At 41.5% G+C, this 57671-nt stretch carries 56 protein-coding genes, 1 riboswitch and 1 other annotated feature (1 of these 58 only partly in view); of the genes, 36 read left to right on the top strand and 20 right to left on the bottom strand.

Annotation, left to right across the window (positions count from 1 at the left end; translation table 11 throughout):
- Both ACFPA1_RS25785 and brnQ read right to left on the bottom strand, forming a co-directional pair.
- Positions 1–500 carry the start of a glutamine--tRNA ligase/YqeY domain fusion protein gene (locus ACFPA1_RS25785; RefSeq protein ID WP_213146538.1) on the bottom strand. It extends 1153 nt beyond the left edge of the window, so 500 of the gene's 1653 nt are visible here — the first part of the coding sequence; it begins with the start codon at positions 498–500; the stop codon falls past the left edge of the window.
- 158 nt (positions 501–658) lie between these two features.
- On the bottom strand, positions 659–1999 hold the full coding sequence (gene brnQ / locus ACFPA1_RS25780; RefSeq protein WP_378587196.1) for a branched-chain amino acid transport system II carrier protein: 1341 nt from the start codon (positions 1997–1999) through the stop codon (positions 659–661).
- Between the two features lie 57 nt (positions 2000–2056).
- Positions 2057–2302, bottom strand: a binding site (T-box leader).
- A 206-nt stretch (positions 2303–2508) separates the two neighbouring features.
- Between brnQ and ACFPA1_RS25775 the strand changes: the two genes are divergently transcribed.
- The 4 genes from ACFPA1_RS25775 to ACFPA1_RS25760 all read left to right on the top strand — a co-directional run bounded on the left by ACFPA1_RS25775 (position 2509) and on the right by ACFPA1_RS25760 (position 6858).
- Positions 2509–3525, top strand: coding sequence for a 4Fe-4S binding protein (locus tag ACFPA1_RS25775; RefSeq protein WP_213146540.1), 1017 nt, complete (start codon positions 2509–2511; stop codon positions 3523–3525).
- A 107-nt stretch (positions 3526–3632) separates the two neighbouring features.
- Positions 3633–4235 (top strand): TetR/AcrR family transcriptional regulator, encoded by a 603-nt coding sequence (locus ACFPA1_RS25770; RefSeq protein WP_378587192.1) that lies wholly within the window; start codon positions 3633–3635, stop codon positions 4233–4235.
- Between the two features lie 310 nt (positions 4236–4545).
- A complete protein-coding gene (locus tag ACFPA1_RS25765; protein ID WP_378587189.1) occupies positions 4546–4911 on the top strand; it encodes an SCP2 sterol-binding domain-containing protein in 366 nt (121 codons plus the stop codon).
- Between the two features lie 63 nt (positions 4912–4974).
- Positions 4975–6858, top strand: a complete 1884-nt coding sequence (locus ACFPA1_RS25760) for an AMP-dependent synthetase/ligase (protein WP_378587186.1) — start codon at positions 4975–4977, stop codon at positions 6856–6858.
- 50 nt (positions 6859–6908) lie between these two features.
- Here the strand turns inward: ACFPA1_RS25760 and ACFPA1_RS25755 are convergent, their stop codons facing one another.
- Both ACFPA1_RS25755 and ACFPA1_RS25750 read right to left on the bottom strand, forming a co-directional pair.
- A complete protein-coding gene (locus ACFPA1_RS25755; protein ID WP_378587184.1) occupies positions 6909–7997 on the bottom strand; it encodes a copper resistance D family protein in 1089 nt (362 codons plus the stop codon).
- On the bottom strand, positions 7997–8596 hold the full coding sequence (locus tag ACFPA1_RS25750) for a copper resistance CopC family protein (RefSeq protein ID WP_378587181.1): 600 nt from the start codon (positions 8594–8596) through the stop codon (positions 7997–7999). Before ACFPA1_RS25750 ends, ACFPA1_RS25755 begins: the two co-directional genes overlap by 1 nt.
- A gap of 238 nt (positions 8597–8834) precedes the next feature.
- On the opposite strand from ACFPA1_RS25750, the gene ACFPA1_RS25745 reads away from it, so the two are divergent.
- Positions 8835–9083: an amino acid decarboxylase gene (locus ACFPA1_RS25745; protein WP_378587178.1), complete on the top strand. Its 249-nt coding sequence runs from the start codon at positions 8835–8837 to the stop codon at positions 9081–9083.
- Here ACFPA1_RS25745 and ACFPA1_RS25740 read toward each other — a convergent pair.
- Complete coding sequence (locus tag ACFPA1_RS25740; protein WP_378587175.1) at positions 9080–9772, bottom strand: Crp/Fnr family transcriptional regulator; 693 nt, start codon at positions 9770–9772, stop codon at positions 9080–9082. The two genes, ACFPA1_RS25745 and ACFPA1_RS25740, sit on opposite strands and share 4 nt — an antisense overlap.
- 219 nt (positions 9773–9991) lie before the next feature.
- Between ACFPA1_RS25740 and ACFPA1_RS25735 the strand changes: the two genes are divergently transcribed.
- The 4 genes from ACFPA1_RS25735 (at position 9992) to ACFPA1_RS25720 (ending at position 13276) form a co-directional block, all read left to right on the top strand.
- The gene (locus tag ACFPA1_RS25735) at positions 9992–10291 is read left to right on the top strand and encodes a DUF5658 family protein (RefSeq protein WP_213146546.1); all 300 of its coding nucleotides are present in this window, start codon (positions 9992–9994) and stop codon (positions 10289–10291) included.
- An 81-nt stretch (positions 10292–10372) separates the two neighbouring features.
- On the top strand, positions 10373–11512 hold the full coding sequence (locus ACFPA1_RS25730) for a DEAD/DEAH box helicase (RefSeq protein ID WP_378587171.1): 1140 nt from the start codon (positions 10373–10375) through the stop codon (positions 11510–11512).
- 97 nt (positions 11513–11609) lie between these two features.
- Positions 11610–13079 (top strand): amidase family protein, encoded by a 1470-nt coding sequence (locus ACFPA1_RS25725; RefSeq protein ID WP_378587168.1) that lies wholly within the window; start codon positions 11610–11612, stop codon positions 13077–13079.
- 56 nt (positions 13080–13135) lie between these two features.
- A complete protein-coding gene (locus tag ACFPA1_RS25720) occupies positions 13136–13276 on the top strand; it encodes a hypothetical protein (protein WP_213118169.1) in 141 nt (46 codons plus the stop codon).
- 255 nt (positions 13277–13531) lie between these two features.
- Here ACFPA1_RS25720 and ACFPA1_RS25715 read toward each other — a convergent pair whose 3' ends face one another.
- From ACFPA1_RS25715 to ACFPA1_RS25705, 3 genes are all read right to left on the bottom strand, one after another.
- Positions 13532–15061 (bottom strand): FAD-dependent oxidoreductase, encoded by a 1530-nt coding sequence (locus ACFPA1_RS25715; protein ID WP_378587165.1) that lies wholly within the window; start codon positions 15059–15061, stop codon positions 13532–13534.
- Between the two features lie 115 nt (positions 15062–15176).
- Positions 15177–15338, bottom strand: coding sequence for a hypothetical protein (locus ACFPA1_RS25710; RefSeq protein ID WP_213146549.1), 162 nt, complete (start codon positions 15336–15338; stop codon positions 15177–15179).
- Between the two features lie 55 nt (positions 15339–15393).
- On the bottom strand, positions 15394–15774 hold the full coding sequence (locus ACFPA1_RS25705; protein ID WP_284037307.1) for a DUF1360 domain-containing protein: 381 nt from the start codon (positions 15772–15774) through the stop codon (positions 15394–15396).
- Positions 15775–15883: 109 nt separating this feature from the next.
- On the opposite strand from ACFPA1_RS25705, the gene safA reads away from it, so the two are divergent.
- From safA to ACFPA1_RS25665, 8 genes are all read left to right on the top strand, one after another.
- A complete protein-coding gene (gene safA / locus ACFPA1_RS25700; protein WP_378587160.1) occupies positions 15884–16495 on the top strand; it encodes a SafA/ExsA family spore coat assembly protein in 612 nt (203 codons plus the stop codon).
- Positions 16496–16663: 168 nt separating this feature from the next.
- Positions 16664–17011 (top strand): flagellar basal body rod protein, encoded by a 348-nt coding sequence (locus ACFPA1_RS25695; RefSeq protein ID WP_378587157.1) that lies wholly within the window; start codon positions 16664–16666, stop codon positions 17009–17011.
- Positions 17012–17031: 20 nt separating this feature from the next.
- Positions 17032–17679, top strand: a complete 648-nt coding sequence (locus ACFPA1_RS25690) for a PspA/IM30 family protein (RefSeq protein WP_378587154.1) — start codon at positions 17032–17034, stop codon at positions 17677–17679.
- 82 nt (positions 17680–17761) lie between these two features.
- Positions 17762–18496, top strand: a complete 735-nt coding sequence (liaF, locus tag ACFPA1_RS25685) for a cell wall-active antibiotics response protein LiaF (RefSeq protein ID WP_378587151.1) — start codon at positions 17762–17764, stop codon at positions 18494–18496.
- Positions 18493–19542 carry a sensor histidine kinase gene (locus tag ACFPA1_RS25680; protein ID WP_378587148.1) on the top strand — a complete coding sequence of 350 codons (1050 nt, stop codon included), beginning with the start codon at positions 18493–18495 and terminating at the stop codon, positions 19540–19542. The genes liaF and ACFPA1_RS25680 overlap by 4 nt, the downstream gene beginning before the upstream one ends.
- Positions 19535–20167, top strand: a complete 633-nt coding sequence (locus ACFPA1_RS25675) for a response regulator (protein WP_213146556.1) — start codon at positions 19535–19537, stop codon at positions 20165–20167. The genes ACFPA1_RS25680 and ACFPA1_RS25675 overlap by 8 nt, the downstream gene beginning before the upstream one ends.
- Positions 20168–20288: 121 nt before the next feature.
- A complete protein-coding gene (locus tag ACFPA1_RS25670; protein WP_378587143.1) occupies positions 20289–21623 on the top strand; it encodes a polysaccharide biosynthesis protein in 1335 nt (444 codons plus the stop codon).
- A gap of 75 nt (positions 21624–21698) precedes the next feature.
- A complete protein-coding gene (locus ACFPA1_RS25665; protein ID WP_378587139.1) occupies positions 21699–23408 on the top strand; it encodes an aromatic amino acid hydroxylase in 1710 nt (569 codons plus the stop codon).
- Positions 23409–23454: 46 nt separating this feature from the next.
- Here the strand turns inward: ACFPA1_RS25665 and ACFPA1_RS25660 are convergent, their stop codons facing one another.
- The 3 genes from ACFPA1_RS25660 to ACFPA1_RS25650 form a co-directional block, all read right to left on the bottom strand.
- Positions 23455–24066 (bottom strand): Bax inhibitor-1 family protein, encoded by a 612-nt coding sequence (locus tag ACFPA1_RS25660; protein WP_213146760.1) that lies wholly within the window; start codon positions 24064–24066, stop codon positions 23455–23457.
- 81 nt (positions 24067–24147) lie between these two features.
- Positions 24148–24552, bottom strand: coding sequence for a large-conductance mechanosensitive channel protein MscL (gene mscL / locus ACFPA1_RS25655; RefSeq protein WP_378587136.1), 405 nt, complete (start codon positions 24550–24552; stop codon positions 24148–24150).
- A 78-nt stretch (positions 24553–24630) separates the two neighbouring features.
- Positions 24631–26133: a response regulator transcription factor gene (locus ACFPA1_RS25650; RefSeq protein WP_378587133.1), complete on the bottom strand. Its 1503-nt coding sequence runs from the start codon at positions 26131–26133 to the stop codon at positions 24631–24633.
- 205 nt (positions 26134–26338) lie between these two features.
- On the opposite strand from ACFPA1_RS25650, the gene ACFPA1_RS25645 reads away from it, so the two are divergent.
- Genes ACFPA1_RS25645 through ACFPA1_RS25635 form a run of 3 tightly spaced genes read left to right on the top strand, consistent with a single transcriptional unit; the run spans position 26339 to position 28554 of the window.
- Positions 26339–26908 (top strand): DUF6230 family protein, encoded by a 570-nt coding sequence (locus ACFPA1_RS25645; RefSeq protein ID WP_213118157.1) that lies wholly within the window; start codon positions 26339–26341, stop codon positions 26906–26908.
- A gap of 13 nt (positions 26909–26921) precedes the next feature.
- Complete coding sequence (locus ACFPA1_RS25640; RefSeq protein ID WP_213118156.1) at positions 26922–27311, top strand: DUF6114 domain-containing protein; 390 nt, start codon at positions 26922–26924, stop codon at positions 27309–27311.
- 13 nt (positions 27312–27324) lie between these two features.
- The gene (locus ACFPA1_RS25635) at positions 27325–28554 is read left to right on the top strand and encodes a hypothetical protein (protein ID WP_378587128.1); all 1230 of its coding nucleotides are present in this window, start codon (positions 27325–27327) and stop codon (positions 28552–28554) included.
- Positions 28555–28608: 54 nt separating this feature from the next.
- Here ACFPA1_RS25635 and ACFPA1_RS25630 read toward each other — a convergent pair whose 3' ends face one another.
- Entirely contained in the window at positions 28609–29841 is a 1233-nt protein-coding gene (locus ACFPA1_RS25630) for an aminopeptidase (protein ID WP_378587125.1), read from the bottom strand.
- A 358-nt stretch (positions 29842–30199) separates the two neighbouring features.
- Entirely contained in the window at positions 30200–31471 is a 1272-nt protein-coding gene (locus ACFPA1_RS25625) for an MDR family MFS transporter (protein WP_378587122.1), read from the bottom strand.
- A gap of 189 nt (positions 31472–31660) precedes the next feature.
- Between ACFPA1_RS25625 and ACFPA1_RS25620 the strand changes: the two genes are divergently transcribed.
- Together ACFPA1_RS25620 and hutH are read left to right on the top strand one after the other, a co-directional pair.
- Positions 31661–33850: a DNA topoisomerase III gene (locus tag ACFPA1_RS25620; RefSeq protein WP_378587119.1), complete on the top strand. Its 2190-nt coding sequence runs from the start codon at positions 31661–31663 to the stop codon at positions 33848–33850.
- A gap of 305 nt (positions 33851–34155) precedes the next feature.
- The gene (gene hutH / locus ACFPA1_RS25615; RefSeq protein ID WP_378587116.1) at positions 34156–35673 is read left to right on the top strand and encodes a histidine ammonia-lyase; all 1518 of its coding nucleotides are present in this window, start codon (positions 34156–34158) and stop codon (positions 35671–35673) included.
- Between the two features lie 35 nt (positions 35674–35708).
- Here hutH and ACFPA1_RS25610 read toward each other — a convergent pair whose 3' ends face one another.
- Positions 35709–35918, bottom strand: coding sequence for a hypothetical protein (locus tag ACFPA1_RS25610; RefSeq protein ID WP_378587856.1), 210 nt, complete (start codon positions 35916–35918; stop codon positions 35709–35711).
- A gap of 124 nt (positions 35919–36042) precedes the next feature.
- On the opposite strand from ACFPA1_RS25610, the gene ACFPA1_RS25605 reads away from it, so the two are divergent.
- Entirely contained in the window at positions 36043–36417 is a 375-nt protein-coding gene (locus tag ACFPA1_RS25605; RefSeq protein WP_378587113.1) for a DUF1992 domain-containing protein, read from the top strand.
- Positions 36418–36456: 39 nt separating this feature from the next.
- Here ACFPA1_RS25605 and ACFPA1_RS25600 read toward each other — a convergent pair whose 3' ends face one another.
- Entirely contained in the window at positions 36457–36582 is a 126-nt protein-coding gene (locus ACFPA1_RS25600; protein WP_378587110.1) for a hypothetical protein, read from the bottom strand.
- A gap of 398 nt (positions 36583–36980) precedes the next feature.
- A riboswitch (cyclic di-GMP riboswitch) is annotated at positions 36981–37073 on the top strand.
- 32 nt (positions 37074–37105) lie between these two features.
- On the opposite strand from ACFPA1_RS25600, the gene ACFPA1_RS25595 reads away from it, so the two are divergent.
- Positions 37106–37279 (top strand): anti-repressor SinI family protein, encoded by a 174-nt coding sequence (locus ACFPA1_RS25595; protein WP_378587107.1) that lies wholly within the window; start codon positions 37106–37108, stop codon positions 37277–37279.
- A gap of 31 nt (positions 37280–37310) precedes the next feature.
- On the opposite strand, the gene ACFPA1_RS25590 is transcribed toward ACFPA1_RS25595, so the two are convergent.
- On the bottom strand, positions 37311–37637 hold the full coding sequence (locus tag ACFPA1_RS25590; RefSeq protein ID WP_213146568.1) for a helix-turn-helix domain-containing protein: 327 nt from the start codon (positions 37635–37637) through the stop codon (positions 37311–37313).
- Positions 37638–37907: 270 nt separating this feature from the next.
- Here ACFPA1_RS25590 and map point away from each other — a divergent pair, with 270 nt between their 5' ends.
- Positions 37908–38657 (top strand): type I methionyl aminopeptidase, encoded by a 750-nt coding sequence (gene map / locus ACFPA1_RS25585; protein ID WP_378587104.1) that lies wholly within the window; start codon positions 37908–37910, stop codon positions 38655–38657.
- A 34-nt stretch (positions 38658–38691) separates the two neighbouring features.
- On the opposite strand, the gene ACFPA1_RS25580 is transcribed toward map, so the two are convergent.
- Positions 38692–38916: a DUF1128 domain-containing protein gene (locus ACFPA1_RS25580; RefSeq protein ID WP_213146570.1), complete on the bottom strand. Its 225-nt coding sequence runs from the start codon at positions 38914–38916 to the stop codon at positions 38692–38694.
- 178 nt (positions 38917–39094) lie between these two features.
- Between ACFPA1_RS25580 and ACFPA1_RS25575 the strand changes: the two genes are divergently transcribed.
- Together ACFPA1_RS25575 and ACFPA1_RS25570 are read left to right on the top strand one after the other, a co-directional pair.
- Complete coding sequence (locus ACFPA1_RS25575; RefSeq protein WP_213146571.1) at positions 39095–39460, top strand: YtxH domain-containing protein; 366 nt, start codon at positions 39095–39097, stop codon at positions 39458–39460.
- Between the two features lie 17 nt (positions 39461–39477).
- Positions 39478–40314: a YihY/virulence factor BrkB family protein gene (locus tag ACFPA1_RS25570; protein ID WP_213146572.1), complete on the top strand. Its 837-nt coding sequence runs from the start codon at positions 39478–39480 to the stop codon at positions 40312–40314.
- A gap of 386 nt (positions 40315–40700) precedes the next feature.
- Here the strand turns inward: ACFPA1_RS25570 and ACFPA1_RS25565 are convergent, their stop codons facing one another.
- Together ACFPA1_RS25565 and ACFPA1_RS25560 are read right to left on the bottom strand one after the other, a co-directional pair.
- The gene (locus ACFPA1_RS25565; RefSeq protein ID WP_378587099.1) at positions 40701–42614 is read right to left on the bottom strand and encodes a heavy metal translocating P-type ATPase; all 1914 of its coding nucleotides are present in this window, start codon (positions 42612–42614) and stop codon (positions 40701–40703) included.
- Between the two features lie 169 nt (positions 42615–42783).
- The gene (locus ACFPA1_RS25560; protein ID WP_378587095.1) at positions 42784–43959 is read right to left on the bottom strand and encodes an MFS transporter; all 1176 of its coding nucleotides are present in this window, start codon (positions 43957–43959) and stop codon (positions 42784–42786) included.
- Positions 43960–44142: 183 nt separating this feature from the next.
- Between ACFPA1_RS25560 and cax the strand changes: the two genes are divergently transcribed.
- From cax to ACFPA1_RS25515, 9 genes are all read left to right on the top strand, one after another.
- The gene (gene cax, locus ACFPA1_RS25555; protein ID WP_378587092.1) at positions 44143–45198 is read left to right on the top strand and encodes a calcium/proton exchanger; all 1056 of its coding nucleotides are present in this window, start codon (positions 44143–44145) and stop codon (positions 45196–45198) included.
- A gap of 469 nt (positions 45199–45667) precedes the next feature.
- Entirely contained in the window at positions 45668–46477 is an 810-nt protein-coding gene (locus ACFPA1_RS25550; RefSeq protein ID WP_241113933.1) for a YfkD famly protein, read from the top strand.
- 194 nt (positions 46478–46671) lie between these two features.
- Positions 46672–46872, top strand: a complete 201-nt coding sequence (locus ACFPA1_RS25545) for an SE1561 family protein (protein WP_213146575.1) — start codon at positions 46672–46674, stop codon at positions 46870–46872.
- Positions 46873–47023: 151 nt separating this feature from the next.
- Entirely contained in the window at positions 47024–48568 is a 1545-nt protein-coding gene (locus ACFPA1_RS25540) for a fumarate hydratase (protein WP_378587087.1), read from the top strand.
- 429 nt (positions 48569–48997) lie between these two features.
- Positions 48998–49954, top strand: coding sequence for a nuclease-related domain-containing protein (locus ACFPA1_RS25535; RefSeq protein ID WP_378587084.1), 957 nt, complete (start codon positions 48998–49000; stop codon positions 49952–49954).
- Between the two features lie 79 nt (positions 49955–50033).
- Positions 50034–50831: a delta-lactam-biosynthetic de-N-acetylase gene (gene pdaA, locus ACFPA1_RS25530; protein WP_378587081.1), complete on the top strand. Its 798-nt coding sequence runs from the start codon at positions 50034–50036 to the stop codon at positions 50829–50831.
- A gap of 75 nt (positions 50832–50906) precedes the next feature.
- Positions 50907–51773 (top strand): DNA-3-methyladenine glycosylase family protein, encoded by an 867-nt coding sequence (locus ACFPA1_RS25525; RefSeq protein WP_378587078.1) that lies wholly within the window; start codon positions 50907–50909, stop codon positions 51771–51773.
- A gap of 15 nt (positions 51774–51788) precedes the next feature.
- Positions 51789–53177, top strand: a complete 1389-nt coding sequence (rlmD, locus tag ACFPA1_RS25520; protein WP_378587075.1) for a 23S rRNA (uracil(1939)-C(5))-methyltransferase RlmD — start codon at positions 51789–51791, stop codon at positions 53175–53177.
- A gap of 628 nt (positions 53178–53805) precedes the next feature.
- Positions 53806–55740 (top strand): fructose-1,6-bisphosphatase, encoded by a 1935-nt coding sequence (locus tag ACFPA1_RS25515; RefSeq protein ID WP_378587072.1) that lies wholly within the window; start codon positions 53806–53808, stop codon positions 55738–55740.
- 341 nt (positions 55741–56081) lie between these two features.
- Here the strand turns inward: ACFPA1_RS25515 and ACFPA1_RS25510 are convergent, their stop codons facing one another.
- The gene (locus ACFPA1_RS25510; protein ID WP_378587069.1) at positions 56082–57635 is read right to left on the bottom strand and encodes an ABC-F family ATP-binding cassette domain-containing protein; all 1554 of its coding nucleotides are present in this window, start codon (positions 57633–57635) and stop codon (positions 56082–56084) included.
- Between the last annotated feature and the right edge of the window lie 36 nt (positions 57636–57671).

The following is a 57671-nucleotide window of genomic DNA, read 5'->3' as shown; positions in this document are numbered from 1 at the left end:
TTTTCACCGTTACTAAACTCACCAGCACGCATCCGTTCAAATAAGTCAAGATTCTCTTCGATGGAACGGTCCCGATACGGGCTTTCCTTACCAGGCTCAGTCAGTGTTCCTCGGTATTCACGAATTTCATCTGCACTTAAGTCATCAACGTAAGCAAGCCCTTTTTTGATTAGCAGGACAGCGCGGTTGTACATTTCCTCAAAATAGTTGGAGGCAAATAATAAGTCGTCCCATTCAAAGCCGAGCCATTTGACGTCCTCTTTGATAGAGTTTACATATTCAATATCTTCTTTTAATGGATTCGTGTCATCAAAGCGCAAGTTAGTCAGTCCGTTAAAATCATCCGCCAAGCCAAAATTTAAGATGATGGATTTGGCATGGCCAATATGTAAATAGCCGTTTGGCTCAGGCGGGAAGCGGGTCACGATTTTGTCGTGCTTGCCTGATTCCAAATCTTTTATCATTATATCCTTAATAAAGTTAGATGTTTGATTATCCATCCTTTTCAACCTCTTTCATCGTATCTACTTATTATTCATAACATAAATACTGATATTTTTCCATTGTTCCCATCATTTCATCCGAAAAACAGGTATAAAGAAGGTTAACGAAAAAAAGATGCCGGCGGATCTAAGGCCCGCTGGCATCTACTTTTTAATTAAGAAGCTTTTTCTAATTGTAATTCCTCATTCGAAGAGGATGAACGACTTAATTTTTCCAAAACAACCCCGGCCAAACCCCCGGCCAAAGCTGGAACAACCCAGCCTAAACCAACAGAGGCAAATGGAAGATTGCTCATTAAATGGTTTAGAACGCTCGACTCAAGACCAAACATTTTTAAGCCGTCATACAGGCTGACAAGTCCAGTCAGCAGCATGGCTCCTGCGTATACCTTATGGGAACCGCCGAAGAAGCGATGGCAGAATGCCAGTACGACAAGAACGATTGTTAATGGGTATGCCATTACAAGGAATGGAACAGAAACGGCGATAATTTGGTTCAAGCCTAGGTTAGCAATCAAGAAACTAAGAATCGTTACAGCAGTTACGACAAAACGGTAGCTTAGCTTTGGCAGTATTTTTGAAAAATATTGACCGCAAGCGATTGTCAAGCCGACACAGGTTGTAAAGCAAGCGAGTGTAAAAATTAGACCAAGCAGAACCTTGCCGCTGCTGCCTAAGACAATAGTAGAAGCAGTTGATAACAATGCTGTACCGTTATCAAATGTTCCGTAAGCCGCCATTTTTGCACCAAGGAACCCGATAGCAACATATACAAGTGCCAGTGCCACACCAGCAACGATCCCCGTTTTAAGAGTGTAAGCTGTTAATTGTTTCTTCTCAGTTACACCTTTTTGTTTCAACGCAGTTAAAATAACAATTCCAAACGCTAGTGCTGCTAAGGCATCCATGGTGGAATAACCATCGATAAAGCCTTTGAAAAGGGACGCTGTTTGATACGTTTCAGACGGAGCCTGAAGCGGTTTATCAAGTTTTGCAAATCCTAATACACACAAAACAACAATTGACAATAATAATGCAGGTGTGATGATGCGGCCCATATAGTCGACCACTTTTGATGGATTTAAGCTTAATAAATAAACAAGTAAAAAGAATACTGCCGTAAAACCGAATAAGAGAACGGTCTGGCCGACAGATACATTTCCCAAAAACGGCTTGAAGCCCATTTCAAACGCGACATTGGCGTTGCGTGGAACCCCGAAGAATGGTCCGATTGATAAATAGACAACGATTGTAAAAATGGTCCCGAACCATGGATGAACACGGTTGCCTAAAGTATTAGCGCCGTCCTTTACAAGGGAAATTGCAACCAAAACAAGTAAAGGCAATCCAACCGCTGTTACAACAAACCCGGTAATCGCCGGCCAGAAGGAAGTTCCTGCGCCCATTCCCAAAAAGGGTGGGAAAATGAGGTTGCCTGCACCAAAAAACATTGAAAATAGCATGAGTCCAACAAATAGTGTGTCTTTCTTTTTCATAACTCTCTCTCCCTTTTGACGATTTTCTAAAAACAATACAAAAAGCCCGTCCCTATGGATAGGGACGAGCATGCTCGCGTTACCACCCTACTTCCGCAACACAAAAAAACAGTTGCGGCTCTCGATCAACGTACCATCATACGTGTCCTATTGTAACGGCAGGCGGTCCGGCAGAGCTTACTTGGTTTTTCAGCCCTGCATCTCGGAGATGATTTTCACTTGCGTCCTGACACCGGCTTTCACCACCCGCCGGCTCTCTAAAGTCTAAGAATTACAAGCTACTCTTCTCGTCATCGATTTTGAAGTTTCTAAAAAGTCGAAATAAATTTTATAGATTGATTATATTATACTTCAATAATATTTCAAGTACTTTTTTAAAAAAAAATTATTTGACGGAATTTAGTCGCTAATTTGACAGCTTTATGAATTACCTAAATGCGATGATTAAAATCACATATCCATATTTTCCTGTTCCTTATAGTTAAGATATGAGGAACGGAGGGAACTTTATGAAGTCAAAAGCCTGGTATAGGAAACAGTTGAAACGAAAGCCTGTTCAAATAACTCGATATGCTGTTCAAGCTATTTTCCTGTTATTTTTGTTATACGTTGGACTAAGATTCTATCAGTTTTATATGCACTTTGAAACGCTTGGGGAAAAGCCTTTTGTTGAGCGTCCATCGGCAGTCGAGGGGTTTCTTCCAATCAGCGCCTTGGTAGCGTTGAAGGTTTGGCTGACAAGCGGCGAATTTGATATGATTCACCCGGCCGGACTTGTCTTATTTGCCTTTTTTATCGGTTCGGGGCTTATCTTTCGCAAATCGTTTTGCAGTTGGTTCTGTCCGGTTGGAACCGTCAGTGAAATAACTGCTTGGTTTGGACGAAAGCTTTTTAAAAAGAATTTTGAGATACCAACTTGGCTGAGTTGGATTTTAACTCCGTTAAAATATTTGCTCCTGTACTTTTTCATCAGTATGATTCTTGCGATGCCGACGTTTGAGGCAAAGGCATTTTTAGATGAACCGTATAATAAAATTTCTGATGTAAAAATGCTGCTGTTCTTTTTAAACATCGGCGGTTTTGCTTTGAAGGTCATCTTAGTAATTTTTGTCCTGTCCTTATTCTTCAGAAACTTCTGGTGCCGCTTCCTGTGCCCATATGGCGCAATGATCGGCCTTGGCTCCCTGTTCAGAATTACAAAGGTGCGCCGTAATGAAGATACCTGTACGAACTGTGAAATGTGTACAAAGGTTTGTCCGCAAAGAATCAAGGTTCATACCAAAAAGGTTGTCGCTTCGCCAAATTGCAATGCCTGCATGTCCTGTGTGGAGGCTTGCCCAATTAAAGATACATTGAACATGACGGTAGTGAACAAAAAGGTAAATAAATGGTTCATTCCTGTTGGCTTTCTTGCATTGTTTTTCATAGTTGTCGTTGTCGCAAAACTAACCGGTCACTGGGATACGATTATTACCTATAAAGAATGGCAGCAATTGATTCCGGATGCGAACTATGTTGGCCACTAAAAGGCCCGTCTTTTTTGAAAAACTGTTTCTTGTTAAATAGAAAAATATCTTTTAAAATTAAGACAACTCATATGAACAGGTATTAAATAGATTGGACTGATTTATTGATGCTTTTTGTTACGGAAATGCCAAAGGAAGCGAAGGAAAAAATCCTTTATTCCTCACTAGTTCTATTTACCAATGAGGGGTATAAAAACACCTCAGTTCTTGATATTGTCGAGATGGCAAGAGTCTCAAAAACAACCTTTTACCAGCATTTCAACAGCAAGGAAGAATTATTGGCCAGCCTCTTTGACGTGGTGGCAACCGAAATACTTCAAGAGGTAAGCCTGGCCATTGACAAAGAAACCCGGACAGCTTATAAGGCGTACGTTGGTATCCGCCGCTATATCGAGATTTGTTTTACTGATGTAAAAGTGGCCAATTTAATGCTGGTGGAGTCAGTCGGTGTTTCCCAAGACGTCGAGATGGCTAGAAGTGAGGCCCACCGCCGATTTGCGCAGCTGATGTTTCAAACAGTCCGAGGCTACCTTCCTGAAACTGCTTCCGAGACAGAACTACATATCGTATCCCAGGCCATGATTGGAGCTATAAATGAAGTAGTCGTACAAAACTATAAAGGAAAAGATGACAGTCCTTACCATTATGATGATTTAGCCCGGCTTCTAAATCGAATAGTTATCGCAGCATTCGTTAATTTAACCAATTAACGGGTGCTTTTTTTTTGCATTCTTGCCCGAATACAGAGGAAAACAACATATCATAGGGGGGATGTCGAATAGTATCGAAATTTTTCGGTTGTACAATACGAGTACGTATTGGTATCATAAAAATATCTGAAAATTCAGCACTACCCATTCAAAGGAGGAAAAGTGGATCATTTTCTTTTAAATATAACGATGATATGTAAAGACTGCTTTGACACAGAACAGAACAGAACCTTCTGGGCGGAGAAGAATATGATACTAATAATGCTTCCGGACCGCTAATACTTTATATCTATTTTAGGAGGGATTAATCATGTCAAAAACAATTGAAGAATATTCTTTAGCAGATTTAATGAAAAAAATTGAGGAAACATTAAATGGGAATTCCGGTCCGATTGAAGGCCTCCAAGCAACCTATCAATTTGATATAACCGGCGATGATGTCGGCACATACCAGCTTCAATTCAAGGATGGCAAGTCAGCGGTCAAGGAAGGCTCTGTAACACCAGCGGACTGTACTTTGATTATGTCTTTGAAAAGTTTCCACCAATTCATGCTCGGCAAATTAAACGGCACGATGGCATTCATGACCGGCAAGCTGAAAATTAAAGGGGATATGGGTAAGGCCTTAAAGATTGAAAGCATTCTTCGTCAATATAACGTAAAAGACAGTTTGTAAGATTAAGCGGCCCGGTAATTTACCGGGTTTTCTTTAAAATCTAAATTTGATAGGAGGTTGCCAATGAAGGCGAATAATCTAGTGGAAGTCGTTGCCCGCACTGCCCACCGCTACGCTGATAAGGATGCATTTTTATGGAAGCAGAATGGGAAATGGCATGGAATCAGCTATTTTACCTTTTGGGAAAAAGTGAAACAGGTGGCAGCAGGCCTTGCCCATCTTGGTGTAAAACGAAATGATAAGATTGCGATATTATCAGAAAATAACCCCTACTGGCCGGTAGCTGATTTGGCCATTTTAAGTCTAGGAGCTGTCAGCGTGCCCATCCACTCAACGCTTCCAAATGACCAGGTCGAGTATATATTAAATAATGCTGATTGCACCTTTATTTTTGTTCAAGATGAAAACTATTTAAAAAAAGTGCCTCAAAATGGGAGCGTTCCCATGAAAACGGCGCTTATCTTCACACCTACGAACTTCACCGATACAGACACCCTTCTATCACTGCAGCATTTGGCCCAACTTGGTTCTGTAAACCCGTTAGATAATTGGGAATCAATTTGGGACGAATTGACCAGGGACGACCTCGCCACGATTATCCACACGTCAGGAACAACAGGCAACCCGAAAGGAGCAATGCTGTCACACGGCAATATACTGGCTAACATCGAAGGAGTTCAATTCTGGGTGCTTGAGGCAAGACCATCCGATGTGATGCTTTCCCATTTGCCGCTATCACACGTGTTTGAGCGGATGGCCGGACAATTTATGCCATTATCAGTGGGCTCAACCATCGCTTATGCTGAAGGAATCGAAAAGGTTCAAGAAAACCTTTTGGAGGTCAGGCCAACTGTGTTAGTCAGCGTTCCGCTCCTGTTTGAACGAGTCTATGCAACTGCCCAGAGAATGGTCGAATCCGGTACGCCATTACGGAAGAAAATATTTAAATGGGCAATTGGAGTGGGTTTGAAAAAATACGAGCATTATTTAAGCAAAAGCTTTGATGATTTCATGAAAGAAGGCTTCCTGCCTAAAGAAATCAAGCGCAGCTGGAAGATTGCCAATGCCCTTGTCTACAACAAGGTTAAAGCTAAGCTTGGAGGCAGAGTAAGAGGGCTTATTTCTGGAGGAGGTGCTTTAAATCCAGAAATCGGCAAGTTCTTCTGGGCTGTCGATATTCCAGCACTTGAAGGCTACGGTCTGACGGAAACGGCGCCTGTCGTCTGTACAAATCCGATGGTCCGTTCCAAGGTAGGGACTGTTGGCAAACCGCTTCCGAATTTGGAGATTAAAATTGCTCCGGATGGTGAGGTATTGGTCAAAGGTCCAAGTGTTATGAAGGGTTATTACAAGAATGAAGAAGCGACCGCAGAGGTATTCGAAGATGGCTGGTTTAAAACCGGGGACATCGGCAGTATCGATGAGGAAGGCTATTTAAAAATTGTCGACCGGAAAAAGCGGATTATTGTCCTGACGACCGGAAAGAATGTCGCCCCGCAGCCAGTTGAAAATGCGATGACTCAAAGTATTTATATATCTAATGCAGTTCTTGTTGGCCAGGACAAAAAGTATGTCATTGCCTTAATCACCCCAAGCCTGGAGAATCTTTTGCCATGGGCAGAAAAGAAAGGGCTTTCCAGAAATATCGAGCAGCTGTTAAGGGAGCCGGAAGTGCAGCACTTGTTATTAAAGGAAGTGGCCAAATTTACGAAAAAGTTTGCCAAGTATGAACAGCCAAAAAAGGTTGTCATTATTGGTAAGGAGTGGACAGTTGATGATGGTGAACTGACCCCGTCTTTAAAGGTCCGCCTGCCGGAAATTCAGAAAAAATACAAGGACGTTATCGAACATGCCTACGCGGAGGAAAGCTTTATGGATATGCGGATTGCCGCTAATGAGGCGGCAGTTGGCTTATCAGTAAGCCATGAGCGAAGCGGTGGCCATTAAAAAAAAGCGTGAACCACATTCAGTGGTTCACGCTCATTTTATTTTGGCTATTAAACAGCCAGCATTAAAGCTAAATATCCAGCAAGGATAAATAGGATACTCATGATAATGGACATCATTTTTGGCGCCTTTTTGGTAAAGCTTAAGACGATCATTCCCAAAAAAATGAATGCTAATATGAAAAGTCCAACTGACATAAGACCTGGTGAAAAATGCAGCGGAAATGTACCCTTGCCATCATGAAAAAAGGTATAGAGCGGTGAGTATCCAGACTCAGAAAGTGTTGTTTGGATATTATGCGGCGGCGATTCCTGGCCAAGTGCCCCCGTCATTGAAAAGATCAGTAACACGACAACACTTTCAAGCCGCACCCAAGGCCGCGGATTAAATGCCGCGTCACTTGATAGTTTTTTCCGAATCAGGATGCTGTTAATAAAAGCAAATGCCAAAAGTGGAGCAATGGCTAAATGTTTAAGCAAAAGCGCCTGTCCCCAAGATAAGGACCACGAATTGACATAGTCGCCTTCATTCATCGTATAGCTCATCAGGTCAAATCCTGTCAGGGCAATCAAGACTATACAAGCCCCTGCCACAGGGGTAAACCACTTTAAGAACCGCTGCCAATTATCATGATTTTTTGAAAACCAGCCGACCGTAACAAGAATTCCTATCCATGTGCAAACGGCAAGAAAATGGGTCGAATGGGTGAAATAACCCTGCCATCCCGCAATGGAGCTGGCATGACTCGCTGAGCCTCGCACATTTATTAAAATGATGGTAAAGATAAGCCCTATAAAAGAAAAGATTCGCTTTTTCTCAAGGCGGATAGGTAATAAAAAAATCAACAGAATAAAGCTGATCACAGCAGTACGAACCCAAGACTTCCCAACCTCAAAGTTGAGAAGCACGGATTTAACGGTCATCCCTAACCCTAGGTCCTTATACAAATACAAAATGATTTTTAAAACCGGAACAAACGAAAGAAAAGCAACTCCGAGAGTTGCTGTCAGCAATAGACCTTTTGAGATTTTTATTTGAGGGAGTGCCGTTTCCGGAACAAGCTGTACAATAAAACTGCCTAACAATATGGAAAAGCACAAATAAAGTAAGGCTTCACTAAGGACATTCGCTATGAACATTAAGCACGCTTCCTTCTATATAGTAACCAGTAACTTCCCGCACCGACGACAATCAAGAGGCCGACTGAGGCAGGGATCACATAGTTTTTAAAGGTCGGTTGGTCTGTCTCAACATTCTTGGCCATAACAGCGGCACTCTTTGCTTTCTGTTCTTTTGCTACAGTATCGGCAGTTTTGTCTGCCTTTTCCGTTGATGCTTGCTCAGTAGAAGTGCCTTCTGTTGAAGCAGCAGCTTTTTGAACCTCAGGCAACTGCACCGTAAATGGAATATCGCCTTCTAATAAATGGCCGTCAATTCCGATAATCTTCCAATGTACAGTATATCCGCCGTTTTCTAATTTATCCGTTGGCGTTCCCACTAATTTATTGCCATCAACAGTAACCTGTGACAGAGGGACTTCAGTACCGTTTTGACTTTTCATTGTAAAGGTGCTGGTCTGTTCTAATTTTGTTTCAAAGGTAAGGGTAATTTCTTTAAGCTCCTGTGTTACCACCTCGCCATTTTTCGGAGAGGAATCTTCCAAATGGGAGTGTGCAAATACATTGGTTCCTAATAGAAAAAACAACATAGATACCATAAAGGAGATTTTTTTTATCATTATTTTCAACTCCATTATATTGTAAACTTCCTTGTTGTTCATTCTATCATTTTTCTTCCCATGAATATTATTTTGAAAGCATTGTTCACAAACATGTCAAATTATCAGTCTGTGTTTTCTATTTACTTATTAGTTTTAAAAAAAATTTGTTGACCTTGATTTGAATCAATTCGGTAAGTCAAAGAAAACGATATACTGATTTCAATTAATTAAATCAATATAAGGGAGAGCACGAATTATGTTTGAGATAGTTGATAAGAAAGCGGTCATGGATGTCCGGGAACGAATTGCTAAGGGGGAACATCCACGCCGAGAAATATTAAATTTTATTAAAGCAGCCCCAATTGGAACTATTTTTGAGATTCATCTGCCATTTCGGGCGGAACCGCTTATTGCGAATTTGCAGTCCTTGGGGATGAATGTCATTGTGAATGAGCTTGAACCAATGCATGTCCGCCTCATGTCCGTCAAACTTGATGAGTTTTAAGAGATCTCGGCAATTTTCTTAAGTTGTTCCGGCTCCAGAATCTGAATTTGCCTTGGACCGTCCAGCACAATCAGCTTTTGCTTCGCAAACGCCAAAAGCTTACGGCTGACCGATTCTGGAGTTGTGCCTATATAACTCGCTAAATCCCTTTTTGTGATGGGAAGCGTAAATGCCCCGCCTTCAGCCCGCTGTTTATCATGAAAACTGGCCAGACGCTGTTCCACTTCCATTAGACTTAATTGTCCCATAGATTCATCGGCTTCAAAAAGCCGGTCATTTAGGGCAAGCAAAAAGCGATAGGACAAATCCGCATTACTTTCCATTGTTTTCAGAAAATCCTTTTTATCAATGTAACAAATAACAGTAAGGGGCCCGGCAGCTTCCGCATCTACATAATGCTTATCATTTTTCAATAAGGAAAACAGCCCGAAAAAATCCCCTGGGAACAGCAAACGTACGATTTGTTCCTTTCCTTCCGCAGACATTTTAGTTAATTTAATCAATCCTTCATTAACTACAAATAAGGCTTCAGATTGTTCTCCATTGCGAAAAATGAATTCCCCTTTACTGAAGGATCGGCTCCTTGTTACCTTTTGCAAAATTTGCCGATCTACCTCATTCAACCCTTTAAAAACAGGTACAGACATGAGACATGAAGCTTCATGTGAGCAGGCATGTTCACAGCACATTCTAAGTCCACTCCTTTAACGACCATTTCTAATCCCATTTTATCTGGTTTCTAATCTGCTTGTAGTGATATCTATCAATACAATTTTTTTGATACAACGTTCTATTTTAAGAACAAAGCGTTCGTTTATCTGTTATAATAAATTTATCTTTGCCTTTATATATATCACGTATCGGCACATTACTTTGTAGAAAGACTGTATAGTGAAAGGTGGGCTAATGTGAGGCTTTGTTTTTTCTTGTTGGGTGCAGGGGCGTTGGATGCGCTTTTGACACATTTCGGAATATCTTTAGGAGTCGTGGAGGAGGGAAATCCTCTGATAAAGGCGGTCATTGAAAAAGGCTGGGAGTATTTTTACCTGATTAAAGTTTTCCTTCCCATTATGTTAATTGGTTTATATTATCTTAATCCCTTAAAGGGAAGGGTTCGTACCCTTTTAATTTCCGCTTGTGTTCTTTATTTTTCTGTGCTAATTTTCCATATGGTATGGATTCTCCTCTATTTCAATACTTCAGCCTAACCTTTGCCAACTAGACACTTGCAACTAATTGCGTTAGTATCAAATACAACATGAAAAATGATTTAGAAAAGGGAGTACAACATGTTAAATAATTTAAAGCCATTTTTACAAGAGGCATGGGAAAAGTCTGGATTTCAAACTGCCACCGTCGTTCAAGAACAGGCTGTTCCATTAATTCTAGAGGGAAAAGATGTGATTGCCGAATCGCCCACGGGAACCGGAAAAACTCTAGCCTATTTACTGCCATTGCTCAATCAAATAGATGCCGATGCACAGTCTCTTCAAGGGGTTGTACTGGCTTCCTCCCAGGAGCTGGTGATGCAGATTTTTCAAGAATTCCAAAAGTGGTCGGAAGGCAGCGGCATCAGGGGCACATCGATTATCGGCGGGGCCAACCTGAAACGCCAGCTTGAAAAATTAAAAAAGCGCCCGCATGTCATCTTTGCCACGCCAGGAAGGCTGCTCGAATTGATTAAGCAGAAAAAAGTGAAAATGCACGAGGTTAAAATGATTGTCCTAGACGAAGGCGACCAGCTGCTTATTCATGAGCATTTGGGCACAGTGCAAACTATTGTGAAATCCACGATGGCCGACCGGCAAGTCGTGTTGTTTTCTGCCACACTGTCGCCTGCAGTCGAAAAGACTGCTAGGGAATTAGCAAAAGAGCCAGAATTTATACGAGTTTCTCGGAATGATACGGCTTCAGCCGGTGGAGAAGTTGAGCATGTTTATTTTGTCAGCGAACGCCGTGACAAAATAAAATTGCTTGAAAAAATAGCCCGCCTTGAAGGCAGCAAGTCGCTTGCCTTTATCAATGATATCGGCGAACTCCAGGTGATGAAGGAAAAGTTCGATTTTAAAGACCTTTCAGTTGGAATATTACATAGTGAAATGAAAAAGCTAGACCGTCAGGCGATCCTGAAAGCGTTCCGTGATGGAAAGCTGAACATGCTGGTTGCTACCGATGTGGCGGCACGAGGACTGGATATTCAGGGGGTCACTCATGTTGTCCAGATTGACATGCCAAAAGATATTACCCAGTATATCCACCGCGCCGGCAGAACCGGAAGGATGGGAGCGGATGGCATGGTCATCTCACTGGTAACAGACCGGGAAGAGCGGGAATTAAAACAGTATGGCCGGGAATTAAAAGTGTCGGTTGAAAAAAGAATTTTCTATAGAGGGCAAATCGTGGCGGAGCAGCAGACGCTGCGGCGTTAGAGGGTTGTGGATTTTCCACAGCCTTTTTTTCATAATGGAAAAGGATTTTAGGTAACTTTCTTGAATAAATAAGAGGTGAAATTGGAGGGGAAACGTGATGCAAAGTCCAAAATTAAAAAAGTTTTTTGAAGAATGGCTTGAGGAAGTCACCATTAGTGAAATTCAAGAAAAATTAGAAAGCGGCGAGCTTACATCCAAGGAATTGGTCCTGTTATATTTAAAACGGATTTCAGTTTATGATAAGGAGATTCATTCGGTTCTGGAAATAAATCCAGATGCCTTACAGATAGCGGAAGCACTTGATGTAGAACGAAAAGTGAAGGGGCCGCGCAGTCAGCTGCATGGCGTTCCGATTTTAATAAAGGACAATATTGACACTCATGACAAAATGCATACCAGTGCCGGGTCGCTAGCTTTAAAGGATTCTATTGCCATGAAGGACTCCTATGTAGCCGAGCAATTACGCAAGGCCGGTGCGATTATTCTCGGAAAAACAAATATGACGGAGTGGGCCAACTTCATGGCGTATGGAATGAAAAGCGGCTATAGCTCGCGCGGCGGTCAGGTATTAAATCCGTATGGCCCAGGCAAATTTGATGTCGGCGGGTCGAGTTCGGGCTCGGGTGCTGCTGTGGCTGCCAATTTCACGGCAGTTGCGGTTGGGACGGAAACTTCTGGATCAATTTTAAATCCATCCTGTCAAAATTCACTAGTCGGCATTAAACCGACAGTCGGTTTGATTAGCCGGCGCGGGGTTATTCCGATTGCCCATACTCAGGATACAGCAGGACCGATGGCAAGAACGGTCGAAGATGCTGCGATTCTCCTGGGCGCCTTATGCGGCAGAGATGAGGCAGACCCAATTACGCTGACGAATCCGCTGGCCGGGGTCGATTTTTCAAAAAGTCTTCTTAAGGACGGTCTGGCAGGTAAAAGAATTGGCATCGCTGTTGATGGGTTCCTTGAGCTTTTAACGAAGGAAAAGCAAGAAGTCTTTCAGGCAGCGGTGGAGGCTTTGAAATCGTCTGGTGCGGAAGTCGTGGAGAAAATTGAAATTCCTTGCGCCAAAGCGGAATGGAAATATGATTTGTTAACCTATGAATTTAAGCCAGACCTGAATGCCTATTTGAATGGTTTACACCCATCCATTACAGTTCGCAGCTTGCGCGACTTGATTGCGTTTAACAAAGCGGATGAAGAGCGAATGCTGAAATATGGCCAGGCAGTGCTGCTTGAGTCTGAACGGACAAGCGGATCTTTAACAGAGTCCGCTTATGTGGATGCGTTGGAATTCGACTTATATCATTCGACAGAGCAAGGAATTGATTATGCTTTGGAAAAATATCGGTTGGATGCAATTGTTTTTCCAGGCGATGAAGGGTCGCACATCAGCGCCAAAGCGGGTTATCCATCCATCGCTGTGCCAGCTGGGTTTACTGTTAGTGGTGAGCCGGTGGGGGTCACGTTTGCCGGAACCGCCTACAGCGAACCTGTTTTGATTGAGGTGGCCTATGCCTTTGAACAGCTGACAAAATTAAGAAAAACACCTGTTTTAAGTTTAGAATAAGTCATTTTGTTTTCACTCATACTATCAATGACTTTTTAAAAAAGGAGCTGATTAGTGTGGGTAGAACGAAACTCGGCAACGCGAATGCCCAGCGTAATAACAACCGCAAGAAAGCCATGAAAACAAGCTCTGAATTGGTTGAATTTGAAACTGGCGAAGCTTTAAAACAGAACCGTCCGCACGGGAACCCTAGATAACTGAGATAAAAACGCCTCCCTTGAGCGACTGGGAGGCGTTTTTTAGGAGAAAAGTCGAATTGTAGATATCCACTGGAAATTTGTAGATATCTTTGAATTTTTGTAGATAACCGCTAATAATTTGTAGATATCCATAAAAAATTGTAGATAACCGCTAAGAATTTGTAGATATCCAACTAGGTGTCCTTTGAGTATTGGTCAACAAAGGTCGTTACCCACAACCCAGGTCCTAATCCGCACCTCTTCGACCTAATTTCACCCTTCCGACAGCAATTCCAACCCTTCCTTGGCCGGACCTTCAATCACTTCGCCTTTAAAGGAATAGCGGGAACCGTGGCATGGGCAGTCCCAAGTCTTTTCGGCATGGTTCCACTCACATTCGCATCCGAGATGGGTGCAGGTTGTGTCTACCACAAAAAGCTTGCCGTCATCATCCTTGTAGCCGCCGGCTCTTTTTCCGTTAAACATGACGGAACAGCCCTCACCAGCAACCAACTCATCTGCATCCTTCGGAACAAATTCAATTTTCCCTTTAATAAGGTGTTTGGCCACATCCAAATTCGTTGTGATGACATTTTTTAATTCAGGGTCAGCATTGAACCGGTGCGGAGAATACAGGTCTTTATAAGGATTGTCCCGGCCCAATACATAATCCCGCAGCAGATGACCGGCAAAAATACCTGTCGTCATGCCCCACTTCTTAAATCCGGTCGCCAGCAAAACATTCAACCGGTCTTCCGTAATCGGGCCGATATATGGAACCTTGTCCAAGGTAATCAAATCCTGCGCGGACCAGCGGTAGGCATATTCCTTGATCCCAAATACCTCTTCAGCAAAGGCCTCCAAAGCTTCAAAATGCTTCATCGTGTCTTCGCCCTGGCCAGTTTTATGCTTCTCACCGCCCACAATAATCAACTTTTCCCCATCTATAGGCGTATAACGGATGGAGCGGGGCGGGTCGTCGGCGCTGATATACATGCCGCCGGGATACTCTTTAGCTGGCTTGATTCCAATGGCGTAGGATCTGCTCGCATACATTCTTGCAAAATATAGCCCCGGTTTATCGTAAAAAGGAAAATGCGAAGCCATGATCACATGCTTGCACGATACACGATTGCCGCCTTTGGTTACCACCACAGGCTGGGAACCTTCCGCATCCTCAATATCCCAAGCCGTCGTATGTTCATAAACTTGACAGCCGGCCTTCACAGCTTCATCCAAAAGTGCCCGCAAAAATTTCAACGGGTGATACTGGGCCTGGTTATGCATGGCCAAAGCTCCTGTTACCTGAATATTGAAAGGAATTGTATCCTTTAACGTGCCAGGAATCCCCAAGCGCTGGTAGGCCTCAGATTCGGTTCCTAGCTTCTTTTTCGACTGCTCTGTAGTGGCATACACATAGGCATCTTCTTTGCTGAAATCACAGTCAATTCCTTTCTCATTTACGAGCCGTTCGACGAACTCAATAGCCGAAGAGGTCGATTCGTAATATTGTCGGGCCTTTTCCTCGCCAAAATGACTAATCAATTCATCATAAATAATGTCATGCTGTGCCGTTAATTTAGCAGTTGTATGCCCTGTTGTGCCGTTTAGCACAGTGCCGGCCTCCAAAATTGCCACCTTCAGCCCTTCCTGTGTCAATAAATAGGCGGCGGTGATACCCGTAATTCCAGCGCCGACCACAGCCACATCAACAGACAAATCTTCATTTAAGGCTTCAAAAGAAGGCAATTCGATTTCCCGCCAATAAGGCTTTGGGAATCTTGGAATTTTATTAGAACTCATAAATACCCTCCATTACCAAAATAATCTCTTGTTTAATTTTTCCTAAAATGAAAAATCAATGTAAGCTAAATAAAAAAGAACCCTGCGTAAACAGGGTCCGTGCGAATATCACCATTTAAGACTTGTCTGTAAATTGGGTTTCGTTATTGCTGTCGATTTTATCTATACGGGTCGAGTCTTCGATATCTAAGGCACTTCTTAAAAAGTGAACCAATACACCACCTGCAAGACCAAGACAAATCACCACGCCAATTGTCGTAACCCACCAGACACCCACAATATTCCCCCTTAAAATCTTTTTAAAAATATATGCGCTAGGGGAAATAATCTTGCTAATTATCCTTTTTCTTTAGCTCTGAATAATAATCAACTTTTTTAATATTGACGCCGACAAACGTCTCAATAATGGATTGGCCTCCGGCAATGGAAAAAATAAAAATAAAAACTAAAGTGATTTTGGGAAAAATCAAATAGGCGCCTCCCAGAATAATCGCACTCCAGACACCGGCACACCAATAACACTTTAATAAGTAACCAAACAGGGATTTTGGGACCTCTTTGGTATGTACCTCCCCGTTCTCCGTTTTTACCTCTACTTTTTTCATAAATGGCCTGCGAATCGATTCGGTAATTTTATCAAAAACAATTAAATGGGTAAAACGATAGCTCGCCAAAATTAACATAATATAAGTCATCCAGGAAATGTCTTTCACTCGTTTATAGTCCTCCACAAGCCTCGTAGCATCGGCTTTAAATTATATTTATCCTTCCCTGTATATTTTGAGCCTGAAATCAAAATTCTATATTCGGAGGAGGTGTAAAATGAAAAAATCTCTATGGTTTAGTTTCTTGTTTTTGCTAGCTCTATTTTGTATCCCAAGCGTGTCGTTTGCCCAGCAGATCTATACGGTTCAGCCGGGAGACTCGCTTTGGAAAATTTCAGTCAGGTATCAGGTAGGTCTTTCGGAAATTATCTCTGCCAATCCCCAGTTTAAAAATCCGGCTCTCATCTATCCTGGCCAAAAGGTAACGATACCGGACTTAGGCGGGGTAAAATCGATTGAGAACCAAGTGATTCAATTGACCAATCAGGAGCGTGCGAAAAATGGCTTAAAGCCGATGACCGCGGATTGGGAGCTGTCACGGGTTGCCCGCTACAAGGCGATGGATATGCGGGACAAAGGTTATTTTAGCCATACAAGCCCTACCTATGGCAGTCCGTTTACAATGATGAAGAACTTTGGAATTTCCTATCGTACTGCTGCCGAAAATATTGCTGCAGGGCAGACAACACCGGCATCTGTGGTACAGTCATGGATGAACAGCTCCGGACACCGCGCCAACATTTTAAGCTCCAATACCTATATTGGCGTCGGTTACGCAAAGGGCGGTTCATACGGACATTATTGGGTGCAAATGTTTATATCTAAATAACATGGAAGAAGGGTCGGTTTCGTAGGAAACTGGCCTTTTTTGTGTTTCATCGGGCCGACTCTTTCTAAGACTCCAGACCTATCTAAAAATCAAGCTCTAGCGCAATTATGGAAACCATGCAAAAAAGGTAAGATGAAATCAAGATAAAGAAAGGGAGTGAACAACGAAATGAAAAAGTTTGGTTTATTGGTTGCGGGGGGGATCGCCGCAGTGGTGTTACTTTCCACTATCGGTCCAATGGTAGGATTAGTTGTCAGCCTAGTGCTTCTTTACTTCATAGCAAAGCAATTTTTAAAAGCAGATTCCATCTGGGCAAAAATAGGTCTTGGGATTATCGGATTCATCGTCCTGATGGCAGCTTTCCATAATGTACCTGCCATCATCGGTGCCGTCGCAGCATATGTGCTATATATCATCTACAAAAAATGGAATCAAAACAAAACCATTAAGTTTAAGGAAGAATCCGATCCATTCATTAATTTTGAAAAACAATGGAACGATCTAAACAAAAACTAATATTAAAGGAGAGTATGATCATGACCAACTTATTTACAAGAATTAAAAACACTGTCTTAGCCGATTTACATGAAGCACTTGACCAAAAGGAAAACAAAAACCCGATTGCCCTGCTGAATCAATATCTTCGCGAAAGCGAGCAGGAAACTGAAAAGGTTAGAAAACTGGTAGAGCGCCAGTACCGTCTGCGGGATGAATTTACAAAAGAACTCCATCAGGCTTCGGAAATGGCAGCGAAAAGAAAGTATCAAGCCGAAGTGGCAGCGAAAGCCGGCGAGGAAGAGTTATATCAATTTGCTCAAAGCGAATTCCAGCAATATACTGCCCGTGTCGAGCGCCTAAGTGCCTCACTTGACCAAGTAAAAGGTCAGCTTGGGGAATTGGAAAGAAAATATGAAGAAATGAAGCATAAACTGAAAGACATGCAGCTTCGCCGGATGGAACTGATGGGGCGTGAGAACGTCACGCGCGCCAACCAGCGCATGAATCAGGTATTAGACTCTAATACCTATTCGGATAAAGCCTTCTCCCGCTTCAATGAAATTGAGAACTACCTTGACGGCCTTGAGCACAAGGTGAACAGCTCTTATTATCGCAGCACGATTGACGCGAAGGTTGCCGAATTAGAAAAAAACATAAAATTGGAAGAAAGCAAGCCCATTTCTTAACTAAAACATGGTATTCTTAAGAATGAAGGCGTAGGATCCTACGCCTTTTGACCATACATAACACGAGAGGAGAGGTGAACCGATGTTTAAAAATGTAAAAAATGACTATCTAGGCTGGCTGATGCTTGTCGGCGTGGTCATATTGCTTTTAGAAATATTATTTTTCAACAGCGGGCTCATTTTCTCTTTATTTATCGCAGGCGGTATGGTTTATTTGGGCCGTAAAAGGTCTGGTAAAAAGCTTGGCAAACTGCTTTTCATCGGCGGAATCATTTTCTTTGTCATCAGCGTCTTAAACATGATGACTTTTAAATTTTTTCTATTAGCAATCTTACTGCACTTTTTTATACAATTTATAACCTCGAAAAAGAATCCCAATAAGATTGACCTGCAAATTATCGAAACGGAAAAAACGTCCAAAGAAGAAATGCTCATTCAAACAAAGCCATTATTTGAGAATATCTTGTTGGGCCAGCAAAAAACGCCGGTCGGTGTTTATGAATGGAATGATATCAATATCCAGGCCGGTATCGGCGACACAATCATTGACCTTAGCTATACGATGCTGCCAAAAGGGGAAACGGTCATATTTATTCGAAACCTAATTGGGAATGTGCAGATTCTCGTCCCGTATGAGGTGGACGTCAGTGTCCAGCATTCCTGCCTGATCGGTTCCTCAACGGTATTTGATCATCATGAAGCAAAAATGTTTAACCAGATTTTTCAATTAAAAACACCAGGTTATGAAGAGGCCGAGCACAAGGTAAAAATCTTTACTTCGCTCATCGTCGGGAATTTAGAGGTGAGCCGGATATGAGTGCAACAGGCCGTCAGATTATGTGGAGTATCAGTTTTGCCTTAGGTTTGGCGATTATGATTACTGCCGTTTTTACGATAGTTTTTCCTTTGAAAGACTGGTCAGAATTATGGACGAGAAATTTCATGGATATTCCGATTGCCATTTTTGTTCCCGCTTTCAGTATTGCTGGCGGGATTCTGCTTGGTGCTGTGACGGGTCTTTTTTGGAGAAGGCAGTTTCACAGTATTGAACACTCCCTCCATCAATTGGAGGAGGGAAGGCATACGGATGTAACCGGCAAGCAGCCGGTGGCAGAAATGCAGGCGATTGCCGGCCGAATTGAAAAAATCGGCAAACAGCTGGCGGAACAGGCAAAGCTTTCACAGCGTCTCGCCACTGAAAAGGTGGAGGACCAGGAAGCGCGCATTCAGGAAATAATTGAACAGGAGCGGAATCGGTTAGCACGAGAACTGCACGACTCCGTCAGCCAGCAGCTATTTGCAGCCTCGATGATGATGTCAGCCATCAATGAGACGAGGGAAGTATCCGCGGAATCCTTTGAGTCAAAACAGTTAAAAATGGTGGAGGAAATGATTCATCAATCCCAGCTTGAGATGCGGGCACTCCTTCTCCATCTGCGTCCGATTGCCTTAAAGAACAAATCACTCCAGGAAGGAATTGAGGAGCTGCTGCTCGAATTAAGGCAAAAGGTATCGATGGATATTGAGTGGAAGGTAGAGGAGTTTCCGCTTGATAAGGGTGTTGAGGATCATCTTTTCCGGATTCTTCAGGAATCGGTTTCCAATACATTGCGACATGCGAAGGCGAAAAAACTGGATGTGCTGTTAATCAAGCGTGATCATCTGATCATCATGCGGGTGGTTGATGACGGGCTTGGTTTTGAGGTTGAGTCTGCGAAAGCCGGCTCTTATGGCATGCAGAATATGCATGAGCGGGCGCTGGAAATTGGCGGTACGCTAAAGGTTGTCAGTATGAAAAATAAGGGGACGAGGCTTGAAGTGAAGGTCCCGGTGATGAGTAATGGAGAGGGTGCGGATGATTAGAGTAGTCTTTGTCGATGATCATGAAATGGTTAGAATCGGGGTGTCCGCTTATCTTTCAGCACAGCCTGATATTGAGGTTGTAGGCGAGGCGGATAATGGAAAAACTGGAGTGGAGCTGGCGTTGCAGCTGCGCCCGGATATCATTTTAATGGATTTGGTCATGAAGGAAATGGATGGAATTGAAGCGACACGGCAAATTATCGAACAGTGGCCGGAAGCCAGGATCATTATCGTGACCAGCTTCTTGGATGATGAAAAAGTGTACCCGGCGTTGGAGGCTGGGGCAACAAGCTATATGTTGAAAACTTCAAAAGCGAGTGAAATCGCTAATGCTGTTCGTGCCACTTACCAGGGCCAAACCGTTCTCGAACCGGAAGTAACCGGAAAAATGATGGTGAAAATGCGCCAAAAAAGCCAGCACCTGCCCCATGAGGACCTAACCAGCCGCGAACTGGAAATTTTGCTTTTGATGGCCCAGGGCAAGACCAATCAGGAAATTGCTGACGAACTTTTTATCGCTTTAAAAACCGTCAAAACACATGTTAGCAATATCTTAAGCAAGCTTAATGTCCAGGACCGCACGCAGGCGGTTATTTATGCATTTAAGCATTCGTTGATTCAATAGATCTTTCAAAGACTTCCCGTGTTTGGGAAGTCTTTTTTGCATGCACCGAAAAAATCCCCTACTAATCCGAGAACTTGTCTCATAAGTTTATAAAAGTGAGATTGATAAAGGGGAATCCAAAATGGCTGTTTACTACAAGGGTATTTTCTTTTTGGCGGCAACCGCTTTTTTAGGTGAAGGAATTGAAGTTTTGGTTAATATGATCCTGGCACGGGAATTGGGCTCCCATGGTCTCGGGCTGTATATGTCTATTCTTCCGACCGTTTTTCTCATTGTCTTGCTTTCGAGTTTTGAATTGCCTGTCTCAATATCGAAATTTGTCGCGGAAAGAGAAGAACGATATCATCGGAATATCCTCTATCATGCGATAACACTTACAATTGTCTTCACAAGTATCTTATTGCTGGCAGGAACCGCGCTGATACCGTTTATCCCGGTATTTGATACCTACCATCCATACATCAGGTGGCTTGTGCTCCTCTTAATACCGGTGATTTCCTTTACCTCTGTTGCCAGAGGCTATTTTATGGGCAAGCAGCAAATGGGAAAGATTGCGATTTCTAATTTCCTCAGGAAAGCCGTCCAGCTTGGGCTTTTGTTTGCGCTGTTCCGCTTTTTTGAATTTAACGCTGAGACCTCCTTGCTAGTGGCCCTTGGGACGCTGATTGGCAGTGAAGTTGTCGTCTTTCTTTATTTAATTTACATGTTCATGATTCAATATCACCACGTGAAACGCCAGCCGTTTTCTAATCTCAATCGCAAGCTTGTCAGGAAAAATTTAATGGCGGTCTCTATTCCAACCACTAGCATGCGCTTGTTTTCGGCTTTTACGGGTGCCATCCAGCCCTTCATTATCAAAGCGGCCCTAGTCCATGCCGGCCTTACTCACACAGCGGCAACTGAACAGTTTGGGATGCTGATGGGAGTGGCGATGTCGATCGGCTTTTTCCCGGCGTTTATAGCCCACTCCTTGCTGATCGTACTTATTCCGGCCGTCTCAAAAACCCATTCCGACCGGGATTACTCATCGCTTAGAAAGATGCTTCAGCAGGTAATGGTCCTTACCTTCTTCTACGGTATTGCGGCAGTTACGATTTTTTACTTTTTTGCACCCGAGTTAACTTCTTTATTTTTTAAATCAGAAACATCGGCTATTTATCTTCAGCTGCTCTGGCCGTTTTTCTTATTCCATTACTTCATCATGCCGCTTCAGGCGTTTATGATTGGACTTGATATGATTAAAGAGGCGTTTTTCCATATTATTTGGTCGACGGTCATTGGCTTCGCTCTGATTCTTTGGCTTGGCTCGATGTATGAGTGGAGAATGAATGGAGTCATTATTGGCATGAATACAGGCTCGGTGTTATTGTTCTTGATGCATTATGCTACTGTTTGCAAAAAAATTGGACTTACCTTTTTTATGAAGGGGACTGTTCCAAAAACAATGGAACACTAGACAAAAGTACTTTAAAAACGCTAAATTGAATAATATTTTATAGATAAATATTTTTTTAAAAAGGGGAAGGTCACAGTGAGTAAAAAGATTCCTGTCCACCTGCAGCAATATATCGCCAAGCAGCACTATCGGCAGTATACGCCGATTAACCACGCTGTTTGGCGTTTTGTCATGCGGCAAAACCATTTTTATTTGAAGAATATTGCTCATTCCGCTTATGTAAAAGGATTGAAAGATTCGGGAATCAATATAGAATCGATTCCGAGGGTCGAGGAAATGAATGAAAAATTAGCACAAGTTGGCTGGGGGGCTGTAGCAATAGATGGTTTGATTCCTGGTGCCGCTTTTTATAGCTTTCTAGAAAACCGTATTCTGCCAATCGCGACAGATATACGAAAAATAGAAAATATCGCATATACTCCTGCACCGGATATTATCCATGAGGCGGCAGGACATGCTCCTATTCTCTTGGACCCATCCTACCGCAACTTTGTTAAAAAAATAGGAGAAATGGGAGCAAAGGCACTTTCCAGCAAGGAAAAGCTGAAGGTATTTAAGGCTGTCCGCCAATTAACAATTGTCGCCGAGGACCCGAAATCAACCCCGGAACAGGTAAGGGAGGCTGAGAATAGGGTAGCGGAGGCAAGGAAAAAGGTAAAGGGATTAACAGAGGCCGACAAAGTTTCCCGGCTTTTCTGGTGGACGGTTGAATACGGATTAATTGGCGACCTGGATTATCCAAAAATTTACGGGGCAGGGCTTCTTTCTTCAGTGGGTGAAAGCCAAAGCTGTCTTGCTGATGATGTACGGAAAATTCCCTTTTCCGTTGAGGGATGTATCCACACCCCGTATGATGTGACCAAGCCGCAGCCACAGTTATTTGTATGTAGCAGCTTTGCAGAATTGACTGCGGAAATTGATAAATTCGCCGAAACAATGGCCTTCAGGAAAGGCGGCACGGAAAGTCTCGAAAAAGCATTAAGAACGGAAGCAATCGCGACCATTGTTTTTTCCTCAGGCCTGCAGGTAACAGGGACGCTAGGGGAGATTTTAAAGGATGAAGGAGAGGAAGCCGTTTATTTCCGGACAAACGGGCCGACAGCGTTATCCTTTGATGATATACAGTTAACAGGTCATAGTACGGAAACCCACCGAAAAGGGTTTGGAACACCGATTGGCCGCTTAGCACACGGGATTGTTCTGGAGGATTGCAAGCCGGAACAATTGCATGCCTTGGGAATTTACGAGGATAGCCCAACAAGCCTGTGTTTTGAAAGTGGTATTAAAGTGGAAGGGATAGTTACGAAGATTCTGCTTGCTGAGGGGAAACCGATTCTCATTTCATTTAAGGATTGTACGGTAAGGCATAAGAATCAACTTTTATTTAAGCCCGATTGGGGAACCTTTGACATGGCTGTCGGGGCGGGAATTACATCCGTTTTTGCAGGTGCCGCCGATCCATACTCCTTTTTTGATATGCAGCCTGCAATGCCGCTTGAAGAAGAAACGGTAAGGGATTGTGAAACCGAACTTGAAAGCCTTTATGAATCGATTCGCCAAATTCGCGAAAGCTCTAATTGGAATGCCTCGGAGGTAGGGAAAATTACAGCTCTCCTTGATGACAACTATCCAAAAGAGTGGTTATTGCGGTTGGAAATTCTGGAACTTTATCAATTACATGACGCAGGCCATTCTAATGTTCAAGGATTAATAAGAACACTTCACGAAATGGGTTGGGGCCCTTCCATCAAACAATTAATTCAACGGGGGTTGGAACTTATATAACAAAAGGAGCTTGAGTGTGTTCTCAAGCTCCTTTTGTTATATGAAATTAATCACGGCTATTCAAAATCCCAAAAATACGCAGGATGCTGATGAATAGGTTGACGAAGTCTAGGTACAGGCTTAACGCCATCATTGGAACATCTTCCGGGCGTACACCGTAATGCTTCATTCGGCTGATGTCAAAAAGGACATATCCGCTGAAGACCAGTACCCCGATGAAGGAGTAGGCCAGCATCCCGGTTGAGCTTAACGGGAAGAATATGTTGAAAATTGAAATCGCCACTAACGCAAGTAGGGCAGCGAGCAGGAATCCGCCTAAGAACGAGAAGTTCCGTTTGGATTTAGCTGCATAAATGGAAATCCCGCCAAACACGACGGTTGTTGTGGCAAACGCCATGACAACAACATTGGCACCGGCTGTTGCTGCATAATAAGCGACAATCGGATACAGAGTGATTCCCGAAATAAACGTAAAGACATAAAGGAAAGAGTAAGAGATGGCTTTCCTTCTTCTAAAGAAAACAGCTGCAAGGATCATGATGAATTCTAAAATAGCTAATGGCATAAATAATGCTGGCGGAACATAAACACCTGCCATCGTCCCGACAAAGGCAACGGCAAGGGATAACGCAAACGTCCGTAATACCGATGGCATCATTTCAGTCGAAGTTTGTGTATTATACAATTTATCTTCACCTCATAAATAATTTGCTTACATTAAAGATATACGAAAAAGTGGTCAAGGAGTTTCATGTTTTCGTAAAAAATCTTTGTCTTCTTTTAGTAAATCACGAATCTCAGCAAGCAATTCCTCTGAGCGGTCTACTTTTACCGGTGCTTGTTCTTTTACCTCTTCCTTCTTCTTGAAACGGTTTAAAAACTTGATAAAAAGAAAAATCGTGAAGGCGACAATAAAAAAGTCGAGAACGTTTTGGAGAAATTGGCCGTACATTAACTTTGCACTTCCAACTTTAATCATATAACTTTTGACGTCTATCCCACCGATAATTAAACCAACAAGTGGCAAAATCACATCGGCCACTAACGAGGAGACGATTTTCCCAAACGCTCCGCCGATAATCACACCGACTGCCAAGTCGATGACATTACCTTTCATCGCGAATTGCTTAAACTCATTCCACATATATTTTTACCTCCATAAAACGGTCTAATATATAATTGTAACCATAAATGGAGTTTATCTGCAACCGTGATAAAAGACCTATGAAATCAACTTCATTTTGATTGCTTTAACAGCCGCATCCGTCCGGTTTTTTGCCTCGAGTTTTTGAATAATAACCGACACATAATCACGGACAGTGTAGCTGCTTAAATGGAGCTCCTTAGCCGCTTCACTTATGGAAGCCCCTTCAGCAATCAGCTTTAGCACGTCTTTCTCCCGAGGTGTTAACAATGTATCGAAGCTTCCGAACTGCTGGAGTGCCTCATCCCAAATGGAAAACAACAACTCCCCAGCGTAATGGCCAAATTTAATCAGTGTGGTTAAGGTTTGATTCGACACAAGAAAATCAGAATATTCCCCTTGGTCCAAGATGGCGATTCCAATCAGTTTGTTTTTTGTCGGAACAAAAATAGGCAGCACAACTAACGAGCGAAGTTTAAATTCGTGAATATATTTTTCTGGCAGCACTTCTGCGGCATTGGAAAAATAGAGAGGCTGTGAATGCGTTAACGAATTTAGATACTTTTTAATCAGGGGAAGTTTAAAAATCTCCTCCCTAATTTGCTGAACAGAAGATGTGCTGACATTATGTCCGGAAACACCAATCCCTTTTTCTTCATACTGATTATATAAAAATAAGGCACAGCGTTCGAACGGCATATATTCAACCAGTCCTGTCGTAATCGCATTAACAGCATCGCCTGCACTGCGGGAAAGAAGCAGGTGCTGTAAAAATAAAAGCGAAGTATTTTTCCAATCAATTTTGCTTTCCAAATGGTAAAGCTTTAGCTGATGAAGATACATTTCCCTAATAAAATCGATTTGCTGTTCTTTTACTTGAAATTTCTCATTCTCAAGGCAAATAAGCAGGGTGTCATTTAAGCAAGGAATTTGGATAAGGGGAGAATCACCCGAGTTTTGGCCTATTAATCTTTCAATTGCAATGGATAGGTGGCCGATTTCCCGAGCCTTTAAGCTTTTACACATTTCAAGCAAATGGCCGTCTACTGGATTCTCATCGGAACAGACAACGCTATCGATGACATACTCTTCTTTGTCTTTTTTCACAATGGCAACCCACTTCATAGGGAGAACATTAGTTTCAATAATGATTTTTGCGCTGTTTTCGTTTCGATATTCCATGTCCTGACTAAGAAGTGCCTGGTCTAGTATTCTAATGAAAAAAGCTTGGATGGCCTGATGGTCAAGAAATGAGGACTCTGGATTTCTGTCCAGAAGCTTGTGAAACATATTTTCAATGGTTGTGACAAGAGAAAGGGCTTCATATTCATCATACTTGCTGGAAAAACGCTTTTGCCATTCGGCAAGCAAGGATAGGATAAAAGAATCAGCATTAAGGCTTTTATTTTGAAATACATCTTTAATAGCAAACTGAATAATGACATCAATTTCATCAACTAAACTTTGATTGCGATATTTTAATGAAGGCATAAGTATCTTCCACTCTTTTAAAAAGGGTGAACTTAGCTCGTAAAGAATGGAAAGTCCTTTTAATAAGAGCCGCTCCACTTTTTCTTCCATAAAGCTTCCACCTCCGGACAATCTATATTTATATAATAATATGGATTGGAAAAATTTCCAATACGCCCTTAGTAGTATTACCCCGACATTTGACGGGGGTCCTTATAAATTTCCGATATTTTCAGTGATTGTAGTTGTCTAAAAAGAAGTGTAAGGTAAAGTAAGTAATTATTATTTAAATATTCGGAATTGTAGGAGGGTTTTTATGGAGAATCCAGTTCAACTTGAAGGAACAATTAGTAAGAAAGCTTTCTGGTCAGCATTGACAGCGGGGTTTTTAGCTCTCGGACTGCTGTTAGTGTCATTCGGCATTTCTGGTGTCGCTTATGCAGTGCCAATTGCGGGTGTAGGTGATTTCTATGTTGAGTTTGATAAATTAGAAGGCACAGGGTATACCTTCTATCCAAAGATGGGGGAAACAAGCTCGGAGGATTCTGCACCACAAGGAACAAACCTTATTGAAAATTTAACGATTACCAATTTGCAATTATACAAGGATTTTAAGGTAGGCAGTGAGTGGATACGAGTCAAAATTCAGGCTTCCAAGCCAGTTCAAATCAGCGGACTGCAGCATGATGCCGGCCTTATTGAAGCAGATGCCAAGTTCCAGAACCTGGTCCTCGAGGAGAATCATAGTGATGACTGGCAAAAGCAATTCCAGCAAAAATCGTCCACGATCACATTAGAACATGCCAAATTAAAAACTCATTATCTATTTCAGAAAACGATTAATATGAACGGAATGAAGCTGACTGTAGAAAGAATTAAAAAATAAGGAGGGAACTAGTATGAAAAAATGGCGAAAAAAGCGGCCGTTTTGGGGTGCCATGCTAACAATTATAAGCGGGCTGATGATTTTATGGGTACCGTTAAACTTATATTTAAGCACCTTCCTTCCTGGGTCGATTGCCGTTATTGGTTTATTATTTGGCGGGATGATAACGTTAATCGGAATCATTGCATTATTTTTCCCTAATGCGTCACGAATTCTAGGGATTTTTACAATATTCCTATCGATATTATCTGTAATTGGGGCGTTAGGCGGGTTTCTCTTCGGAACAATCTTTGGAATTATCGGAGGTTCGCTCTTGACAGCATGGCACTTGGGACCGGCTAAAGTGAAGTCTACAAGGTCAAGCGGTGTCGAAGAAACCGTTCAACACACCTTCACCTTCTAAAGGAGACCAAATTATGTGGTGGAAAAACAAATCTTTCTTGATAAGCTGCAGTGTTGCGATCATGTTTTTCTCGCTCTTCTCTTTTAGTTACGGTGCTAGGGCAGAAACAACAACCGATATGGAAGGCTTTATTATTGAGGCAGACCGAGTGGTTGGGACTGGGATGTCAGCTTCCATTGTAGAGCGAGAAACATCCGCAACTGACAAAAAGCCGATGCTGCAAATTAAATATAAATCGGCCACGATATATGGTATGAAATTAACAAAGCGGGTTAATTCCGGCAACGGACCAATAAGCATTGTCTTAAATGCAAAAGGACCAGTTACCGTATATGGAATGACAGTTGATATCTCGGCCATTTCCTTTAAAGGAGCCTGTATCCATGCGGCAGAAACAGTCCCCCAGCTAGGGATGGAAAATGTTACGATGGTGGCTCACTTTATGGAGTCAGATGACAGTGTCATCAATCAATTGACACTAAAAACGGTTTCAGGAAACGCTGGCCCTGAAAAGCCTGGCCAGCTGCAAATCCTTCAAGATTTAAGTAAGCTTCCTTTGGAGCAATTGAAAAAGGAAATTGAAAAAATCATGTCGGGACACCTGCCGCTTACCTGTGCTGATAGTAACACTGCTGGAGCTTCGGAGGATCTGGTTGGAAAAATTACTGACCCGCTTCAGGACGTAATTGGTGGAATCACGGACCCGCTAAGTCCAGTGACAAAGCCATTAGAGCCTGTTTTAAAACCGTTAGACCCGATTGTTAGTGTACTAGACCCGGTGTTGAGACCTGTAGAGACCGTCTTGGATCCAGTATTGCAGCCGCTGGAACCAGCTTTAAATCCACTTAAGCCTGCACTAAAACCGCTAGAACCGGTCGTGCAGCAGTTGGAACCTGTCATCAAACCGCTACAACCGGTGGTAAACGGTACGGTTAATACGGCAAATCAGACGGTGCAGACAGTTTGTTCAAAGCTTCAGTCTGCAAACGGTGTAATCACGAAGGAACTGGGCTTGCAATTAATCGATGAGGCATTAACGAAAAAGGTCGACCTAAATCAGGTATGTCCGGCAGACACGACTCTGACTAACCAATTGGTAAAAATAGAAGAAAGCTTATTGAACACACTAGGAATTTCAAAGTTGCTGGGAATACTGATTCCGAATGATCCTGTTTCGAAGCTAACCAAAATGCGTGATGAGATTATGAAAAAGCCGGATGGTACGGATATTTATAGTCAATAGAGAAAGAGCAGGCCTCAAGAGTGCCTGCTCTTTCATTTTTGATTTTTGATAGGATTAAAACGCCCAATTTCCTGCTTTAAAAATAGGTTCTGTCTGTCCATCTGCGGTGATGCCATCGATGTCCATTTCAGCCGATCCAATCATGAAATCAACGTGAGTGATGCTCTCGTTTAGCCCGTTTTCCTTTAATTCATCGCCAGACATTTTCTTGCCGCCTTCGATACAGAAAGAATATGCCATTCCGATAGCAAGATGGTTTGAGGCATTTTCATCAAACAATGTGTTGAAGAAAAGAATGTTAGATTGGGAGATTGGCGAGTTATACGGAACTAGTGCCACTTCACCAAGATAGTGGGAGCCTTCATCGGTTTCCACAAGATGCTTCAGAACTTCTTCGCCTTCCTCAGCTTTTACCCCGACAATTCTGCCGTTTTCAAAGGTAATTGAAAAACGGCCAATGATATTTCCGCTGTAGCTGAGCGGCTTCGTGCTTGTGACGGTGCCGTTTACGCCAGTTTTTAATGGAACCGTAAAGACCTCTTCTGTTGGCATGTTGGCCATAAACTCAACACCGTTTTCATTGACACTGCCTGCGCCAACCCACAGATGATTTTTCGGCAGCTCAATTGTTAAGTCTGTGCCAGGTGCTTTGTAATGAAGCTTTGCATACCGTTTTTCGTTGAGGTATGACACTTTTTCATGAAGGGTTTCATCATGCTTTTTCCAGGCTTCGACCGGGTTTTCAGCATCCACACGGACTGCTTTAAAAATAGCATCCCAAAGCTTTTCAATCTGCTTTTCGGCAGGCTCGCTCGGAAACACCTTGGCAGCCCAGGCAGGGGACGCTGCGGCAACGACAGTCCAGCTGACCTTGTCTGATTGAATCGCTTGACGATGCTTAGTCATTGCTTTTCCGGCAGCCTTTTGGAAGTTGGCAATCCTCTGCGGGTCAACGCCTTTTAGCAAGTCTGGACTTGAAGACACCACTGACATAAAGGCAGCACCCTGCTCAACCAATTCTTCCATTTCCTTAGCCCGCCACTGCGGGTATTCGTTGAATACCTCATCTGGTGCCAGTTCATATTTGGTTCTTGTAACCACATCATCGGCCCAGTTGATAATGACATTGCGGGCGCCCGCTTCATAAGCCTTTTTAACGATTAAGCGGACAAACTCGACTGCGTCTAAGGAAGCGTTGACCAATAGGCTTTGATTTTTTTGAATATTTACGCCGACCTTAACTGCAAGCTCCGCGTATTTTTCAAGGTTAATTTGAAAATGACTCATATATGTATAATCTCCTTTATCAGAATCTTCCTTTATTGTAGCGTTTTTATTATGAAAAAGAAAATGATAGAGGGGCAGTGTTTTAAGCAAAAAAAAACAGCAGGAATAGTGTTCCTACTGCAGTTTGCTGCCATAAACTTTTATATTAAAATATACCCCTGCGGAAAATAAAACGATAAATGTAATAATGCCTGACAATGAAGTGGGAGCCATAAATGTTGACAGTTCCACTTTGTCCACCGCCTTTGAAATATGTAATGTTTACACTCTAAGTATAATACTAAAAGGGGTAATTGTGAATAATTTAGTACAATTTTTTGTCTGAATTTTGAACAATAATTAAAGGGACCCTGCTAAGCTAGGATCCCAGTTTAATAGATTCTTTTTCAAATGAATAAAACATCAGCCAATAAAAGAAGGCGCTGAGGAGTGTAAGCAAAAATAATACAAAAAATGTCCAGTTGTATCCAATCCAAACGGTCATCGGGATGGACAACGGCGCGATGGTTCGGCTGATGGTATACCGCAGACTCGCTGCCGCAAAGTACTGGCCCCGCATATGTTCGGGGGCAAGTTTGGACACAAAGCTTTGCTGGAGACCTGCACCCATCAATTCTGCAAAGGTAAATACCGCCATTGCGAACATCAATCCCCAAATCCACTGCGTTTGGCTAAACAGAATCAATGAAACTCCGTATACAACCGATGATAATACGAAAATATTTCTTTCATTAAAATTAGCTGTCCATTTGGTCACGATGACAGTTAATAACGCAACCAGCAGGCCATTCTCGGCAAGTACCATTCCAAAGGCTTGCTCACCGCCGACCTTAAATGACCAATCCCCAAAAGAAAGTAGATTTTGATTGTGAACAACATCCTTCATATACACTGGAAACAATAGATCCAACTGCATAAACGTTTGGCCGGCTAAAACCCCCGCTACGATAAACAGGAGAAATGTTTTATCCCGTACAATTATTGCATAGTCCCGAAATTGATTGATTAAAAAATAGTACCATTTTCCGTCGACGGATAAAGCTGAAGTTTTTTGAACGAGCACTGTTTCTTTTGTTAATTTTGCTAAAATAATGCCAAGCATCATACAAACAATCGCAGCAGCAAGCAATAACTGAAAGCGGTAATGAGCATAAAAAATCCCGCCTAAAATAGGGCCGATGACTACTGCGATATTGATAGATGTATAAAATATGGCGAATACCTGGCTGCGGTGTTTTTCCTCCACCAAATCAGCAACCATTGCCTGGCTTGCCGGCCAATAAAAGGAACCGAAAACACCGGCCGCAGCAAATGCTGCGAATCCAAGTATTGGAGACTGAAACCAGGGAGAACTGGCTGCTGAAAAAGCTAAAAAGGAAAATCCTTGCCCAATGGCAGAGAGAACCATCATTCGTTTCCGCCCAAATCGGTCAGCACAGTAGCCGCCCAACAGGTTAGCTGCCACCGCAAATATTTGTGAAAAAACCAATAACAAACCAGCTTTGCTCTTGCCGAATTCCTCTGCAAAATAAATCGACAGAAACGGAAAGAACATCCAATAAGTAATATTCATGGCCGCCTCACCGAACAGGCGAACCTTCAAATTCATATCCCAATCTCTAATCCGCATTCAAAAATCTCCATTTCCAAAAATCGTGCCAATTTATCATACTATTCAAGTGGAAGGGAATACAAGAAAAAAAGAGACTGCTTTCCCATCATTGCTTACCATTAATGTAATTGAAGTTTCGGAATTACTGAATCCATTAGAGACGTATGCTATATTTAACTTACTGTAATTCGAAAGGATGTTTTAAATATGGCAAAAAGTGTTGTAATTGCTGAAAAACCTTCTGTCGCGCGTGATATTGCACGTGTGCTTAATTGTAATAAAAAAGGAAATGGGTATCTAGAAGGCGAGAAATATATCGTTACGTGGGCACTAGGACACCTTGTCACGCTTGCTGACCCAGAAGATTATGATGTGAAATATAAAACATGGAAATTAGAAGACCTGCCAATGCTGCCTGAACGTATGAAGTTAACAGTCATTAGGCAGACCGGGAAACAATTTAATGCAGTTAAGAGTCAACTGACTAGAAATGATGTCAACGAAATAGTCGTGGCCACGGATGCAGGGAGAGAGGGAGAATTAGTTGCACGTTGGATTATTGATAAAGTAAAAGTCAATAAACCTATTAAACGTTTATGGATCTCATCTGTTACTGATAAGGCGATTAAAAATGGTTTTGCAAACCTGAAGCCTGGTAAGTCTTATGACAATTTATATGCTTCAGCTGTCGCACGTTCAGAAGCTGACTGGTATATTGGGCTGAATGCAACACGTGCTTTAACGACCAGGTTCAATGCCCAACTAAACTGCGGACGTGTACAAACACCTACTGTTGCGATAATTGCAGCACGTGAGGACGAAATCAAAAATTTCAGAGCGCAATCTTATTACGGCATTGAAGCCCAAACATCCAACCAACTAAAGCTGACTTGGCAGGATGCAAAAGGAAACAGCCGAAGCTTCGATAAAGAAAAAATTGAGGCCATTGTCAAAAAGCTTGGCAAACAAAACGCTATTGTAACGGAAATTGAGAAAAAGCCTAAGAAATCTTTTTCTCCGGGTCTTTATGACTTAACAGAATTGCAGCGTGATGCGAATAAAATCTTTGGCTACTCTGCTAAGGAAACGTTAAACATTATGCAAAAGCTGTACGAGCAGCATAAAGTTTTAACGTATCCTCGTACTGATTCGCGCTACATTTCTTCTGACATTGTCGGAACACTCCCTGAACGGTTGAAAGCATGTGCAATAGGTGAATATCGTCCATTAGCTAATAAGGTCTTAAGTAAGCCTATTAAAGCTTCTAAGGCTTTTGTTGATGACAGCAAAGTATCAGATCATCATGCGATAATACCAACAGAAAGCTATGTAAACTTCTCAGCCTTCACAGATAAAGAGCGTAAAATTTATGATTTAGTCGTAAAACGTTTCTTAGCGGTATTATTCCCGGCATTCGAGTACGAGCAGTTAACGCTGCGAGCCAAAATCGGTGATGAGAACTTCGTGGCTCGTGGAAAAACGATTATTTCAAGTGGCTGGAAAGAAGTTTACAATAATCGCTTTGAAGATGACGATGCGTCAGATGATTTGAAAGAACAGATTTTACCTCGCATCGAAAAAGGCGATACATTAATTGTGAAACTTATCGCACAAACGGCTGGACAAACAAATCCGCCAGCTCGATTTAATGAGGCGACATTACTTTCGGCAATGGAAAACCCTGTAAAGTACATGGAAACAAACAATAAACAGCTCGCAGAAACATTAAAATCTACGGGTGGACTGGGAACTGTTGCAACACGAGCTGACATTATTGAAAAGCTATTCAACTCGTTCTTAATCGAAAAACGAGGTAAAGACATTCATATTACTTCCAAAGGCCGGCAATTGCTGGATTTAGTGCCGGGAGAGCTAAAATCCCCTGCTTTAACAGCGGAGTGGGAACAAAAGCTTGATCAAATTGCGCATGGCAAGTTGAAAAAAGAAGTGTTTATCAGCCAAATGAAAAACTACACGAAAGAAATCGTGGCTGAAATTAAAGCAAGTAATAAAAAATATAAGCACGATAATATTTCTACAAAAAATTGTCCTGACTGTGGAAAACCAATGCTTGAAGTGAATGGCAAAAAGGGAAAAATGCTCGTTTGCCAAGATCGGGAATGCGGGCATCGTAAAAATGTCTCACGTGTTACAAACGCACGCTGTCCACAATGCCATAAAAAACTTGAGCTGCGTGGCGAGGGTGAGGGCCAAATCTTCGCATGTAAATGTGGATATCGTGAAAAACTTTCTGTTTTCCAAGAACGCCGGAAAAAAGAATCCGTCGGGAAAGTGGATAAACGGACAGTACAAAAATACTTAAAGAACCAGCACAAAGAGGAAGAACCTTTGAATAGTGCGTTGGCTGACGCGTTAAAAGGGTTGAAGTTTGATTAACACCATACTTAAGGGGCTATTCAAGAAGAGTGATTTCTTTATGAATAGCCTCTTTCATTCATTATCCTGCTAAAGTGATAATGCGCTAAAATTCAGAAAATTTAGTTGACAGGCAAGGTATCTGTCACATAAAATATTATCAAACTAATAATAATTTTTAGAATGGGTGGAAAATCATGAGGCAGCGCCGAAGAACCGTTCAAAATTTTATAACGTTTATTAAAGAGGCTGGATTCCAAATCTAATCAGAAATGGAATCCAGCCTCTTTCTTTATCTTACTAAAGTAATAGAGGAGTGGAGAGAAATGATCACATTAACAGGTAACAGTCTAACATTAGAGCAAATGAAGGAAGTATTGTACCGTGGCCAAAAGGTTGGCGCTTCGGAACAAAGCATGGAGGCTGCAGCGAAGAGCCGGGAAGCGGTGGAACGAATTGTTTCTGAGCGTAGAGTGGTTTATGGAATCAATACCGGGTTTGGAAAGTTCAGCGATGTACTTATTGATAAAGAACATGTGCAGGATCTGCAGTTGAATTTAATCCGCTCGCATGCCTGTGGAATAGGGGAGCCATTCCCAGAAGTGGCGTCAAAAGCAATGGTCGTTCTTCGTGCCAATGCCCTGTTAAAAGGTTACTCAGGCATTCGTCCGGTAGTCATTGAAAGACTGATTGAGCTGGCTAACAAAGACATTATTCCGGTTATTCCGCAGCAGGGTTCATTAGGTGCTAGCGGGGATTTGGCGCCATTATCCCATTTGGCATTAGTTGTTGTAGGTGAAGGCGAAGTATTCTATAAAGGCGAGCGTGTGGAAGCAGGCATTGCACTTCAGCAGGAAGGTCTTTTCCCGCTAACACTTGAGGCTAAAGAAGGTCTTGCTCTCATTAACGGAACGCAAGCCATGACAGCTATGGGGGTCGTCGGATACCTAGAAGCAGAGCAGCTTGCTTTTGAGAGCGAACTGATTGCTTCCATGACGATTGAAGGGTTAAATGGAATTCTCGATGCTTTTGCAGAAGAGGTTCAAGTGGCCAGAGGCTACCAGCAGCAGATTGATACAGCAGCAAGAATCCGCCGCTATTTGAGTGACAGCTTATTAACAACGATGCAGGGAGAACTGAGGGTTCAGGATGCTTACTCTCTTCGCTGCATCCCGCAGGTTCAAGGTGCTTCCTGGCAGGCGCTTGATTATGTAAAAGAAAAGCTAGAAATCGAAATGAACGCGGCGACTGACAATCCACTAATTTTTGATGATGGGGAAAAGGTCATCTCCGGTGGAAACTTCCACGGGCAGCCAATTGCTTTTGCAATGGACTTTATGAAAATCGCAGTAGCAGAGCTTGCTAATATTTCGGAACGTCGTGTGGAACGGTTAGTTAATCCGCAATTAAGCGATCTGCCGCCGTTTTTAAGCCCGCAGCCAGGCCTGCAATCAGGGGCAATGATTATGCAGTATGCAGCGGCTGCACTTGTTTCAGAAAATAAAACTTTGGCACATCCAGCTAGTGTGGATTCCATTCCATCATCGGCAAACCAAGAGGATCATGTCAGCATGGGGACGATAGCATCAAGGCATGCACATCAAATCATCCAAAACACTCGCAGGGTCCTTGCGATTGAGATGATTTGCGCCATGCAGGCCGTCGAATATCGCGGTGTAGAGAAAATGGCGACCCATACGAAGAACTTCTATGAAAAAGGTCGTGAGCAGGTGGCATCCATTAAGCAGGACCGCATCTTCTCGAAGGATATCGAAAGACTGGCAGAATGGCTGAAAACCCTGGAATTTTCTCAGTTTATGAAGAAATTAAGCTTCGAAAAATAAACAGAGTAAAAAGGCGTGAAAACTCTTCACGCCTTTTACTCTGTCTGCTCAGGAAGCAGGCGGGCGGTATCCTGCGGCGTGTCCTCTTCCTCAATTCTATTTTTAAAGGCCTCCTGGGTGACAATAAATTCTTCATCCCCAATTGCCTGCTCAGCATGACTCTCGGTCATGGTGTTCTTGGGGAATTCACCCGGATGGTTTTTGTTTTTATGATTAAAATGTTCTCCACGTGCCAAGTCTAACACTCCTTTCGTTATCGCTTGTAGCATGCCCCAATAAAGCTGAAATCATTACCGATTTATTTTTCAACCAAAATGGACCTTTGTTATAATAAATCTAGTGAGTATGCTAAAAAAGGAGGGCAATAACATGGATATGTTTCATATTGTCTCAGAAGATCGGATTAAAAAAGCATACAAAGATGGAGAATTTGATAATCTTCCTGGATATGGAAAACTGCTGAAGCTTGAAGATTTATCAGGTATTCCAGAAGAACTGCGCATGGCTTACAAAATCATGAAAAATGCAGGCTTTTCAGAAGAGGAAAACCATTTACGCAAAGAGATGATGACCATCGAGGATCTCATCAAAAAATGTGACGACAGCGGTAAGAAGGAAGATTTGCAAAAAAAGTTAAATGAAAAGCTCCTTCGCTTTAATCAATTGATGTCAAAACGAGGGGCGAAAACAAATTCGTCCATTTTCAAAAATTACGAACAAAAGGTAGAAAAACGGTTTAAATAAATTCTGATTAGTAAAAAAAAGCTGGCGAGGAGAGAATTTTTACAATTCCTCTTCACCAGCTTTTTCTTCAAATTTGGCAGGCTTGCACATGCGGTCTAAGAAATAACCTGCAAATACCATAAAAGCAATGGGGATTGAAAAGTTTAACACATGAACAATGGTCAATGCCTATCACCTCTATTTTATTTTGAATATTGACAATATTCCGTATATTATCATGTTGTTAATATTATATGCTAATCGTCACAAATTAGACAAATGTTTTCGTCATAAAATCAGAGCCAAAAATAAAGAAGGAAAATTTTCTTCCCATAAATTAGGAGGATATTCGACTTCAAATGCTCTATTATTTATATATTCCATTTTCAGGCAATGGGAATTAGAGGAAAAAATGCGGGAGTTTGTCAAAAAATGTCTAAAAAAGGGGTTTAGAATATTAAAAATGCTGACAAAAACTAACACTTTGTTATAAAAGGACTAGTTATAATGAACTTACTAAATAGTTAGTGTGAATTTAGTCCTAGAAAAGATGAACTGATGAAATAATAAATAGACAGTTATTTTTCAGAAAAAGGCAAACTTGGTGAAAATCAAGGACGCAAAGCCGAGGGTCTAAGGTGGAAATAGAGAGAAGCTATGATGGCCGGGCTGCCTGAAATACGGGTAAGTATTTTAGGGGGTTGTTAGTATGAATTTGGAGATTGAGCAGATGGAGAAGCTTGACAAGGATTGGCTAGTACTAATTATGGAAGCTAAGAGGATTGGATTATCGGTAGAAGATATTCGAAATTTCCTAAGCGGTAATCACCAATCAGAACAATTTGTTACATACCAAAATGAAAAAACATCCTACAAAAATTAAGAATTTTTGTAGGATGTTTTTTTTGTACATTTTAACTATTGTTTTGATTGTTCCGCCATTTATTAAATTCCAAGAACTCGCGGAATTGATCTTTTGAAACACCGGAGGTCATGGCTTCCTTTACTAAATTCATCCAATCATTGTCCAATGCCGTCTTGTCAATCTGCTCATGTATTAAATGCTCAACCGGAATGTTTAATACACCGGCAATCTTTTCAAGAAACTGTATGGACGGATTTTTTTGAAGGTTTCTCTCAAGCGAGCTTAAATAGGATTTTGCAACTCCTGCCTGCTCTGCTAGTTCAGAAAGTGACATCTTCTTCTCTTGGCGGAATTTCTTTACGCGGTCACCTATCATGGATTCTCACACACCTAAAAATAATTTATAACATCATTCTATCAAAAAGAATTTGAGAGTACCATATTAAGAACAAAGGAATATGGCAAATTATCGAAATTTGCATAATTAGTTTTTACATTGAGAAAGTAGTTTTGAAAAATAAGTCCGTTAGCGTTAATATTAAAGTGTTGCCAAAAATGTCATATAGTAATCGTTTTTATATACCAGCATTCGCACAAATAGGTCTCCAGACAAAAGAATTTATTCAAAAAGGCAGGGGAACATTACATGATTGTCTTAAAGTCACAACGAGAAATCGAAGCAATGAAAAAGGCAGGAGAAATCCTCGCTGCCTGTCACAAAGAAATTGCCAAAATGATTAAGCCAGGGATTACCACTTGGGAAATTGATCAGTTTGTAGAGGGATTTTTAAAAAAGCATAATGCCACTCCGGAACAAAAAGGTTATAAGGGCTACGAATACGCAACATGCGCAAGTATTAACGATGAAATCTGCCATGGCTTCCCGCGCAAAGAACCATTGCAGGAAGGGGACATCGTCACGATTGATATGGTTGTTAATTACAACGGGGCCTTGGCTGATTCAGCATGGTCTTACGCAGTTGGCGAGGTTTCCGAAGAGACTGAGCATTTATTAAAAGTCACAAAGGAAGCCTTGTACAAGGGAATTGAACAAGCGGTTCCAGGCAACCGGATTGGCGATATCGGTCATGCCATTCAGACTTATGTGGAAAGTGAAGGACTCGCGGTTGTCCGCGACTTTATCGGACATGGGATTGGAGCAGTGATTCACGAAAAGCCGGATGTACCGCATTACGGTTTGCCAGGTAAAGGCCCAAGAATTAAAGAGGGAATGGTATTTACGATTGAGCCAATGGTGAATATCGGATTATTATTCACCAAAATGGATTCAAATGGATGGACAGCAAGGACCGTCGATAGCACCTATTCCGCCCAATATGAGCACACAATCGCCATCACCAAAGATGGCCCGATCATTTTAACTGATCAAGATTAAAAAATAAAAAACAGATCTCATTCGAGGTCTGTTTTTATTTTTTACGCAAGTTTCCCAATTCTTCAACTAGAGCCTGCATTTCATTAGGGCTGAAAGAATTCTTTTTCATTACCATTTCATAAATCTCTTTCAACTCTTCATACATTTCCTCATCAAAATGGGAAGGTTTAATTGCGCCTAGATTCAAAACCTTTAACTTCTCTTTAATTTGCTCAATCATATATTCAACATTTTCTACTGACTTCAACGATAAATCCATTTTCGGTCACCCTTTCGGAAATTCATATGTCCATCTTTTCATGTTCACTGAATGATGTCAACACAGAAAAATTAGGGCCAGACTTGCATACCCTTTCTAGATAAAGCAAAATAAATGATAGGAAAATTCATTGGAATAATTTTCATTCATTTTTATGATTAAGCAAGGAGAGGTTAAGATGACAAAGAATAAATTTTGGCAAGGAATGCTGATTGGAGCCATTGCTGGCGGAGCGATTAGTCTCTTCGACAAACAAACCCGTCAAATCATGAAGGAGCACGCTTGCAAAGTTTCCGGAAAGGTGTCTTATGTTGTCCGACATCCGGGTGAAATGGTCGGGAAGGTAAAGGAAACGGCAGAGAAAATTATGGATACCGTCGAGCAGGCGGGAGAAGATATCTCCTATATCATGGATAAGGTGGATGAGCTTCGCGACCTAACACCTAAAGTGACCGAGACAATCAGGGAGACAAAGAAAACTTTCAGAGATGATGTGGATACCGACTTTGTTGAGGAAATCTTTGATGAAAAAGAATTTAAATAAATAAAGGAGAAGTGATAATGAAGGACAAAGGAAATGTTCGATCTTCGTTAATCCGTTTGCTTTGGCACCGGATTGACGAGGATGATCTTCCGGGAATGAGTGCGCAGTTAGCCTATTATTTTCTTCTTTCACTGTTTCCGCTTTTAATTGTAATTTTTACCCTAATGCCCTATCTCCCTTTTCACGAACATGATGTTTTAGGGATTATAAGCGGCTTTGCGCCGGAAGATGCTATGAAATTGATTGAAAAAAATATAAGTGAAATCATGAGTCACCGGAATGGCGGATTGCTTTCTTTCGGGGTAATTGGGACGATTTGGTCATCCTCTAATGGAATTCATGCGATTATGAGGGCTTTTAACAAGGCATATAATGTCGAAGAAAGTCGTTCCTTTATCGTTTCCCGCGGCATGGCCATTTTGCTGACGTTCGGAATGGTAATCGTTTTTATTGTCGCCATCGTATTGCCGGTGTTTGGCAGGGAAATAGGCCTGTTTTTATTTTCGCAATTTGGCTATTCAAGTGAATTTCTAAAACTTTGGAATACATTAAGTCTGGCTGTTAGCGCGATTATTTTATTTCTAATTTTTACAGGACTATACTGGGTGGCTCCAAATGTTAAACTTCGCTGCCGGAGTGCCTTTCCGGGTGCCGCCTTTGCGACTGTCGGCTGGATCATTTCCTCGCTTGGTTTATCTTACTATGTGGGGAATTTCGGCAATTATTCGGTTACCTACGGTAGTATTGGAGCAATTATTGTGTTGATGCTTTGGCTGTACATTTCTGCCTTTATCATCATTTTAGGCGGCGAAATTAATGCATTTTTCAGTGAAGAAAACCGTTCTAACTGCTAATACTTACCTTTATGAAAACCGTTTAACTGTCCAAACTAGGATTGGGGACTACTTCATTACTAGGGAGGTTTGGACGATGACAAAACAAACAAAAAAAGACGGCGGCACGAAACAAAAAGGCAAGGGCAGCAAAGGAAATAAGACATCAGGATCCGCTAATGGGTCAAACGGATACCATTAATGGTTATAGTTATAGAAAAGGACCGGGTACTTTGGTACCCGGTCCTTAATGTTTGCCTAATTTGCGGATAGGCGCTTGTCAATTGCGGATAGCGGTTCTCAACTTGCGGATAGCAGCTCCCACTTGCGGATAGCGGCTCCCAACTTGCGAAAGCACAGTCCACTTGCGGATAACGCGCCCCAACTTGCGAAGTGCGCCCGCATCCTTATTTTAAAAGCCGTAAACTATTTAAAATGACCAGAATTGTACTGCCTTCATGGCCGATGACGCCAAACGGCAGGTCGATAATCTGAAAGAAGTTGGACGAAATCAACACCATGATGACCGCAATCGAGAAAACAACATTTTGCTTAATGATCCGGTTCATTCGCTGTGACAACCGAATGGCTTCTGAAATCCTTGGCAGGTCGTTTTTCATAAGAACAATATCTGCCGTTTCCAGGGCCACATCCGATCCTTCTCCCATGGCAATCCCGACATTGGCAATGGCGAGTGCCGGGGCATCGTTGATACCGTCACCGACCATGGCGACATTTTTATATTTGTCTTTTAACTTTTTCAGGTACTCCACTTTTGTTTCCGGCAGGCATTCGGCGAAGTATTCCGATACGTGGCTTTCTGCGGCAATCGCCTTCGCCGTTTTTTCACTGTCACCGGTTAGCATAATCGTATGAATGCCTTGTTTTTTTAAGTGGTCAATAGCAAGCTTTGTTTCTTCGCGGACAACATCCTTTAAGCCTATTGCGGCACTTAATTCTCCGTCAATTTCCACATAAACAAGGGTATTGCCCTGGCTCGCAAGATCTTTTGCAAGACCGTCCGCGAATTTCTCTGTTAGTTCTTTCCCAACAAACGCAGCTTTACCAATCTTCCACTGTTCCCCATTTACTACCGCTTTAATTCCCCAGCCTGGGACGTCCTCAAGGCTGTCAGGATGAAATAACTCCTTAGAAACGTTTTCCTTCGCATATTTCACAATCGCCTGCGCAAGCGGGTGATTGGAATGACTTTCAATCGAAGCGGCTTTCCAAATCAGGCTGTCTTTATCAAGCCCATCCTTGACGATCACTTCAGTCACAACCGGTTTGCCTTTTGTAAGAGTACCGGTTTTATCGAAAGCAATGGCTCCTAAATGGCTGAGGTTTTCCAAATGGACTCCGCCCTTTACCAATATTCCGTGCCTTGCTCCATTGGAAATTGCCGATAAAGTGGCAGGCATAATCGAAGCCACCAGCGCACATGGGGAGGCTACGACCAATAAAATCATCGCCCGGTAAAAGGATTCGTGCCAGTCCCAGCCAAGCAAAAAGTGCGGTACGAAGAACATCGCCAATACTACTAGCAGGACCACCTTAACATATGTTCCCTCAAAGCGCTCGATGAAAAGCTGTGACGGCGACTTTTCACTTTGGGCCGATTGCACGAGCTGAATGATTTTTTGAAAAAGAGTATCGCTGCTTTCCTTTGAAACATTGACAGTAATAGCACCGGACAGATTCACAGTTCCGGCAAACACCTCTTCCTGTTCGCCTTTGGAAACAGGCATTGACTCACCGGTAATCGCTGCTTCGTCGATATTTGTATACCCTTTGACAATCATTCCATCGGCCGGAACCCGTTCGCCCGGTTTAATGAGTATCAGGTCGCCGACCCGCAGTTCAGATACCGAAACCAGCTTTTCTAAACCGCCGGAGATCAGAACGGCCTCTTCAGGCTGCAGCTCCATGAGTGAGGAAATTTCCTTATGGCTTTTATTCATCGTGTAGGTTTCCATTGCCCCGCTGACAGCAAAAATAAAGATGAGGATAGCCCCCTCTGTCCAATATCCGATAATGGCAGAACCAATCGCGGCAAAAATCATCAGCATTTCAACATTTAATTCTTTGTTTTCATAGGTTGCCTCAATGCCTTCTTTTGCTTTGGCAAAGCCGCCAATGACGAATGCGAGCAGATAGGCAACAATTGATTCTGCTTCTTGGCCGTTTTTATCGAGAAGCCAGCCTGCAAGGATGAAGACACCACTTAACCCGGCAGCAATCAATTCTGCATGCGGTTTTATTTTTTCTAGAAAACTGGTCTTTGGAATTCCCTTCGTGAGAACTTTTGTTTCGGAAACCATTCTTTTCACCCTCCTTTAATGAAATCTAATTGAGAAAAATAATCAAAATCACAACCCCTAAAAAACACGAAAGCTGTCATCAAGCGATGACAGCAGAACTTACTAATTAGAATTATTCTTATTTGTTTTCATTGTACCATACATTTTATGAGATGGATACGGTTTTGCGCTAAGAATTTTCTTGGTGGGGAATAAAGACGTTTCTTTTTCCAAACATAAAGATGGTGAAGGAGACAAACAACAGCAGCGTACTAATAATGTAAAAGAAGCTGACGTTTTGAAAATACTTAATAAATAGACCGCCGATAACAGGGCCGGCTAAGCTTCCAAGGCTGTAAAAGATGCCGCATAGTAAATTTCCGGTCGGCAGCAAATTTCTCGGTACCAAATCGGCCATGAAGCTGATTCCCAATGAGAAAGTAGACCCGACGAGCATGCCGGAGACAAGGAAGGTCAGGAATAAGCCAAATGACGAATGCTCGACAAAACTGGCGGCTGTAAAACTGCAAAAGCCGAGAAAAAGAACTGTCATTAAAACTTTCCTTCGCCCATATTGGTCACTTAACAGTCCTAATGGCAACTGAGTAATGATGCTGCCAATGGCAAATCCTGATAAAACAAGGGATACGCTCGATACTGCTAAATCCATTCGTAAAGCGTAGATCGGAAAGCTTCCGTTCAAGGAAGCTTCCAGGAAGCCATAAACAAACGTAGGCAAAAATGCAACCCAGCCGTATTTTAAGGCTTTTGTAAACTGTTTGACCGTTGAAAAAAAGGAATTAATTTTCACTTCCTGTTCAGGAAATTCATTTTTAAGCACAAAGACAAATCCCCATCCGATTAAGCAAAGAATGGAAGATACTATAAATGGCAGGGCTTCATTTAGATTGACCAGCGGTGTCATCAGCGGACCGGCGGCAAAACCAATGCCAAAGAAAAGGCCGTACAAGGAAACGTTTCTTCCTAGCTTATCTGGCGGCGAAAAGGAGGTAATCCAGGTCTGGGTCGCAAAATGCAGGGCGTGATCGCCAATTCCAATCATCAGCCTTAGGAAGAACCAAAACCAAAAGGCCTTCCATAACGGAAATAAAGCAAGCGCGGTAAACACAAGCCCGCCGCCCACAATAATGATTGGTTTATAGCCATATTTTCGTAATGGCATTTCCATAAAAGGAGCCACACACAATATTCCGATGTAAAGAGCGGTTGCGTTAAGTCCATTTAATGAGGAAGACACCCCGCCTTTTTCAAAAATAACCGCAATCAGCGGCAGCAGCATTCCCTGCGAGAAACCCGAGATGGCCACAATGCTGACTAGGATTGTAAACCGAAAATTATTTTTCATTGAATGTTCCTCTACTTCAGACGTTCTTCCTAATGATGGTAAATCAGATTATGCTTTATTTGCAAGAAAAATGTTGCAAGTTCATTCCTTGAAATGGTAATCTTTAGTTTGAAAAATTTGGGCATAATGGAAAGAAAGATAAAAAGAGAAGCGATTAAAATATACATATATGGAGGGAAATCGGTGACAAATAAAATTTTTATGCTGCTGACATTTATCGGGGTCCCCGTTTCAGTTATTGGGACACTGATGCATTGGCCAAGTATTATCCTATTTATTATTTACTGTTTAACAATCATTGCATTATCAAGCTATATGGGGCGGGCAACGGAAAGCTTGGCCATTGTGGCTGGGCCGCGTATCGGCGGACTGTTGAACGCCACTTTTGGAAATGCCGTCGAACTGATTATCTCCGTATTTGCCTTAAAAGCCGGGCTTGTCGGGGTTGTCCTTGCATCGTTGACAGGTTCGGTGCTCGGGAATTTGCTGCTAGTGGCAGGTCTGTCTTTCTTTGTCGGCGGCTTAAAATACAAACGGCAGAAGTTTAATGTCTATGACGCCCGCCATAATTCCGGATTGCTAATGTTTGCGGTGATGATTGCATTTGTTATTCCAGAGGTTTTTTCAATGGATATGAATGATACTAAGAAATTATCTCTGAGTGTCGGCATTTCGGTTATTTTAATCCTGCTTTACCTCGCAGCTTTATTTTTTAAGCTTGTTACGCATCGTGGGGTTTATCAAAGTGATAACGAGGCCCAGCATCATAATGAAGAGCCGGAGTGGGGGAAAGGAAGAGCCATCCTGGTGTTGCTTTTAGCAACGCTGGCGGTTGCCTACATTTCCGAGAATCTCGTTCATACCTTCGAATTTGTGGCGGAATCCTTTGGCTGGTCGGAGCTGTTTATCGGGATTATCATTGTAGCCATCGTCGGAAACGCGGCTGAACATGCTTCAGCGGTGTTAATGGCCTTTAAAAATAAAATGGATGTAGCTGTGGAAATCGCCATTGGCTCCACTTTGCAGGTTGCGATGTTTGTTGCCCCGATTTTAGTGTTAATTTCCTTGTTATACGAAAAATCTATGCCGTTACTATTCAGCTGGCAGGAGCTAATCGCGATGGTTTCATCGGTATTATTGATGGTTGTCATTTCCAACGATGGTGAAACCAACTGGTTCGAAGGTCTGACCTTACTTGCCGCCTATGTCATTATGGGGATTGGATTTTACCTAATATAATCATTTTCACTAAAAAAGACTCCAAGCCGATTGGCTTAGAGTCTTTTCTTATCATACGGGATAAGACTTATGTTTTGGACCGAACATTCTTTCATATAGGGTATTTCATCAATCGCTTTTACTTGGGACCATCAACCACCAACCTTCATGTTTAGTTTAGGAAAAACACGACTGTTGAATGCATATATAAGAGTATCCCAACCTCCTTAATAATAATTAAAAACTAAGTAAGCTATGTCGATTGATTGCAGCCCTCCTTTTTGAAAGTTAAGTTTATTATAACCTGTAATTTGAATTTTGTAAATGTTCGGATTATTACATTTTTATTACTTTTCGACCGCGCAAATAGATACAGAATTAGGACACTGAGAAAATTTGCAAAAGCAGTACTTGCCAATGGATAATATGGCCCAACTCCGAAGAAACTACTAGCAGATTATTTTTGCTATTTGCGAAAGGAGTTTTTCTTTTGAAAAAAATTGCCTCGGGTCTTTTAATTTTTGTTTTAATGGTTTCTTTCATACCGTCTGTCTTTTCTGAAAAAACTGCTGTAAAAAAGGAACCGATAAAGACCCAAATTCCATCCTCGGTTAGGAATATCACAAAGGAAAATACATATCCTAATTCGACTCAGGATTTGCCTTTTCTGCAGCCAAGTGATTTGACAAAAAAACTTATAAATTCTTCAAAGGTCAAAATTGAAAACCCTGACCTTATTCGTATGCTGAACGAATCAAGCATAAACGGCACACCGTTTGCTGTCGGCTACCGCGCCATCGTTTACCTTGGCCAGTGGCCGTTGAACTATGAGTCTTTGGAAACCTCGACGAATTGGGAGTATCAAAAAATCAATACGAATTACTTTGATAACCGCGGCGGCAACGCTCCATATCAAATTAAATATGTTCAGGAAGCGCAGAAAATTGTCAGAGGCGGTTTAACGGCCAAAATTCCAAATGCCGAAGACGTGAAGAAAATGATTCTTTTAAAGGCAATGCAAAAAACGAATCTGCCGCTCTCATTTGATACAATTATCGGTGCCGGTACAAAGAACGATCACATTTATAACATCCCTTCAAACCGGCTTGGTTACCTTTATGCTTATGCGCCTGCCGTGAATGAAAAGGGAAAAGTAACGTATGGTGAAGTCTACTTAATGTTAAAAGGAAACCGCAAATTCATTGTCATCAAAAACGTAACCTCACAGGGAATCGGTGCATGGATTCCTGTGCAGGACTATGTTTCCTTTGGATTTCTCGCTTCCGAACGTCCACGCTAAATTTATTTTGAACTAGCTCCTGCCAATGGTTTCGGCAGGAGCTTTTTTAGCTAATAGGAAATTCAACTACGCCTCTGTCTTCGTCCTAACGGACTCGCCAATCGGCGAGTTTTCATTTAAAAAAAGAAGATTGCAAAACCACTGAAATTTGGTTAGGATGAAAAAGGCAACTGAAAAAAAGGAGCGAATTTACGATGGGCAGTCCCACTCATGATAAAAATTCCCAATTAGACTTTTTAAAGCATCGTCTTAATATGTTTCTCGACATTCTCGAAGCCATTGACCCGGAAGATACCGATTTAGACGATATTGACCGTCTGATTACGATGATTGACGAGCTGGAATCAAAAATAAGAGAATTCAATAATCGCGAATTAAGTGAGTCTGTTAATTAGCAGGCTCTTTTTTTTGAGAAAAAGTTTCCACGAAATCGATTACATCCAAATCCTTTAATTCTTTCGCCTATAGGAGTATAATTATAACCGTCAAAAAGTTGTAAAAATTTATGCATAATTAGGGGAAAATAGGGAAAGGGGAAACAGTCACGTGAATATCGAGAAATTCCAAGAAAGCATGTACGACCTTATTGTGGAAACCTCCACTAAGCTGCCAAAAGATGTGCGCCGCGCTATCAAAGCAGCGAAGGAACAAGAAAATGCCGGGACTCGCGCTGCAATGAGCCTAGCGACCATTACCAACAATATTAAAATGGCGGACGACCAGGTATCACCAATCTGCCAGGATACAGGACTTCCTACTTTTAAAATTAAAACTCCAGTTGGTGTCAACCAATTAGAAATAAAAGAAGCCATTAAAAAGGCGATTATTCAAGCAACAAAAGAGGGCAAGCTGCGCCCTAACGCTGTTGACTCTTTGACGGGTGCCAACAGCGGCGACAACCTAGGGGCTGGCGTTCCGGTTGTTAAATTTGATCAATGGGAAAAAGATTATATTGATGTGAAGCTGATTTTAAAAGGCGGCGGCTGCGAAAATAAAAACATTCAGTATAGCCTGCCTTGTGAATTAGAAGGACTTGGACGCGCAGGACGCGACCTTGATGGGATCCGCAAGTGTATCATGCACTCTGTTTACCAGGCACAGGGACAAGGCTGTTCTGCAGGCTTCATTGGCGTCGGCATCGGCGGCGACCGTTCCTCCGGCTATGATTTGGCAAAGGAACAGTTATTCCGCTCGGTTGATGATGTGAATCCTAATGAAGATCTTCGTAAATTGGAAGAGTATGTACTTGAAAATGCAAATAAATTAGGAATCGGTACAATGGGCTTCGGTGGCGAAGCAACTTTGCTAGGTTGTAAAATCGGTGTCATGCACCGCATTCCTGCCAGCTTCTATGTGTCTGTTGCTTACAACTGCTGGGCATACCGCCGCATGGGTGTTTCCATAGATCCTGAGACTGGCGCAATTGTTGAATGGGCTTACCAAGATGGCGAGTTTATTGATTTCGCACAAGATGAGGCAGAAAAAGAAGTTGCTGCTGCTTCTGAACAGGAAGTCATCACTTTGCAAGCCCCAATTACTGAAGAGCAAATTCGTGCTTTGAAAGTCGGTGACGTTGTGCAAATCAACGGCATGATGTACACTGGCCGCGATGCGATTCATAAGTATTTAAGCGACCATGACGCACCTGTTGATTTAAACGGTCAAGTGATTTACCACTGTGGCCCGGTTATGCTGAAGGATGAAGCCGGCGTATGGCACGTGAAAGCTGCTGGCCCGACAACAAGTATCCGTGAGGAGCCTTACCAAGGCGACATCATGAAGAAATTTGGCATCCGTGCTGTTATCGGTAAAGGCGGAATGGGCCCTAAGACTTTGGCTGCTTTAGCAGAGCATGGGGGTGTTTATTTGAACGCAATCGGCGGTGCTGCCCAGTACTATGCTGACTGTATTAAGGGTGTCGAAGGCGTTGACTTAATGCAATTTGGTATACCTGAAGCAATGTGGCATCTGCGTGTTGAGGGCTTCAAAGCGGTAGTTACAATGGATTCGCACGGCAACAGCTTACATGCTGATGTTGACAAATCATCATTGGAGAAATTGGCGCAGTTTAAGGAGCCGGTTTTTAAATAAGATCTTTGGGATTGGGATAGACTCGCATAGCGGGTCTATCTTTTTTTTGTGGGCGCTGAGGGGGTGAGATTGTAGATATGTTTCGGAAATTTGTAGATATCTCGGAAATTTTGTAGATATATTTGAAAAATTGTAGATATCATCCGAAAATTTGTAGATATCATTTCAAGCGGCAAGTTTTCAGTTCGTAATTAATACTAGGATTTCCCTTCAGATAGGGTCCTAAGGGCCAATTTGTAGTTATCTGCTGGTAATTTGTAGATATCCTAAATAATTTGTAGATAAAATTAAGAAATTGTAGATATCTCTCCAAAATTTGTAGATATTTTCTCAACTACAAAAATAAAATACTCAATTTTAAAAAAATCAACAGGGATATTGACGTTTTCTGTCGAAAATATCAGCTATAACTTTAAAGGAGGGAACATTTTGTTTGATTTAGAGCTTTATAAACCGATTCCACTGGAACAAACAGAAGCACTCATAAGAAGAATAACGCAATATCATCCTAAGAGACCCAATATAGAAAAAGAAATAAAAAAATTATATTCTGGCTACCAAGGTGAAAAAAAACTTCGCTATTTTCTTGGATTAATTCCTGACAAAAAATATCATATTTTTCATGGCCTCCGTCTCCCGATTGGAAATACTTACTTTCAAATAGATGCACTTCTTCTTTCCCCTAAACTAACTCTTATTATTGAATCCAAAAACTATGCAGGGACAATTACAATTGAAAAAGACCAATTAATACAGGAGGTGAATGAATCAAAAGAGGTATATGATAATCCGTTAGAACAGGCAATACGCCATAAAATTCTTTTACAATACCTGCTTGAAAAATACCAATTGCCTGCAGCACCAATTGAAGTTTTAGCTGTAATGACAAGGTCCTCAAGTGTAATCAAGATTGCACCGGGATACCATGAAGCAGAAAAAAAGATAGTAAAAGCAGGCAATCTTTTAAGAAAGATTGAGGAACTGGAAAATCGCTACACCGCAGAAAGAATTGATCAGAAAACAATTGGGAAAATAAAAAGGCTGGTATTAAGTAAACACACCCCACTTAAAATTGATGTATTACGAAAATTCGATATCGGAATAAAGGAAATTATTCAGGGTGTTTGTTGTCCACGATGCTTACATATACCAATGCAATATCGAAGGCAGAAATGGTATTGCCCAGTATGCGAGTTGCTTTCGCAGGATGCATACATCGAAGCAATCAATGACCATTTTTTAATTGTAAAAAATTCGTTAACAAATAGAGAATTACGTGAATTTCTGCATATTCCCTCTTCAAGGCAGGCTACCTATTTGTTAAACCTAAAAAAACTCCCATCCACTGGATCCAATAAGGGCCGAATATACTACCAACCAAATTAACCCCATTTTCCTTTATATGTTAATTATGTTTTCCCCCCGAGAACAAACACTATAAAAAACAATATTGGGGGAAACTTGGATGAAAAAATTATTGTGCTTACTTAGCATAATGGTCCTATTGTTACCGACTCTTACATATGCAGCTCTGCCGAATCGGCCGATACATTGGGGATTTAAAAAAGCAGTTGATGAAGTGCCACCGGAGGCAGGGGCGGAATATGATGAAATTCTTGCTAAATACGGGGCAGTTTACAAAGGTGACCCGAATAAAAAAATCATCTATCTTACCTTTGACAGCGGCTATGAGAACGGACACCTCCCTAAGATTCTTAAAGTCCTGAAAAAAGAAAAAGTGCCGGCGACTTTTTTTGTGACTGGGCATTTCCTGCTGTCACAGCCGGAACTCTCTAAACAAATAGTCGATGAAGGGCACATCATTGGGAATCATTCCTGGCACCATCCTGACTTTACTCGCGTTAGTGACGAAAGGGTCCGTACAGAACTGCGAAAAGTCAGGGATAAAACTAAGGAGATTACTGGTCAAAAAGAAATGGGCTATCTGCGCCCGCCGCGCGGTGTTTTTAGTGAAAGAACGATGCAAATTGCAAAAGAAGAGGGCTTCACACATATTTTCTGGTCCCTGGCTTTCGTCGATTGGAATGTAAACAGCCAAAAGGGCTGGCATTACTCATACAACAATATGATGAAGCAAGTTCATCCAGGTGCAATCATTCTCTTGCATTCCGTTTCGAAAGACAACGCGGATGCTCTTGAAAAAACCATCCAAGATATGAAAAAGAAAGGATACAAATTCAAAAGCCTCGACCATTTGATGAAGAAACCGAATGAAAAGAAGAAGAAATCGAAGAAGAAGTAACCGAATTTCATTGAAATTCGGTTTTTTTCTATTTCATGCTATAATACGGGGAAAATACTAAAGGATGGAGCCCATATGTGGCAAGAAACTATACGTATTGACGGTCCGTATAATTTTGACAGCGTATTGGAAAGACATGCGCCGGATCCTTTGAAGGTGCTCGATTTAGCCAAACGTACAATTCGTGTACCGGTTGTCATACACGACAGTTCACATGCAGTACAGGTAACGGCAGCGGGAACAATACACGAACCATCGTTCATTGTTTCAGGAAATAGTGATGCCGACAAAGATGCAATTATCCAGCGTATAGCGGAAATTTTTCAATGGAATGTTTCTTTAGCAAATGTCCATGACCACTTTGAAAAAACAGATTTAAAGGAAATATTCGATTCTTTCGTTGGCACCCCGCTGGTTCTGGATTTCGATTTGTTTGGGTCGTTATTAAAATGCATTATCCACCAGCAAATAAATATGAAATTTGCCTATACCTTGACCGAGCGATTTGTCAAAACGTTTGGTTATGTGATAGATGGAGTATGGTTTTTCCCACAGCCGGAAACAACTGCTAGGTTAACGGTGGAAGAGTTAAGACCACTGCAAATAAGCGGCAGAAAGGCTGAATACATCATTGGAATTGCCAAAGAAATCGTCGAAAATGGGCTCGACTTAGACGCCTCGAAAAACCAATCGGATGAGGAAGTTTTTGAACGGCTAATGAAAATCCCCGGCGTCGGCAGGTGGACGGTGGAAAATTTCTTATTATTCGGACTGGGCCGTCCAAATCTTTTTCCATTGGCTGACATAGGCATACAAAACGCCATCAAGAAACTATATCAGCTCGAAAAAAAGCCGTCCTATGAAGAAATGGAACAATACAAACAGGGCTGGGAACCATATCTAAGCTACGCTTCCCTTTACTTATGGAGAAGCATCGAATAATTTGGAGTGAACTTTATGAAAACAGAACAACATATCAAAATACAACCTAAACAGACCTTTCCGCTGACCATCAAAAGGCTTGGCATTAACGGTGAAGGTGTCGGCTATTTTAAAAAGCAAGTCGTCTTCGTGCCAGGTGCGCTTCCAGGCGAGGAAGTGGTGGTAGAAGCAACAAATATCCATCCGAAGCATGCTGAGGCAAAAATTAAGAAAATCCGCATCAAGTCGCCGCATCGAGTAAAGCCGCTTTGCCCGGTATACGACCAATGCGGAGGCTGCCAACTGCAACATTTGGACTATAAACAGCAGCTTAAGGAAAAGCGTGATATCGTAATTCAATCTCTTGAACGCCATACAAAGCTCAACATTGAAAAACTTGATATCCGTGAAACCATTGGAATGGAAGACCCATGGGGATATCGAAACAAGAGCAGTTTTCAAGTGAAGGCAATAGATGGCAAGGTACTTGCTGGGCTTTATGGCCTTAATTCCCATCAATTGATTAATATTGACGAATGTGCTGTGCAGCATTCACAAACAAATGAAGCAACATCAGCGGTTAAAAGGATTTTAGAGGAATTAAAAATTCCTATTTATAATGAAAAATCCAGAAAAGGTATTGTTCGAACCATTGTTACACGGGTTGGCATTCAAACAGGCGAACTACAAATAGTCCTAATCACAACACAAAAAGAATTACCAAAAGTGGACATCATCATTCAGGAAATCCAAAAACGTCTTCCAAATGTGAAATCAATTATTCAGAACATAAATGGGCAAAAGACGTCGCTTATTTTTGGCGAAGAAACACTTCCGTTAGCGGGTGAAGAGTTTATCCAAGAAACACTAGGAGATCTTCAATTTGAGCTTTCTGCAAGGACGTTCTTTCAATTAAATCCAGTTCAGACCGTACAGCTTTATAATGAAGTGAAAAAAGCAGCCGCGCTGACTGGTCAAGAAAAAGTAGTAGATGCTTATTGTGGAGTGGGCACTATCGGGTTATGGCTCGCCGATCAGGCAGGAGAAGTCCGTGGAATGGACGTCATCCCAGAATCGATTGAGGATGCGAAGAAAAACGCAAAGCGTCACGGATTGAACAATACAAAATATGTACCTGGAAAGGCAGAAGAGGTCCTGCCAAAATGGGTCAAAAAGGGTTGGAAGCCCGATGTAATTGTTGTCGATCCACCTAGAACAGGTCTTGAGGGACAGTTAATTCAAACCATCCTTCAGGCAGAACCAACAAAGCTCATTTACATCTCATGCAATCCATCGACCTTGGCAAAAGACATTCAAACCTTCAGTTCCAAATATGATGTGAAATATATACAGCCAGTGGACATGTTCCCGCAGACGGCGCACGTCGAATGTATCTCGCAACTCATTTTAAAGAAAGGCAACTAACCCCTTCTGGGTGTTGCCTCTTACATTTCTTGTTGAGGATTAACAAAGCTGTATTGAATATGGACAGTTCCATCTTGATTACAAGTAATCTTCTCAACCAATGTATGAAGGATTGTCGGCGTTAACTCGTTTAAGTTTAGAACGTCTTTTAGCTTACCAAAATAGCATTATTCCCAAAACGAAGGTTTTCTGAGAGATTTCAGCAGACCTTCGTTCTTTTTATGCCCGAAAAAGAGGAGAAAAGCAGGAGCAGAGTAGGAGTTGAGGGTGTAGGAAGAAATGTGAATCATTCAACCTTAACTCCTATTGTCCCTTAAACCTTATCACTACTATGGAACGTAATTTTTATTCAGAATTCATGCACAGTTTATACACAAATTGAGAAAAAGCGTGAAAAAAGCTGGAATAATTATTATTTGGGAGAAAGTGGGGAAGAGTGAGAAAAGGGCGGAGGTCAGGTGGGAGAGGAAATGAAAGTAGATAAAAAACTGATTAAGGGATTGAGGAATTGGGCAATGCCTTTCCCTAAAAATTCAAGCTGATGTTCTAGAGCCGTACTCTTAAGGACAAACTAAACAGAAATAAAGGGATATCAACAAAAGGACCTTATATAAGGGGGATACATCACTTGGATAAAAGATACTTAGATTTGCTAGACGAAAAATATGATACCGAAGAAAAAGTGGTTACAGAAATTATTAATTTGGAAGCTATTCTTAATCTACCAAAGGGAACAGAACATTTTGTCAGTGACTTACATGGGGAATTCCAATCTTTTCAGCATGTATTGAGAAATGGATCTGGGAGAATAAAAGAGAAAATCGAAGAACTTTTTAAGGATATATTATCTGAGAAAGGTATCAATGAATTGACGATATTGGTTTATTATCCTGAAGAAAAATTACAGTTAATTAAGAATAGCTTCGACAATAAACAGGAATTAAACGGGTGGTATGCTGAAACAATTAATCATATGATTAAACTCATTTCTTTTGCCTCTTCTAAATATACACGCTCGAAATTACGTAAAGCATTGCCTGAACAGTTTGTTTATATTATAGAAGAGTTATTATACAAAACGGAAGAAGAATCCACAAATAAGGAACCTTATTACACCAAAATTGTTCAGCAAATTATTACTCTTAATCAGGCTGATAAGCTTATTATTGGTCTTGCATATTGCATGCAGAGGTTGGTTGTGGACCATCTTCATGTAGTGGGGGATATATATGATCGTGGACCTGAGCCTGACCAAATTATGGAAACACTCATTAATTATCATTCTGTTGATATTCAGTGGGGAAATCATGATGTATTATGGCTAGGTGCGTATGCTGGTTCCAAGGTTTGTCTAGCTAATATTCTCCGTATCTGTGCTCGGTATGATAATTTAGATATTATTGAAGATGTGTATGGAATCAATCTAATACCACTTCTAAATTTAGCTGAGAAATACTACAAGGATAATCTGGCTTTTAGACCCAAAAAAACTTCTGGAAAATATCTATCAGAGGATGAAGAATTACAAATCACAAAAATTCATCAAGCAATTGCCATGATTCAGTTCAAACTTGAAATTCCTATCATTAAGAGACGACCATTCTTTAATATGTCAGGAAGGCTATTACTTGAGAAAATTAATTATGATAAAAACGAAATAGTGATTCATGGAAAGACATATCCACTGGAATATACTTGCTTTGCAACTATTAATCCAGAAAACCCAAGTCAATTGTTAGAGGAAGAACAGAAGGTAATAGATAAATTATTATTTTGTCTTCAACATTCGGAAAAGTTGGCCAGACATATGAACTTCCTTATGAAGAAAGGCAGCCTATATTTGAAATATAATGGTAACTTATTGATACATGGCTGTATCCCTTTAGATGATAAAGGAAATATGGAAAAAATGATGATTGAAAATACAACGTATGACGGTCGGGAGTTATTGGATGTCTTTGAACATCATTTACGATACGCTTTTGCACACCCTGAAGAAACCGATGATCTTTCTACAGATATGGTCTGGTATTTATGGACAGGCGAATATTCATCACTCTTTGGCAAGAGGGAAATGACAACCTTTGAAAGGTATTTTATTAAAGATAAAGAAACTCATAAAGAGAAAAAGAATCCATATTACTATTTACGGGAAAAGGAAGAAATCTGCCGCAAAATTTTAGCAGAATTTAATCTAAATCCCGATCATGGTCATATCATAAATGGGCATACGCCTGTTAAGGAAATTAAAGGGGAAAACCCAATTAAAGCAAATGGAAAAATGATTGTTATTGACGGTGGCTTCTCAAAGGCCTATCAATCGACTACAGGGATTGCTGGGTATACTTTATTATATAATTCATTCGGTATGAAATTGGTTGCTCATAAACATTTTAATTGCAAAGAAAATCTCTTGCAAAATGGCATGGATGTTTTATCAATGAAAAGAATAGTGGACAAAGTGGTAGAAAGAAAATTGGTACTGGAAACAAATGTAGGGGAGGAATTATTAGAGGAAGTCTCTGCTTTGAAGGGGTTGATGGAGTATCGTTATATGAAGTAAATTTAATTATTTGAATCGAAAACAGCTCTTGATGAATTGAATGATATTCTTTAGCCACCATTAATTTTCAATCTGATAAATAGACGGAAAAATTTCGCTTAATTTGTAATTACTAATGAAAATAGAATAAATAGGCGGAGAGATTCCGCCTATTGGCTTGAAAAATGTGAAAATAAGGGATATTGCTTTGCTTAGACGGAAAACCTCCGCTTATTTACCCCGAAACGAGCTCCATTTTGCATTTAACCGGAAAATCTCCGCTTCTTTTACTTTTGCAGGTTACTTAATAACAAAAGGGGTACTCGAGTGAATTTTATTCATTGGGTACCCCTTCATCTTTTTTAAAACACTTTCGTAGTCCAATCCTCACAATTCCAAATATCGGTCGCAATTTCACGATAGAAATCAGGCTCGTGGGATACCATCAAAATACTTCCGCGATATGCCTTTAAAGCACGCTTCAATTCTTCTTTTGCGTCCACATCTAAGTGATTGGTAGGTTCGTCTAGGATTAATAAATTCGTTTCTGTGTTAATAATTTTACACAAGCGAACTTTGGCTTTTTCGCCACCAGAAAGGACTTCGACTTTACTTTCAATATGTTTTGTCGTTAATCCACATTTTGCAAGAGCAGCTCGGACTTCAGCCTGATTCATACTTGGGAACTCGCTCCAAATCTCTTCAATACAAGTGTTGTAGTTGGACTGTTTAACTTCCTGCTCGAAGTAACCGATGTGTTGATACTCACCACGTTCCACTTTACCCGAAATGGGATTAATCAACCCGAGAATACTTTTTAAAAGAGTAGACTTACCAATACCGTTTGCACCCACGAATGCAATTTTTTGTCCGCGTTCCATTTTTAAATTCAGAGGGCGGGAAAGTGGTTCATTGTAACCAATAACAAGATCTTCAGCCGTGAAAATATAACGACTAGCTGCACGAGCTTCTTTGAAGTTAAACTCTGGTTTCGGCTTCTCTCTCCCCAATTCAATAACTTCCATTTTGTCGAGCTTCTTCTGACGAGACATCGCCATATTACGAGTCGCAACACTTGCCTTGTTACGAGCAACGAAATCTTTCAAATCAGCAATTTCTTGTTGTTGACGCTTGTAAGCGGACTCTAGCTGTTGCTTCTTCATTTCATATATTTTTAAGAAGTTATCATAGTCACCAACATAGCGGTTCAACTCTTGGTTTTCCATGTGATAGATCAAGTTAACAACATTGTTCAAGAATGGAATATCATGTGAAATCAAGATAAATGCATTCTCATATTCCTGTAAATAGCGCTTCAACCATTCGATATGCTGTTCATCCAAATAGTTCGTAGGCTCGTCTAGTAATAGGATTTCAGGCTTTTCTAGCAAAAGCTTAGCTAGCAAAACTTTCGTACGTTGCCCACCGCTAAGATCATCTACATCTCGATCGAGTCCAACATCGTCTAATCCTAGACCACGAGCAACTTCCTCCACTTTTGCATTAATTCGATAGAAATCATTACTATCTAAAGTTTCTTGCAGCTCTCCAACTTCTGCAAGTAATGCATCAATATCAGCGCCTTCATCGCCCATTTTTGCATAAAGCTCATTGATCTCTGATTCAGCATCAAAAAGATATTGAAAAGCAGTACTCAAAGCTTCACGCATCGTAGTACCTTTTTGAAGTACAGCATGCTGGTCTAAATAACCTACACGAACTTTTCGTGACCACTCAACTTTCCCCTCGTCGGGCTGCAACTTCCCCGTAACAATATTCATGAAAGTAGACTTACCCTCACCATTTGCCCCAACTAGCCCAACGTGCTCTCCTTTTAAAAGTCGAAAAGACACATTATTAAAAATCGCACGATCACCGAAACCGTGACTTAAATTTTGTACATTTAATACGCTCATTTTTTTACCCCTTATCTAATGTTACATATGCATGTG

Origin of the sequence: Neobacillus sp. GCM10023253 (assembly GCF_042653105.1) — a bacterium.
In the GTDB taxonomy this organism is placed as follows: Bacteria; Bacillota; Bacilli; order Bacillales; family Cytobacillaceae; genus Neobacillus; species Neobacillus citreus.
This window is presented reverse-complemented; position numbering and strand designations above follow the sequence as displayed.

Bases quoted from the DNA above. Each gene is read 5' to 3' on its own strand.
- brnQ (WP_378587196.1), bottom strand. From the start codon at position 1,999: ATGAAAAAGAAAGACACACTATTTGTTGGACTCATGCTATTTTCAATG.
- ACFPA1_RS25775 (WP_213146540.1), top strand. From the start codon at position 2,509: ATGAAGTCAAAAGCCTGGTATAGGAAACAGTTGAAACGAAAGCCTGTT.
- ACFPA1_RS25770 (WP_378587192.1), top strand. From the start codon at position 3,633: ATGCTTTTTGTTACGGAAATGCCAAAGGAAGCGAAGGAAAAAATCCTT.
- ACFPA1_RS25765 (WP_378587189.1), top strand. From the start codon at position 4,546: ATGTCAAAAACAATTGAAGAATATTCTTTAGCAGATTTAATGAAAAAA.
- ACFPA1_RS25760 (WP_378587186.1), top strand. From the start codon at position 4,975: ATGAAGGCGAATAATCTAGTGGAAGTCGTTGCCCGCACTGCCCACCGC.
- ACFPA1_RS25755 (WP_378587184.1), bottom strand. From the start codon at position 7,997: ATGTTCATAGCGAATGTCCTTAGTGAAGCCTTACTTTATTTGTGCTTT.
- ACFPA1_RS25750 (WP_378587181.1), bottom strand. From the start codon at position 8,596: ATGATAAAAAAAATCTCCTTTATGGTATCTATGTTGTTTTTTCTATTA.
- ACFPA1_RS25745 (WP_378587178.1), top strand. From the start codon at position 8,835: ATGTTTGAGATAGTTGATAAGAAAGCGGTCATGGATGTCCGGGAACGA.
- ACFPA1_RS25740 (WP_378587175.1), bottom strand. From the start codon at position 9,772: ATGTGCTGTGAACATGCCTGCTCACATGAAGCTTCATGTCTCATGTCT.
- ACFPA1_RS25730 (WP_378587171.1), top strand. From the start codon at position 10,373: ATGTTAAATAATTTAAAGCCATTTTTACAAGAGGCATGGGAAAAGTCT.
- ACFPA1_RS25725 (WP_378587168.1), top strand. From the start codon at position 11,610: ATGCAAAGTCCAAAATTAAAAAAGTTTTTTGAAGAATGGCTTGAGGAA.
- ACFPA1_RS25715 (WP_378587165.1), bottom strand. From the start codon at position 15,061: ATGAGTTCTAATAAAATTCCAAGATTCCCAAAGCCTTATTGGCGGGAA.
- safA (WP_378587160.1), top strand. From the start codon at position 15,884: ATGAAAAAATCTCTATGGTTTAGTTTCTTGTTTTTGCTAGCTCTATTT.
- ACFPA1_RS25695 (WP_378587157.1), top strand. From the start codon at position 16,664: ATGAAAAAGTTTGGTTTATTGGTTGCGGGGGGGATCGCCGCAGTGGTG.
- ACFPA1_RS25690 (WP_378587154.1), top strand. From the start codon at position 17,032: ATGACCAACTTATTTACAAGAATTAAAAACACTGTCTTAGCCGATTTA.
- liaF (WP_378587151.1), top strand. From the start codon at position 17,762: ATGTTTAAAAATGTAAAAAATGACTATCTAGGCTGGCTGATGCTTGTC.
- ACFPA1_RS25680 (WP_378587148.1), top strand. From the start codon at position 18,493: ATGAGTGCAACAGGCCGTCAGATTATGTGGAGTATCAGTTTTGCCTTA.
- ACFPA1_RS25675 (WP_213146556.1), top strand. From the start codon at position 19,535: ATGATTAGAGTAGTCTTTGTCGATGATCATGAAATGGTTAGAATCGGG.
- ACFPA1_RS25670 (WP_378587143.1), top strand. From the start codon at position 20,289: ATGGCTGTTTACTACAAGGGTATTTTCTTTTTGGCGGCAACCGCTTTT.
- ACFPA1_RS25660 (WP_213146760.1), bottom strand. From the start codon at position 24,066: ATGATGCCATCGGTATTACGGACGTTTGCGTTATCCCTTGCCGTTGCC.
- mscL (WP_378587136.1), bottom strand. From the start codon at position 24,552: ATGTGGAATGAGTTTAAGCAATTCGCGATGAAAGGTAATGTCATCGAC.
- ACFPA1_RS25650 (WP_378587133.1), bottom strand. From the start codon at position 26,133: ATGGAAGAAAAAGTGGAGCGGCTCTTATTAAAAGGACTTTCCATTCTT.
- ACFPA1_RS25645 (WP_213118157.1), top strand. From the start codon at position 26,339: ATGGAGAATCCAGTTCAACTTGAAGGAACAATTAGTAAGAAAGCTTTC.
- ACFPA1_RS25640 (WP_213118156.1), top strand. From the start codon at position 26,922: ATGAAAAAATGGCGAAAAAAGCGGCCGTTTTGGGGTGCCATGCTAACA.
- ACFPA1_RS25635 (WP_378587128.1), top strand. From the start codon at position 27,325: ATGTGGTGGAAAAACAAATCTTTCTTGATAAGCTGCAGTGTTGCGATC.
- ACFPA1_RS25630 (WP_378587125.1), bottom strand. From the start codon at position 29,841: ATGAGTCATTTTCAAATTAACCTTGAAAAATACGCGGAGCTTGCAGTT.
- ACFPA1_RS25625 (WP_378587122.1), bottom strand. From the start codon at position 31,471: ATGCGGATTAGAGATTGGGATATGAATTTGAAGGTTCGCCTGTTCGGT.
- ACFPA1_RS25620 (WP_378587119.1), top strand. From the start codon at position 31,661: ATGGCAAAAAGTGTTGTAATTGCTGAAAAACCTTCTGTCGCGCGTGAT.
- hutH (WP_378587116.1), top strand. From the start codon at position 34,156: ATGATCACATTAACAGGTAACAGTCTAACATTAGAGCAAATGAAGGAA.
- ACFPA1_RS25605 (WP_378587113.1), top strand. From the start codon at position 36,043: ATGGATATGTTTCATATTGTCTCAGAAGATCGGATTAAAAAAGCATAC.
- ACFPA1_RS25595 (WP_378587107.1), top strand. From the start codon at position 37,106: ATGAATTTGGAGATTGAGCAGATGGAGAAGCTTGACAAGGATTGGCTA.
- ACFPA1_RS25590 (WP_213146568.1), bottom strand. From the start codon at position 37,637: ATGATAGGTGACCGCGTAAAGAAATTCCGCCAAGAGAAGAAGATGTCA.
- map (WP_378587104.1), top strand. From the start codon at position 37,908: ATGATTGTCTTAAAGTCACAACGAGAAATCGAAGCAATGAAAAAGGCA.
- ACFPA1_RS25580 (WP_213146570.1), bottom strand. From the start codon at position 38,916: ATGGATTTATCGTTGAAGTCAGTAGAAAATGTTGAATATATGATTGAG.
- ACFPA1_RS25575 (WP_213146571.1), top strand. From the start codon at position 39,095: ATGACAAAGAATAAATTTTGGCAAGGAATGCTGATTGGAGCCATTGCT.
- ACFPA1_RS25570 (WP_213146572.1), top strand. From the start codon at position 39,478: ATGAAGGACAAAGGAAATGTTCGATCTTCGTTAATCCGTTTGCTTTGG.
- ACFPA1_RS25565 (WP_378587099.1), bottom strand. From the start codon at position 42,614: ATGGTTTCCGAAACAAAAGTTCTCACGAAGGGAATTCCAAAGACCAGT.
- ACFPA1_RS25560 (WP_378587095.1), bottom strand. From the start codon at position 43,959: ATGAAAAATAATTTTCGGTTTACAATCCTAGTCAGCATTGTGGCCATC.
- ACFPA1_RS25545 (WP_213146575.1), top strand. From the start codon at position 46,672: ATGGGCAGTCCCACTCATGATAAAAATTCCCAATTAGACTTTTTAAAG.
- pdaA (WP_378587081.1), top strand. From the start codon at position 50,034: ATGAAAAAATTATTGTGCTTACTTAGCATAATGGTCCTATTGTTACCG.
- ACFPA1_RS25525 (WP_378587078.1), top strand. From the start codon at position 50,907: ATGTGGCAAGAAACTATACGTATTGACGGTCCGTATAATTTTGACAGC.
- rlmD (WP_378587075.1), top strand. From the start codon at position 51,789: ATGAAAACAGAACAACATATCAAAATACAACCTAAACAGACCTTTCCG.
- ACFPA1_RS25510 (WP_378587069.1), bottom strand. From the start codon at position 57,635: ATGAGCGTATTAAATGTACAAAATTTAAGTCACGGTTTCGGTGATCGT.